Here is a 57,671-nt window from a genome sequence, read left to right on the forward strand (position 1 = left end):
CTGCCAAAATGGTGGGCATGCTCCAACATCGCGAGATCGCCCGTGACGGCGTGCGACTGCACTACGTGCTCCATGAGCCCTCGACGGCAGACTCGGTCTCGGAACCCGTCGGTACCGTTGTGCTCCTCCACGGATTCCCACACTTCTGGTACGCCTGGCATCGCACGATTCCAGTTATGGCGGAGGCGGGCTGGCGTGTGATCGCACCGGATCTGCGGGGGATGGGACGCTCCGACGCTCCCGGCGATATCGAGGCGTATGCACCCAGCGAGGTCGTCGCCGACGTGATCGCGATCTGTGACGATGCCGGAGCAGACCGCGTGGTCGTGGTGGGTTTCGATTTCGGAGCAGGCGTCGCCTACGACACCTGCCACCTCGAACCGTCTCGTGTCCGGGCGGTCGTCGGGATGCAGAACCCGTTCATGGGAGCGCTCGGAGACATAGCGCCCCTCGACGGCGCTGCAATGATGGCCGCAAAACACTTTCTCCACCTTCACTACTTTGCGCAGCCCGGGGTCGCGGAAGCCGACCTCGAGGGTCGGGAGCGAGAATTCCTCACCCGCGTGTTCTGGGCGCTGTCGGCGGACTATCACTATCTCGACGTATGGCAGCACCCACCCGGGACGACGTACCTCGACGCGCTGCCGGAGGCGCCACTCCTGCCGTGGTCGTGGCTGTCCGTCGAGGAGATGGACGCATTTGAGAAGGAGTACGTGCGCACCGGGTTCGCTGGTCCTTTGCAGTGGTACCGCGCTATGGACGTGAGTTGGCGCGAGCGCAAAGAATTCGAGCTGAAGACTAATCCGGTACCGTTCTACTTCCTCTACTCCGAGCACGACCCTGACCTCGAGGGCTTCCACGGGCGCGACCCGCTGTCCAGGCTGGGTAAATTCCACGACGATGTGCGCCAGGTCCGCAGTGTGCCGCGCGCCGGACATCTCATGCACCTCGAGGCCACAGAGGACACACATCGCGAGCTGCTGGCCTGCCTCGAGGACATCGCGATCACCACCTCCGCTCAGTAGCCCCGCGGCTAGCAACCCGCCCCGCCTTTCTCTCCCCGCCTCCCGCCCCGCCTCACGGAGGTTGGCGGACCTCCGGCGCCTTTTGACGCCGATTTTCTCGCCTATCGTCCGCCAAGCCGCGGGCTGGTCCGCCAGCGAGGGGAGTGCGTAAGTGTGGACCCACTGATTGCGCGGTGCTCTGAGCGCCGGGGGAAAATCAACCGGGACGGTGCGCCCGGGCGCGTGAGAGGGCGTTGGCAATATGGCCCAGGACTTCATCGGGTTTCATCCCATGTGCCGCGCGCACGACCTGCCACCCGAGATCTGTCAGTCGCGCGGTAATGCGGAGATCTCGACGCCACTGCTCAGAGTCGCCGTGGTGCTTACCGTCGTAGAAAATCGCTACTTTCTCGGGTGCGTAAGCGAGGTCGGCGACCGTGATCAGTTCACCTGTGTGATCGAAGATTCTGTACTGCGAGGTAGGTCTGGGCAGTGTGGAGCGTTCGATTCGTAGCCTGAGGATGCTCTCTTGAGGGGATTGCGCGGGATAGTGCCCCGTGGGGTGGTGGGATTCGGATCGGCGTCTGGTCAGGCGCAGTGATCAACGAGTCGTGATTGATCGTAGTCGCTACCGGTGTCGAGGGCTCGTTGTTTGGCGGCGATGACGCGTCGGAGTTCGGCCATGGAGGTGTCCGAGAGGTAGCGGCGGGAGACTTGCCATTCGTCGTGTTGGTCGATCACCACCGAGGTCGCCAGCCGCAGGAACGCGGCGGGGTTGGGGAAGATTTCCACGACGTCAGCGCGGCGTTTGATCTCCTTGTTCAGGCGCTCGATCGGGTTGTTGGACCAGATCTTCTGCCAGTGCCCTCGGGGGAACGCGGTGAAGGCCAGGACGTCGGTCTTGGCCTCACGCATCATCGTGTTGACCTTGGGAAACGAGGCGGCGAAGGTGTCGGCGACCTGATCCCACTGCTCGGCCACCGCGTCGGGTTCGGTGTGGGCGAAGATCGTCTTAACCGCTGCGGTCACCACTGGGGCGTTCTTGGCCGAGACGGCGCCGTGCAGGTTGCGCATGAAGTGCACCCGGCAGCGCTGCCAAGCTGCGCCCACGAATTGCTGTGCCACGGCCGCTTTCAGGCCCGCGTGGGCATCGGAGATGACCAGGTGCACCCCGGTCAGGCCGCGGGCTTTGAGGGAGCGCAGGAAGTCCGACCAGAACTCGTACGATTCGCTGTCGCCGACGGCGGTGCCGAGCACCTCGCGGGTGCCGTCGACCGAGACTCCGGTGGCCACGACCATGGCGTGTGAGACCACATGGGCGCCGATCCGAACCTTGCAGAAGGTGGCGTCGGCGAACACGTACGGGAACTGGGTGTGGGACAGGGTCCGGGTACGAAACGCCTCGACCTCGGCGTCCAGCTCGGCGCAGATGCGTGAGACCTCGGATTTGGAGATGCCGGTGTCGACTCCGAGGGCGCGGACGAGGTCGTCGACCCCGCGGGTGGACACACCGTGCACGTAGGCCTGCATGATCACCGCGTACAGGGCCCGATCGATCCGGCGGCGGCGCTCGAGCAGGGCCGGGAAGAATGACCCCGAACGCAGCTTGGGGATCTGCGCCTCGATGTCACCGACCGGGGTCGAGACCGTCTTGGCACGGTGACCGTTGCGGTGCGTCGTGCGGCCCTCGGAGCGCTCGTACCGGTCGGCCCCGATCTTCGCTGCTGCCTCGGCCTCGATCAACGCTTGCAGGCCGGCCCGGACCAGTTCGGCGAACATCGCCTGCGGATCGGCGGACAGTAGTGCGTCGAGCTGGGCGTGTACGCCAGAATGGGAATGGGTCATCGCGTGGTGTGTCCTTACTATGAGCTACTTGGCGGTAACTCAATGACCACTACGCGATGGCCCACCCCCTTGGCGGACCGCCACACCGTTGCCAGCCAGATCCCCAGCCCCGAAACCCCACCACTCCACGGGACTTACCCTTGCGCGGAGGCATCGCACGAGTCGAGCAACCGAATCACCCGGCGCACTCCATGTTGACCGCGCATTCGTGCTGCCGCGCCAGCGACTGCCTCCACGCTGGTACGCGTGGCCTGACAGACGGAGTCCACCATGCAGATACTCGAATCGGCACGGTGGGTCCACCTGGCAACGTCCACTGCGGTGCGCGCTGGGGCGGTGACCCGGAGACCACCAATTTCGCAGATGTCCTCTGGCTGGATGGGGTGTCTGAGTCTGCGTTCTCGGACACCCGGTGGCATCCGCGGCTCGACGGCGGTGTAAACGTCAATAACACTGCGGCTGGCATCCCTCGAGAACCAGCGTTCGCCGTGAAGGTATGCGGCGGCCCAGCCGCTGATGACTGCGTCAGCCGGCGACCACATGCCAACCGCGCGAATCCGATCCCACTTAGTCAGTTGCGACCCTCTGGCGCAGTACACGCCCGGAACGAGCATGCGAAACCGCGAACGAAGTGCATATCTAGTGACGAGCCCGGCCTGGAGCGCCTCAGATGCAGCGAAGGGTCTGCCGTCGCGCACTGCATCGAGCAATGAGCTGGGTAGTGGCGTGGACGGGCGATGGTCCTGGAGGCGGTAGTCGCGTCTCATGAACACGATCCTGATCCACCGGGCCGGTCCACTCGCCGCTCCATCGGCGCCTTGTGGATGGAGTCGACGACCATTCACAGGGCCGCCGACAGCCTGACTCCCGCATTCGGACGGCGGGGCGCTCGGTTGGCGGACACCCTCCGCCGCCTGGCGGACATCCAGCGCGACAAACATCGTCAGAACGCATTAGAAGTCCGCCAACCGTGGGGGTGAGTCCGCCAACCGTGGGGGTGAGTCCGCCAACCGTGGGGCGGTCAGCCTTTCAGGCCGTACTTCTCGCCGAACTTGGCGATCGACTCGAGTTTCTGCGCGACCGGGGCGTCGAAGCCGTGGCCCTCGATCATCCACGGCATCACGATGATGTCGGTGACGCCGGCCTCGGCCAGCTCGGCGAAGCCGCGGGTGCCGTAGCGATCCATGCAGACCACCTGGATCGCGAAGGGCTTGCCGTCGCCGCGATCCGCTAGCGAGCGACCGTCGGCCTCCAGCAGCTCGCCCAGGCGCTTGACCGTGGTGACGATCTCGTCGAAGTTCATCATCGCGCTGGTCCACCCCTGACCGATCCGGACCGCGCGCTTGAGCGCGATTTCGGTGTGGCCGCCCACGTAGAACGGCACCTGCTCGGAGGGCGCCGGGGTGAAGATGAGCTCGTCGAAGTCGAAGTGGTCGCCGTGGAACTCCATCCACTCACCGCGCAGCGCTTCACGCATGATGGTCAGCGCCTCGTCGGTGCGCTTGCCGCGACCCTTGAACGGTGCGCCGCACCACTCGAACTCGTTGGGGTCCCATCCGATGCCCACGCCCAGGTCCAGCCGATTATTAGTGAGCAGCGCGACGGAAGCGACCTGCCGGGTCAGCAGCAGCGGATTGCGCGGGCCGACCTTGAGCACCTGTGGGCTGAACCGGATCGTGGAGGTGGCCCCGCCCATGGCGGCGCAGGCGATGAGCGGTTCGACCCACTCGGTGTTCTCGTCCCACATGCGTGAGCCGTCGGGGGTGTACGGGTAGTCCTTGTCCTGCCGGCGCGGGTGGAACAGCGAATCGGGCAACACGACCCGATCGAAGCCGGCGGCCTCGGCACCCTGTGCCATCTCGATGTACTGGTTGACGGGGGAGAAGGAGACGGGGATGGAGAATTCTGCGTCTGCCACACGGCTCATGGTCAGGCCTCACTGTTCGGTCGAAGGGTCGTCATGGCCGTGTCCGGCTCCCAGAAGGCGCGCAGCGAGAGCATGCGGCTCTGGCTGTCGACTTTGTAGATGACGCCACCGGCGGCGTCCATGATCTGGTCACCCATGTGGGTGCGGATGGTGCCTGTGCACAGGAGTTCATCGCCGCCGGCGGTGGCGCGGTCGAACCGGAACTCGATGTGGTCGGGGGTGGAGACGGCCTTTGCCCAGAACTCGGCCAGCCCCTCCGGTCCGGAGTGGCCCTCGCCGGCGGGGTCGAGGAACGACTGGCCGACCGGGTCCTCTATCCGCCCCTCGGGCGACCACAGTCCGAGCCAGGTCTCGCGATCCTTGGCATTGACGGCGGCCCACGACGCACGCGCGGCGGCATACGCGGGGTGCGCGGCAGCAGCGTCGCTCATCTCCAGCGGCCGGTAGTTGCCGTCGACGTCTCTGTACGGATTGCTCACGGCTTGCGCTCCGTTCCCACGACCCACATCGAGAAGTACTGTGATCCGCCACCGTAGGCGTGCCCGAGTGCTTTGCGTGCGCCGGGGATCTGGTGCTCCTCGGCGCGGTCCATTACCTGGCGTGCCGCCTCGGCGAAGCGCAGCATGCCGGACGCGCCGATCGGGTTAGAGCACAGCACGCCGCCGGACGGGTTGACGGGCAGCGCGCCGTCGCGGGCAGTGGCGCCCGATTCGGTCATGCGCCAGCCCTCGCTCTCGGCGGCGAAACCCAGGTTCTCGAGCCACATGGGTTCGAACCAGGAGAACGGCACGTAGATCTCGGCGACGTCGATCTCCTCGGCGGGGTTGGTGATCCCGGCCTCCGCCCACAGCGCGGCTGCACCATCGCGTCCGGCCTGCGGATTGGCGTAATCGCGCCCGGCGAAGGTGCCCGGCTCGGTGCGCAGAGCGGTGGCGTGAATCCACGCGACCTGGCGGCCGTCGGATTCCACGGCTTCGGCCGCGGCCGCGTCTCCGATAACGATCGCGCACGCGCCGTCCGAGGACGGGCAGGTCTCGTCGAACCGGATGGGGTCCCACAGCATCTGGCCCGCCATCACCGAGTCGACGGTGATGTGGGGCTGCTTGAGGTGAGCGTACGGGTTGATGGAGCCGTTCAGCCGGTCCTTGACCGCGACCATCGCGCCGATGTGTTCGGGGGCGCCGGAATCGCGGATGTAGGAGCGGACGTGGGGGGCAAAGTAGCCGCCTGCCCCGGCGCCGACGGGTGCGGTGAACGGTACCGGCAGCGAGAGCGCCCACATTGCGTTGGACTCGGACTGCTTCTCCCACGCCACGGCCAGGACCCGCCGGTACCGTCCGGACTGGACGTGCGAGGCCGCCACCACCGCGGTGGATCCGCCGACGGAGCCGGCGGTGTGCACGCGCAGCAGCGGCTTGCCCACGGCGCCCAGGGCGTCGGCCATCATCAGTTCGGGCATCATGACGCCCTCGAACAGGTCGGGGGCCTTGCCCACCACCACGGCGTCGATGTCGTCCCAGCCCACCCCGGCGTCGGCCATGGCGGCGTCGATGGCCTCACGGCAGAGGCCGGCCATGGAGACGTCGGTGCGGCGGGAGACGTGGTGAGTCTGACCGGTGCCGAGCACGGCGGCGGGGAGGCCGCGCGTGCCGAGCCCAGCAGCGTGGGCGCTCATGAGGTGCGTCCTTCCAGGAGGCAGACGAGGTTCTGCTGCAACAGGTGGCCGCTGGTGGCGTGGGCGAGCGCGCGTTCGGCGTTGCCGTCCATGATGGCGGTGGCGGCGTAGCCGACGCGTTCGAGTCCGGCGGAGAACAGCGGGTCGGCGACCAGCGAGCCGCCGGACGGGGTGACGACAACGTGGTCGGCGATCCCCAGCACCGAGCGGAGCAGGAGTTCCTGGTGCGTGTACTGGGTGTGCAGCTCGGCGACGCTCACCCCGCCCAGGTCCGGCCGGTCCCCGGAGGCGCCGGTGGCGCGCACGGCGGCGGCGCGGGTCGACGGCGAATCGGTGAGATCTCGCGCCCCGAACTCGGCGGAGTCCGTGATGTGCTCGATGCCCGCGATATAGGCAGGGGTGTCCACGAGCTCGCGGGCCCGGTCTCCGGAGGCGAGGATGATCGCGCCGGCGCCGTCGGTGACGGGCGGGCAGTCGTGGCGCCGAAGCGGGTCGGCGACGTACGGCTCGTCCAGCAGTCCGGCGGCGTCCCGGCCGTGTGCGCGCGCGGCGACGGCGGCCATCTCGGCCTCCGACCAGCGCCCGGTGTCGATGCCGGACCGGGCCTGCAGCGCGGCCACATGGTGGCGGCCCGGCCACAGCGGGGTCACGGTGTACGGGTCGAGTTGCAGCGCGAGCGCGGTGTCGAGGTCGGTGCTAGCCGAGGCCTTGCCGAAGCCGTAGACCAGCGCGGTGTCTGCGTGGCCGGAGGCGATCTTGAGGTACGCCTCGAACAGCGCCCAGGCGGCGTCCATCTCCACGTGCGACTCGGAGATCGGTGGCACGGCCCCGATCGTGTCGACGGCGGAGATGAAGGAGAAGGCGCGGCCTGCCAGGTAGTCGGACGAGCCGGAGCACCAGAACTCGATGTCGGTGCGGTCGAGCCCGGTCTGCCGGTAGCACTCGGCAAAGACCGGGGCGAGCATTTCGACACCGTTGGTGGTCCCGAACGTGGACTCGGTGTGGCGGGCGTGGGCGAAGCCGATGACGGCCACGTCCCGGGGGGCGGTCTGGATCACGAGGCGTCCTCTACGGCTGTGGGGTGGAGGGCCGGGAAGCGGCGTCGGAATCGGCGTCGGGATCGCCGGTGGGCTCGAAGTGCGCGATGGCCTTCATCGAGGCGGGCCGTTCGGACTCGGGCGTCCAGACGGCGCGCACGCGCATCCCCATCCGCACCTCGGACGCCTCGCAGCCCAGCACGAGGTGCTGGATGGGCACGTCGGCGCCGTCGAGGAGGATGTAGGCCGTGACGTAGGGCGGCGTGATCTCCTGCCCCGCGAACGGCACGTTGACGATGCCGAAGGTGGTCACGGTGCCCACGTCGGCGACCTCCACGTACTCGCCCATGGCCACCCCGTCCGACGGGCAGTAGTCGCGGGGCGGGACGTAGACCTCGGGGCCGTTGGAGCGGCGCCGCCCCAGCAGGCGGCCCTGCACGATGGCGCGCAGGAACTCGCTCTCGGCGGGTGCGGCCGTGTGGGTGACCGACAAGCCGATCGGCGTGACGATGCTGGTGACGGCTGAGTCCGCCGGCGAGGAGTGGGCCCCGTTGTCGTCGTCGTTCCCGGCGACGCCGTCCTCGGCGGGCACCACGCACGCGATGTCGTGGACGCTCCCGGTCCGCTCGGACGCCCATTGCACGCGCACGCGCATTCCAGTGCTCACCGCGTCGGGGTGCTGAGCGGCCAGGGGGAGGAGCATGGCGGTGTCGGCGCCATCGAAGCGGACGAGTGCCCACGCGAACGGGGTGTCGAGCGGGTGGACGTCGGCGGGGGCGAGGACCCAGGTCCATGCGACGACGACGCCGCCGACCTCGTCCCCGGAGCCGATGTCCGCGAACTCCGTGAGCGCTTTCCGCGTGTGGGGGTCGTACTCGACCGGTGGCACGTGCACGGTTCCGCGGGAATCCCGGTTGCCGACGATCCTGCGGTCGCGCAGGCCGGTGAAGAACGCTCCGAGCACGGGGCCGGTGGACCTGGTGTAGTCGAACGAGGGCGTGAGCGACGCGGACAGGACGGGCTCGTCCGGCGGGGTGATGTCGACGACGATCTGACGAGGTGGCACGTTCGCAAGTAGAACACGTTCCACTGTTCTTTGCGCGCGTTTCCGTGGTCGGCGTCACCCGGCGGCGGTGAGGTGGGTCAGACTATGGGTATGAAATTCGCCTTGCAGCTCGGATACTGGGGCGCGCAGCCGCCCACCGATCACGCCGACCTCGTGGTGGCCGCGGACAAGGCGGGGTTCGACACCGTCTTCACCGCAGAGGCCTGGGGTTCGGACGCCTTCACTCCGCTGGCCTGGTACGGCTCGCTCACCGAGAACATCTGCCTGTCCACCGCGGTGGTGCAGATGTCCGCGCGGACTCCCACCGCCACGGCGATGCACACCATGACCCTGGATCACCTGTCCGGTGGCCGCTTCTGCCTGGGCCTGGGCGTCTCCGGCCCGCAGGTGGTGGAGGGGTGGTACGGCCAGGCGTTCGCCAAGCCGCTCGCGCGGACGCGCGAGTACGTCGACATCATCCGCCAGGTGCTGCGGCGCGAGGGTCCCGTCACCTCCGACGGCCCGGCCTACGCGCTCCCGTACGTGGGCGCCGACGCCTCCGGCCTGGGCAAGCCCCTCAAGCCGATCCTCCACCCGCTGCGCGCCGACGTGCCCATCTGGTTGGGCGCCGAGGGGCCGAAGAACGTGGCCCTGGCCGCCGAGATCGCCGACGGCTGGCTGGGCTTTTTGGCCTCCCCGCGCACCGCCGATGAGTTCAACTCCTGGCTCGACGAGGGCTTTGCCCGGCCCGGCGCGCGGCGCACCCGCGAGGACTTTGAGGTCGCGTTCCTGTGCCAACTGCACATCACTGACGACCGTCGCGGCGTGATCGACGCCTACAAGCCGTTCACTGCCCTCTACGCCGGTGGCATGGGCGCGGAGGAGAAGAACTTCCACGCCGAGGCGTTCCGCCGGATGGGGTTCGGCGACGCCGTGGAGCGCATCACCGAACTGTTCCGGACCGGCCGCAAGGACGAGGCCGCCGCGGCGGTGCCGGACGAGATGGTGGAGGCCACGGCGATCATCGGAGACGAGGCGTCAGTGCGTGAGCAGATCGCCGAGTGGGAGGCCGCCGGCATCACCATGCTCGTGGTGACCGCCGGGTCGGTGGAGGAGATCGAGGCGATCGGCCGGCTGATCGGCTGAGTGGGCTGGTTCAGAGGCCGGTCCACTGTCAACGTAGACGGAGGATCGCTGCGGCGGTTCCAAAGACCACTGCGGTGAACAACTCCAGCCAGAAGCCCAGAGCCGGCAGGGTGGCCCAGATTCCGGCCAGCCCGCCGGCGGCGGCCACACCTCCCGCTGTGGTCACCACGGCGCTACGTTCCAGCGCGCCGTAGCAGACGAATCCCAGACCGACCGCTATCCACGCGCCCACGGATCGCGAGCCCGGGATGGTGCCGGCGAGGAACGCTCCCACCACCAGGGCCACAACCACCGCGGTGTAAGCCCACGCGGGGGCGCGCAGAGCTTGCGGGTGCTCTGCGAACCACCAGAAACCGGTCGCGGCCACCGCAGCGGCGCCGGCGAGGAAATACCCCGGGATGGCGACGCTGTTCTCCCCGGCCAGTAGATAGACCACAGCACCACCGAGCGAGACCAGGGCCACCGCCAGCAGCAGGACCCAGTTGTTTCGAACGTCGCGAACCCCGCGAGGTGGATCGGTCACCATGTGCGGGGCGTCAGGAGCCGAGACCGAACCGAGCCGCCAGGTAAGGCAACAGACCCATGCACTCCGGCGTGAGTGCCAGGCACATCTTCTCGTCCGGCCCGGGGCCGAACAGGTAGCGCAACGGGTTCTCGATTGAGCCAGACGGGAACACGACCTCACTCCTCACACACGTGAATGCGTTCTCTTGCAGGGGGTATCGGGTCGGGCCGCGCACCCGTTACCTCGCTCTCGCGGCAGCGGTGACTGAAGTCACACGAGGTGCTACAGTCGGCGCTACCGGAATGGACAAACGCTAGGGCGGTGTCAATCATGGCGTCGAAATCTGTACGCAAAGACGAAGGCCTGTTTCCGCCGGACTCGGTCGCCCGCCGCGTGTGGGCGTACCCCACCTCCGCGCTGCTGGGGTTCATCCGGGCAGTGACCATCGAGCACCTGGACCCCGATCTCACGGCGGCCGTCAGCGCCACCGGCCAGGTCCTTCAGCGCCCGGCCCTGCGGTACGACCGGACGGTGCAGTACTTTGCCACGGTCCTGTTCGGTGATGCTGAATCGGTGATCACGTCCTCCGACGTGCTGATGAAGGTGCACTCGCGGGCGTACGGGACCAACCCGGTCACCGGCGGGCAGTTCGATTCCAATGATCCGGACTCGCAGCTGTGGATCCATATGACGGCGTGGCATTCGATCCTGTACGTGTACGAGAAGTTCGGTCCCGGCCGGCTCAGTCGGTCCGAGGAGAACGAGTACTGGCGCGAGTGCGCGGTGGCTGCCGCGATGCAACCGATCCATCTCGAGGCCGTCCCGCGCACCCGGGGGCAGGTGCAGAAGTACTTCGACGACTGGCGGCCGCGCCTGGCGACCTCCGAGACGGCCGTCCACAATATCGACTTCATCCTCCACGCGATGCACACCATCTTCACCGCCTTGCCCGCGCCGCTGCGCGTGGTGCTGGGGCCGGTGATCCGGGCCGGGGTGATCGCCACATACCCGAGGTGGATGCGGCCGCTCATGGGGGTGCGCCAGTCGCGGATCGCCGACTCGGCGGTCACCGCGCTCATCCGGCCCGGCATGACGGCGCTGTCCCACAGTCCGCGAGCGCAGCTCTGGTTCCTCGAGCGAGTCGCCCCCCGCGGCGGGCCGGTGCTGACCGGGTACCTCAACGGTGACCCGGCAAAGACCTCCAGCGTGTACTCGCCGCAGGCGGCGCGCGCGAAGTTCGGTGATCCGCGCTCCCCGCTCAAGCAGTACGGAGACCAGCTCGCCGAACGCAGGGCGGGCGCGGCGGCCTCTGCGTACCCGCACAACCACCGCGAGGTGCCACCGGAGTTCGCGGCGCCCGCGGACCGGGTGGAAAGTGAACCGATGACGGCGAGGTAGAACACGTTCTATCGTGGGACGCATGAGTTCACCCACGCCGACCGTGCCCGCCGATGCCGGAGTCCTCGATCCCCGGACCGGGGAGCACGTCACCAGCGTCTACCGGATAGCCGAGGCCGAGCCGGACCGTGTGGCGGTGATCGAGGACTCGGGCCGTGAGGTGAGCTTCCGCGAGCTCGTCGATGCCGCGCACAGCCACGCGCGGGGCCTGCGCGAGCTCGGGCTGGGGGCCGGCGACGGGATCGTGTTGCTGGCGCCCAACGGGGTCGGCTTCCTCGAGGTTTACTTCGCCGCGCTGGAGATCGGCGTCTACACCGCGCCCGCCAACTGGCACCTCACCGGGCCGGAGGTGGCCTACATCATCGAGAATTCCGGCTCGACGGTGTTCGTGGCCGACGAGCGGTTCGCCGACGTCGCCACCACCGCCGCGGCCGAGACTGGCCTCGACCCGGCGCGCTGCTTTGCGATCGGCGACGTGCCCGGGTTCAAGCCGCTGGCCGAGCTCACCGCCCCGATGGTGGGGGAGGACCCGTTGCCGTCGTCGCGGACCCTCGGCGCGCCCATGCTCTACACCTCGGGCACCACCGGCCGGCCCAAGGGCGTACGCCGGCCCCTCACCGGCGCGAGTCCCGACGAGATCACGGTTCCCAACTACTACTTCTTCGCCGGGTTCGGCATCGAGGGCCCGGACAACGTCCACATCTGTGGCTCACCGCTCTACCACACGGCCGTGCTCAACTTCGTGGCTATTTCCCTGCACCTGGGGCAGACCGTGGTGCTCATGGACAAGTGGAGCCCCGAGGAGATGCTGCGGCTCATCGACGCCCACGGGGTCACCCAGTCGCACATGGTGCCCACCCAGTTTTCCCGACTGCTGGAGCTGCCCGAGGACGTGCGCGCGAAGTACGACATGTCGAGCCTGCGCACGATCGTCCACGGCGCAGCACCGTGTCCGCAGCACGTCAAGCAGGCGATGCTCGACTGGTGGGGGCCGGTGCTCACCGAGTACTACGCCGGCACCGAGGGCGGCGGCTGCACCATCACCGGCGAGGAGTGGCTGCGCAAGCCGGGCAGCGTCGGTAGGCCGTGGAGGACCACCACGCTCAAGATCCTCGACGACGACGGCGAGGAGGTGCCCGTCGGCGAGACCGGGAACGTTTACCTCCAGATGCACGGTTCGCAGTTCGAATACCACCAGGATGCGGAAAAAACCGCTAAGACCTACGTCGGCGAGCTGTTCACGATGGGCGACATCGGGTACGTCGACTCCGACGGCTACCTGTTCCTGTGCGACCGCAAGAACGACATGATTATCTCCGGCGGCGTGAACATCTACCCGGCCGAGATCGAGTCGGAGATGACCCGCCACCCGGCTGTCCGAGATGTGGCCGTGTTCGGGATCCCTCACGCCGACTGGGGCGAGGAGGTCAAGGCTGTCATCGAGCTGGCCGAGGGTTACACCGAGTCCGACGAGCTCAAAACAGAAATCCTCGACGACCTGGCCGGACGGCTGGCCAAGTTCAAGATGCCGCGGTCGATCGACGTGGTGGACGAGCTGCCCCGGCAGGCCAACGGCAAGCTGGTCAAGCGGACGCTGAAAGAGCCGTACTGGGAGTGAAGGCTGACACGAGACGGCCCCTGCTCCTTGGTGGTGAAGAGAGCAGGGGCCGTGTCGTCTGGCGCGGGGAATCAGCTTCCGGCTGCGCCCGCGATGATCTGGCCGATGTCGAGGCCGTTGATCAGCTCCGAGGAGAACGACGCGGGGTCGCTGGAGATCCCGCCGGCGGTGGTCGAGCCGGCCGTGAGGGACCCGAGTCCGAGGCCATCGAGGCTCCCGGTGACCTGCTCGGCCGCGTTCTTCTCGCGGATGGTCACGCACGTGTTGATGGGGTTCGCGACGAGCCGTCCGTTAATGAGGGCCAATGTCGTCGCGGCACCGGTGTTGAGCACGTCCCCGGGGGTTGCGTCATCCGGTACGCGGTAGGTGGTCTCCAGCGTGCTGTAGGCCCCGCCGGCGGTGGTCCACCCGGAACCCTCTCGGTACACGGAGTTGGACGCGGCGTCCGTGCGCACGTCGTCGGTCACTGTGGTCCAACTCTGACCACCGAGGACCTTCCACGTGCTCTGGCGAGCGCTGACCAGCACAAAGCCCTCGGGGTGGAAGTCATCGATGCGATTGACGAGGGCCCCCGCACCGCTGACAGTGGTTCGGAACGTCACTGTCCCGCCCGGGGCGGCGGTGCCGTTGCCAACGACCTCCTTGGTCAGGTGATATTCGGTGCCCAGGCTCCAGAGCCCGCTGAAGGTCTTGGTCTGGCTCGTGGCGCACTGGGCGGTCTGGGCGGACGCGGTGGCGGCGCCGCCGACCACCACCCCGGACATGGCCATGAGCGCTGCCGCGCCTACGGCAATGGTCCTTCTACGTGTTGCGGTCATTCGGTGTTCCTTCCAACGGCGTGATGCCCGGGCGGGGGAGTGCAGGATGAGGCGGGATATGGCGTAGCGCACAGGTGGTGGAGCTATCAGCGAACATACCGTGTGATGAATATCTAGTCGATCAATTGGGTGAGAAAAAACTTGTTGACGTGACTAGACATTTACTCATCTGTGACTTAGCTTACTCGTCATGCTCGTTTCGTCCCGGCTACGCGCCTCGCGGTCGCGTAGTCCGCTCGCCTCCGTGGCCGCCCTGCTCGTGGCCATGGTTGCGCTGTTCGCGGCGGGTTGTACTGTCTCGGCGGCACCACCGGAACCCGTGGACAGTGCGCGGTACGAGTACTCAGCGGACGGGGTCATTTGGGGCGGGGTGGAGTCCATCCCGTGGAACCAGTCGACCGTCCCGGTGCCGGGCGGTTCACCCAATGCGACGACGTTTCATCTCCGTGTCTCAGGTGACTCTTCGGTCAAGGGGGAGATCTACCTCGGAAACTGGTCGATCAGCCGGGGCAGTGTCTGGTTCAGGGTCGACGTCGACGGCGCGTCCGGAGAAAGGGTCACGCTGCCGGGAAGCGGAGCCGGCCCGGGAATGCTGATGCGGGAGTTCTCGATCCCACCCGGCGGTGCGGTCCGCGTGACGCTCAACGTCGGCGTCCCCTTTGGCGAAGTCGAGCAGTCGGCACGGATCGTTCCCGACTGGGGTCTCTTCCTGAGCGAGACCGTCGATCCTGACGACGGCACCGGCTCCATTGGGAGCGGGTCGCTCGGCTCGGCGGGATCATCCGCGGGCAGTTCGCTCGGTTCCCTCGGATCCCCGTCGGTCAGTCTCCGATGACCCGACTACGCCCCGGACACCTCGGGGCCCACGAACTCGGTTCGCAGCACCGGGCTGCCAGCCGTCGACGGTCACATGCCGTGACCGTCACCCCTCGCGATGAGAAGGCCCGCGGCCGGTGACATCGCCCTGCTGGTCCGGCGCCCGCCGGGCTGGTCCCGTTCACGGAAGTGAGTAAGTATGAAGAAGAACACCAAGGGCGCACTGGCAGCTGGCGCGGCCGCACTGCTCCTGGCCGGCGGCGCTGGAACGATGGCGGCGTGGAGCGACAGTGAGAGCCTCGACGCCGTAACGGTGACCGCCGGGCAGCTGCGGATCAGCGAGCAGCCCGGTGGCGGCTGGACCTGGGCCGACGACGGTACCGACTTCGACCCGGCTAACGACATGCTGGTGCCAGGCGACATCGTCGAGTACACGGCCGACTACACGCTCGACGTCGAGGGCGAGAACCTCGTGGCTTCACTCACACCTGTTCTCGAGGACACTGGCACAGGCGCCCTCGCTGACTACCTGACGATTACCGCTGACTCGGATACGACAGGTATCACCCTGACCAACATCACGCCTGAGAACAACGGGGACACGGTGTCGGTGACGACCACCATCACGTTCGACGCATCGACGTCGGGTCAGGACGGTATGGAGGCTAGCGCGAACCTGGCCGGCTCGACGATCACCCTCCAGCAGACCGCTCCGGCTGCCCCCTGATCGTCCGATGGCCACTCATCATCGTTGGGCCCTGGCGGCGGTCGCCGTCACCGGGGTAACCGTCCTGTCCGTGCAGCAGACCGGGGCACTGTGGAGCGACTCCGCTCAGCAACCCGGGGCGACGATCTCCTCCGGCCGGCTCGACGTCGCGGTCGGGACGTCCGGAACCAAAGTCGCCGACTACGAGTTTGAGGCACTGACCGGAACTGACATGGTGAGCGGCGAGTTCGTGCAGCGACCGCTGCACGTGCACAACACCGGAAGTGTCCGCATGCAGTACCGACTTCAGTCGGTAACGCTGAGTGTGCCGAGTGAGCAGCTTCCGCTGTACTTGGAGGTGACCCAAGTGTCCTCCGAGGCCGGATGCCCGGCCTCGGGGGACGCCTCGGGCGTCCCAATATACGACGATGAGCTGCACGGTGCCCAGACCGCCGACCGCACTCTCGCCGCTGGCGCGTCGGAGATCCTTTGCTTCCGCGCCACGATGGGCCAGAATCCGACTGCTGGCGCGTCGGGGACGGCCACCTTCACGTTCCAGGCGACCCAGTCATGACGTCGATCGAAGAACGCCCAGTGGTAGGCGAAGAATCAGAGCGAACCGGCCCGTGGTGGTGGGTTCGGAGCGTCGTGTCCTGGCTTCTCGTCCTGGTGGCCGCAGCAGTTCTGGCCGCTCTTGTGGTTGTGCCCCGGCTGACGGGAGCGACCCCGTATACCGTGCTCACCGGGTCGATGGAACCGACTTTGTCCCCGGGGACGCTGATTGTGGTCAAGCCGGTCGAACAGACCGATCTCGCGGCCGGCGATGTGATCACGTTCCAAATCGAGTCAGACAACCCGGCCGTTAATACCCACCGCATCACTCAGATCGTGTACGACGCCCAGGGCACCCCGCGGATCCAGACGCAGGGCGATGCGAACAATGTGCCCGATCGAGACTTGTTGGTGCCCGGGCAGATCCGGGGCCGACTCTGGTATTCCGTTCCCTATCTCGGCTACGCCAATACCGCGCTGACCGGCGACAGTCGACAGGTGTTGCTGTGGGTCGCCGTCGGCGGTCTAGGGGTTTACGCCCTGTGGATGTTCGGGTCGGGCTTCAGTGACAGACGACGGGCCCGCAACGGTGCGGACGACGCGGGATCGGAGAACGATTGATGACTCCCAATGACAAGCCGAACGGCGTCGCACGGATACCCGGGCTATGGAATTTCCGTAAAACGCGGGCGTGGGCCTACACACGTGCGGGATTGACTCTGGGCATTGTTTTCGGCGCCGGCGCTGTGGGGACGATGGCGGCGTGGTCCGACTCTGCCACGGCCATAAGTGGCACCTTCAGTGTGGGCACACCCGAGGTGTTGCAGCTCAAGGTCAACGGCGATGCTCCGACACATCAGTTCGTGACCCTCAAGCGCCAGAGCATGCTTCGTGGCGATAGCGCAGCAGGTGCCCTCGATGTACAGAACACCGGCACGGTCAATTTCAAGTGGTCGATCTCGGCTGCGGCGACCGGCTCTCAGGACTTGATCAACGTGCTGGAGGTGGGTCTGTATAACGGGCAGTCTAATAACGGCTCGACCTGCACAGGATCGCAAATCGGGACGACGAAAGCGATGTCACCCTCGCCGACGCTTGCCACCGGGAGGTCACTGAACAGTGGAGCGTCCGAGAAAATCTGTGTTCAGGTGAGAGTGAAGTCGGATGCGGGGATCGCGGCTCGCTTTAAGATCGCTAACCCCACCTTCACCATTGTCGCGGTGCGCGCCTGATGAGCACGAGGACACAAGCCTTTGCAGGACGAAACTCCGCGCGAGCGGACCGACGTCACCGAACCCGTGAAGTGGTTCTCAACGTAGGCGCTGTTGTCGGCCTCGTCTGCATTGTGGTCGCAGCGGTGTCGATGCTGCTCGGCGTAACCCCACTGGTGTTTCGCTCGGGTTCGATGTCGCCCGAGATCCCGACCGGATCTCTCGCGCTGTCCCGCTCCGTGCCTGCATCCGAGATCACAGTCGGCGACGTGGTGAGTGTGGACAACCAACAGGGTGTCCGCATCACACACCGCGTGGTGGACCTCGTCCCCGCGCCGGCAGATCTCGGGGTGGTGGCCACGCTGCAGGGGGACGCCAATCCGGTACCCGACGTCGAGCCTTACGTCTTTGACCGGGCGGACCGGGTGTTCTTCCATGTTCCCGGTGCCGGGTATGCGGTGAGTTGGCTGACCAGCCCAGTGGCGATCTTCCTCGGCGGAGTACTCGTGGGTGCGGTGGTGGTCTTGGCGGCCGGGTATGGACCGCTGCCCCGCCGAGCGGTGCGGTCAGAACACGACTACGACGTCAATGCAGAGGCTTAGGAGAACTACAGTGTCTGATCACAAACCAGCCGAGTCTCACGCGAAATCGTTGCGAGCAGTTGTTGCGATAGCCGGGGTTTCAGCCATGGCGGTTATGCTCGGGCAGTCAGTGTCGACGCTCGCGCAAACGAATCAGACGGTGTCAACGAGCGGCTCGCAGGTCGCGACTGGCAACTTCTTCCCGACGCCGTTGGTGACAAATGTGGCGTGCGTTACTTCGGGGGGTGCAGGAGCCAGGCGCGCGACCATAAGCTGGAGTCCGCCTGTCCCGGTCCCAGGTAAAGAGGACTCGGTCTACCGCTACCGAGTTGATTGGGTATATGACAATGAAGAAGTAAAGTACTCATTCGAAACGAATAGCAATACCACGGGCGCGTTTAGAATCTATGATCAGACGACACCTGCCACAGCTGCTACTTACCGAATCCGAGTCCATACGATAAACTCGGATGATCCTTCGGTAGTTTCCTCGGGATACCGAAGTCACTCAGTGCATTCTTACTCGATATTCAGTACGTACTGCACCGGCGATCCGTACCCGGAAACGGACGCTCCGAATCGGCCATGGGAGAACACCACCGTGTGGGATCCTTCGCAAATGGCGCCCGCGGCCGCTGGTCAGCGGAGAGGTACGGCGGTGGGGCGCTCTGCACCAGTTGCAGCCGTCAACCCGACCGAGGCCGACGACGTGGAAGCAGCAGAGCGGAATGCGGACGCGACCGTCGCGCAAACGAGTGAACCGAGTGACGAAACGTCCCCGAACACAATGACGTCTCGGTCGACCGTTGCCTCGGGCACCGTAAGGCCGTCCACTTTACAGGGCCCAACGTCGACTGCTACGTCTCGCCCGCCAACGACAACCCCATCGTCGTCCGAAACGAGATCTACGACTGTGCCCAAAACGACCGAGACTTCGACGTCCCCTTCTGTCGCAGCCACGACGTCGAGTGTGACCCAGGCGCCCGCTTCGCCAGTGCGCCTGCCGAGCGGTCGGGAGGCACAAATCGTCGGGGACACGAAGCTGGAAGTCTCCGGCGCAGACGCGCCGGAATGTACGGCCAAAGTTCGAAAGGGCTCGGAATTGACAGTCCGCGATGGTGAACTCCACCTGACTGACCAGGTTATGACTCGAGTAGTCGACCTGGAGACCTGCGAACTGCGCCGTCTGAGGGGAAAGTAGGCGACGAAGCGCAGAAGCCGAGTCTGGGAGTTTTGGACGGCTGACTTGAAGCATTCTCTCAGTTGAGATGCGGATGTGACGGGTGTTGTCAGTGCAGCGCAGTCCCCAATGTGTCCATGATTGGCGGATCCAAGAGAGTGTCCTATAAGGGTTTTATTTCCGCTACTAGTCCGTTATTGTCACGTACATCACATTGCGGGTTAGTCGGCGAGTGAGCAGAGACCACACTGGGTGGTCTGGGGATGGGGAGAATCGATGAAGCAAGGAAATATACGCAGGACGGTGGCTACGGCGAGTGTCGCAGTCATGGCGGGGTCAGTGCTGGCCATTGGCGGGGCGGGGGTCGCGGCGGCGGCACCGACGCCGCCATCGACGACGGTGGTGCCGGGTGCGTTCCTGACCTCTCAGTTCACTATCACGCGAACGGTAAGTGAGGCGTCGCCAACCTACGGCGACACGGTCACGGTGACAACTGACATTACGCGCGACAACCTTGGGCACTTGCTATACCAGGTCCGTGACTTCACCCCTACGTGCATGGAGTACGTGCCGGGGTCTGCAACTGCAAACAAACCAGAAGTGCCCACGGGGAACAACGAGCTTGTCGAGTGGTCCTCGACGCTCGGTCGGCAGGCGGAGCCGTTCACGATGACGGCGGAGTACACCGTGAACTGCAACGCCGGGAATATCGGGACTGGCGGGACCTGGATGAAGAGGGCTCCCGCAGGCGACTCCGAGCTGGGCAACCGCAACATGGGCCCGACGATCAGCGTCCAGCGCAAGGGGACCTCGGTGTTCCTCGGGCAGCCGGTCAACCCTGAGGTCGGACAGTCGATCACGTTGAACGCCACCACGACCAACGTCCCGGAGGGCGGCCAGGTCACCTTCTTTGTGGATGGACAGGCTGTCGGCGGGGCACAGGTCTCGAATGGTGAGGTCTCGTTGCAGTGGACCCCGACCTCCGAGGGCACCAAGCGGGTGCGGGCCACGTTCGCCCAGACCGGTACTCACGGCGGTTCGGCGTCAGTGGATCGCACGGTGATCGTGTCTCCGACCAACGTCGACTCCTCTGTTTCCGTTACCGCTGCCGGAACTCCGAAGGTGGGCCAAAGCACCCAACTCACCGCCACTGTCAACCCGCCAGGTACCGGGGGCACAGTGGTGTTCAAGGAGAACGGAACCACCGTCGGATCCGCACCCGTCGCAGCGGACGGTACGGCGAGCGTCAACTGGATTCCGAGTACGGCGGGACAGCGCACCATCGACGCCGACTTCTCCGGGCGGAGTGGAGTTAACGCGTCCAACGGTGCAATTCCTGTGACCGTCGCGTCGGCGGACCCCAGCGACCTCTCGACCACCACCACGCTAGATGCGGTCCCGGTCACGCCGCTCGGCGATGAGGTAATACTCAAGGCCACAGTCGACCCCAGCATGGCTGGCGGCGCGGTCACCTTTTACGACGGTCAGATCGAGATCGGCACGGCCGATGTGCAGGCGGATGGCACGGCGACCTTGACCTGGACCCCGACCGCTGACGGCGAACGCACCGTCCGCGCGGTCTACTCGGGCAACGGCAACTACTTGTCGTCGCAGGCCACCACGCTGGCAATCATCACGCCGAAAATTGTCGACCCGACCGACCCGACCGACCCGACCGACCCCACTGACCCGGAATCAGGAAGTCTCGGATCTCTGTCAGGCGGCAGCGCCAACGGTTCCCTGGGCTCACTTGGGGGGAACTGACACGCGGCTCACATCCTGTGCCCCGTCGCCTCCAGGGGCGGCGGGGCACAGGACTATCAGCGCGGAGCATTCACTAGCCGTCCGCGCAACAGCTGAAAGACCAATCCAACACGCAGGGGTGCACGATGATACGGAAAGTGGCTCGCCGAGCAACGGCGATTATCGGGGCGTTAGGTGTGGCAGCCGGCACCCTCGTTGTGGGTGGTGCGGGGGTCGCTTCGGCGGCTCCGACCCCGCCTGCGACCCATGTGGTGCCGGGCGCATTCCTTTTGTCCCAGTTCACCATTACGAGAGCTGTGAGTGAGGCAACGCCTACCTACGGTGACGAGGTCACGGTGTCGACCAACATCACTCGGAATGACTACGGTCACTTGCTCTACAGGGTCCGCGACTTCACTCCTGCCTGTATGGAGTTCGTACCGGGATCCGCAACGGCCAATAAGCCCGAAGAGCCCACCGGGAACAACGAACTGGTCGATTGGTCGTCGGGTATCGGTCGACAGGCAACTCCGTTCACGATGACGGCCAAGTACCGCGTGATGTGCAATGCGGGTCAGGTGGCAACCGGCGGTACGTGGATGGGTCGCGGAGGTAGCGACGAACTCGGCGATCGCAACATGGGTCCCGCGATTAACGTCCAACGCAAGGCCACCACCACGTCCATTGGTCAACCGTCAGCAACGGTGATTGGCCAGCCGACCGCCCTCAGTGCGACCACCAACGCACCGAATGGCACCCAGGTCGAGTTCCTCGTCAACGAAAGCGTCGTGGGCAGCTCCCCATCCGCTAACGGAGCCGCCACGTACAACTGGACGGCGCCGACACCGGGATCGTTTGACGTCCGGGCACGGACCGTCCAGACCGCCACCCACGCGGGGTCAACATCGGCGGTCGTGACCGCCGAGGTGGTCCAATCCGAGTCCACGGTGAACGTCTCAGCCGCATCCCCCGCCATGGCCGGATCCCCCGTCCCGCTGACCGCAACTACCAATGGCATTGCCGACGGGCAGCCCATCGAGTTCTTGGTCAATAACCAACAGCTCGGCACCGCAGAGGTGACCGCAGGGAGCGCGACGTACACCGGCTGGGCGCCCGATATCCCTGGTTCGTACACGATCCAGGCGCGTTACTCGGGCTCCACTACTGTCGCCGGGTCGTCCTCGGGGCAAGTCAACGTCGATGTGATCGACCCGGTCCAGCAGACCTCCACCACGTTGGATGTAAACCCGGATCCCGCCCCGGGCCAGCCCTCCACCCTCACCGCCACGGTGGTGGCTGGCAACGACGGAGACGAGGTCCAATTCGCCAACAGCGGTGCCGTCCTGGGTACATCGAAGCTGGTAGAGGGCGTCGCAACCTATGACTGGGTCCCGAGCGCAGCTCAGGCCAACCAGCCTTACAGCCTCACCGCGCGCTACCTCGGCTCGCCCGGCTACGCGGAATCGACCTCCACGCCGGTCACCGGGACAATCGGTCTCATCCAGACCTCGGTCTCGCCGGTGACGGCTCCCGGCACCGCCACCGTTGGCACCTCGGTCCCGCTCACGGCGACCGTCACCGGCGGCACCGCTGGCGAGAGGATCGAGTTCCGCAACGGAGCCGACGAGCTGTGCTCGGCGACCCTTTCCGGCGGCGGTACCGCCACCTGCTACTGGACCCCGCAGGAGACCGGCGACTACCAGGTGACCGCCCACTACCCGGGCACCGCGACCACAACTCCGGCCGCCTCACCGTCGGCCACCCCGGTCACTGTCCAGCTCGTCGAGACTTCTCTGGAGCTGGCGGGGCCGTCCACCGCGACCATCGGCCAGGCCACCACGCTCACCGTCGAGACCACCGGGATCGCCGACGGCGAGACCGTGAGCCTGCAGATCGACGGCGACGAGGTCGACACCGCCCAGGTGGCAAGCGATCAAGCCAGCTTCCAGTGGACCCCCACCGCCACCGGATCCTACGAGTCACTCGCTGTGTACGAGGGCTCGGCGACTGCCGGACCCGCGCAGTCTGACCCCCTCGTCGTCGAGGTGGGCCTGACACAGACCCAGACGTCGGCCGTCACGGCTTCCGCCAGCCCCGTTACCGGTGAGCCGGTCACCCTGTCGGCCACCGTGACGGACGGCACCGAGGGTGCCACGGTCGAATTCCGTGAGGGCATCACCGTGCTGTGCACTGGTGAGGTCGCCGCCGACGGCACCGTCTCCTGCCCGTGGACGCCGGACCAGCTCGGCGACGTCGCGGTGACCGCGCACTACCTCGGCGACGCCACCACCGCGCCGTCGCAGTCGCCAGCACCGACCACGGTCACCGTGGGCCAGGGGCAGGTGAGCGCTCCGAGTGACCTCACAGTGGCGCCACAGGCCCCTGCCGCCGATGATGCGGTGACGGTCTCCGGCACCGCACCCGCCGACTCGACGGTCACCGTCACGGCGACCGACGGTCAGCAGTGCACCGCGGCTGCCGATGCAGAGGGTGCGTTCACCTGCGAGCTGGGCGTGCTGCCGGTCGGTGAGCAGACCATCACGGCGGTGGCCACCCTCAACGGTGTGGACTCCGGTCCCGCCACCACCTCGGTCACCGTGAGCGCCACCGCATCGTCGGTCGAACTCTCCGGCCCCACCTCGGTTCAGCCGGGAGAGACCGCCGAGCTGACGATTACGACCAACGGCATCGCTGACGGCGAGTCGGTGGACATTCTCATCGACGAGACGTTCGTCGACTCCGCGACCGTCACCGGCGGCGAGGCCACCTACGAGTGGACCGCCACCCAGGTGGGGTCGTTCACGATCCGTGCCGACTACGGGGGTTCGGGCACGGCCTCGCCCGCAGAGTCGAACGAACTGACCATCACCGTCGACGCTGCCGCTACCCAGACCTCACGGGTGACCGCCTCCTCGACCACGGGGTCGATAGGTCAGCCGGTGACGCTGTCGTCGAGAGTCACCAACGGCACCGGCGGCGTCGACGTCGAGTTCCGCAACGGGACCGCTGTGCTGTGCACCGGGCAGCTAGCCGCTGACGGCACCGTGGACTGCGAGTGGGAGCCAGCCGCGGCCGGCACGGTCAACGTGATCGCTCACTATGAAGGCGATGCGACCACCAATCCGTCGCAGTCACCCAGGGCCACCACCGTCTCCGTGGACCGCACAGCGTCAAGCCTCTCTCTCGACGCCCCCAACGCGGTCGAAGTGGGCCAGGAGCTGACGTTCACCGTGACCACCGTGGGCATCTCCGATGGGCAGACCGTCGACATCACGGCGGGTGGCACCAGGGTCGGTTCGCCGACCGTCACCGGCGGCCAGGCGACCTATACCTGGACCGCCCCAGCCGTCGCCGGCACCGTCACCGCCATCGCGTCCTACGCGGGCAATGACACGGTCGCACCCTCGGAATCTGAACCGGTAGGAATCGACGTGGGCGTCGCCGCGACCGCGACGTCCAACGTGGTGGCCTCCTCCGAGGCGACCGTCGGCGAGCCGGTGACCCTGGCAGCCACCGTCACCGGCGGCACCGAGGGTGCGACTATCGAGTTCCGGGACGGCGCCACCGTCTTGTGCGACGGCGAGTTGTCCGCAGACGGGACCGTGTCGTGCGAGTGGACCCCGCTGGCGGAGGGCACGGTCGACGTGACCGCGTACTACCCGGGCGACGAGGCCACCGGGGCGTCCCAGTCGGCCACCGCGACCACTATCACCGTGGCCGAGGCTCCCGACACCGAGGCGCCCGCCGCTCCGACGAGCATCGTCGTCGCTCCGGAGCCGGTCACCGCCGGCCAGCCGGTGACGGTGACGGGCGAGGCCGAAGCGGGGTCCACCGTGAAGGTGACGGTCGACGGGCAGCAGGTGTGCGAGACCATCGCGACCGGCGGCACATTCTCCTGCGAGTTCGACGCGACCCTCGCGATGGACGGTGAGCGGGTGACCGTCACCGCGACCGACGCGGCCGGCAACACCTCCGAACCCGCCGACGGCGGAACGCTGGTCGTCGACGACGTGGTGGACCCGACCGAGCCGACCATCACCCTCATGCCGGCAAACCCGGTTGCAGGGGAGCCGGTGACCCTCACGATCACCGGTGACGAAGGAGAGCAGGTCGTGGTCCTGGCCGGGACGACCGAGGTCTGCCGCACGACCATCGGAGCCGACGGCACCGCCACCTGTGAATGGACGCCGGAGTCCGAAGGCGCGGTGACTCTGCAGGTCACCGTGGGCGATCGGACGATCGAGAAGCCCGTCACCGTCCGCCCTGCCGGCGACGACGACGGCAACGGCTCGCTCGACGCCGGGTCGCTGGGCAACCTGTTCGGTGGTTCCTCGGGCTCGAGCGGGTCGACCGGATCTCTCGGTTCGCTCGGTAGTTGACCCGCCTCGGCTGAGGGCCCGCTTCTCCACCCGGGGAGGCGGGCCCTCGTCGTTCGCGCCCGGCGATCAGCGCCCAACACACCCGCAGAGCGAGAACACGTTCTATCCTGGACGCATGGCCACTACCCCCACCGCCCGCGACCTCACACTCGACCAGATCCTCGAGCGTCAGCAGCGCGCATTCCTCGCCGACCCGCAGCCAAGCGCCAAGGTTCGCCGCGACCGGATCTCCCGGCTCAAGAGCCTCATCCTGGACAACGCGGCCGAGCTCACCGAGGCGATGCGGGAGGACTACGGGTCCCGTCCCGAGACGCTGTCCACGCTCACGGACATCGCCTCGTCCATCCCCGACCTGGACCACCAGCGCAGCCACCTCAAAAAGTGGATGAAGCCCAGCCGGATCTCCCGCGTCCTCGACCGGGTCGGGTTCCACCAGCAAGTCCGGCACGACCCCAAGGGCGTCGTGGGGATCGTAGGCCCCTGGAACTTCCCGCTCTACCTGACGATCGTTCCAGCGGGGTCGGCTCTGGCGGCGGGCAACCGGGTGATGATGCGGCCCTCGTCGGTCACCGCCAACACCACCGAGGTGCTGTGTCAGCGCGCGCCCGACTACTTCGCCGTCGACGAGTTGGCGGTCGCCGGACCCGAACACGGCCGGGGCTCGGACTTCTCCAAGCTCGCCTACGACCACCTGTTCTTCACCGGCTCACCCGGAGTCGGCAAATCCGTCGCCAAGGACGCGGCAGAGAACCTCACGCCCGTGACCTTGGAACTGGGCGGGAAAAACCCCATCGTCATTGACACCAGCGCGGACATCGAGCGCGCGGCGCGCAACATCGCCTCCGCCCGGATGGTCAACGGCGGGCAGGTGTGCTTGTGCCCCGACTACGCCTTCGTTCCCGAGGACTCGATGGACACGTTCTGCGACACCGTGCTGGACCAGTGGCGCACCTCGTTGCCCGCGATCGTCGGCAACCCCGAGTACACGGCCACCATCAACACTTCCAACTACGAGCGGATCGTCGGCTTGATCGACGACGCGGTGGCCAAAGGTGCGACCAAGCGGGACGCAGCCCCGGCGGGGGAGGACCTGCCGAACGCGGAGGTGCGCAAGATCGCGCCCACCCTGCTCACCGGCGTCACCTCGGACATGGAGATCGACTCGGATGAGGTGTTCGGCCCCGTCCTGACCGTCTACGGCTACAAGAGCATCGACGAGGCCATCCGGCACATCGCCGACCGTCCGAGCCCGCTGACCCTCTACTGGTATGGCGAGAAGAATGAGCGGCTCGAGCTGGTCGCCGACCGGACCCGCTCAGGCAGCATCTACGGCAACGACTTCGGGATCGGGATGGTCTCCTCGGCGATTCCCTTCGGCGGCGTCGGCAACTCGGGAATGGGCTCATACCACGGGCACTACGGGTTCCGAACCTTCACCCACGAGCGCGCGGTGGCCCTGCACTCGTTCGACTACTCGGCGGCCGACTTCATGGTCCCGCCGTTCGGGCCCGACAAGAAGAAGCAGGCGTCCATGTACTTCAACGCGATGCGTCTGCGGACGAAGTTCTTGGGCTGAGCCACGCCGGGGCGGGTGTCTACTCGCCCCGGAAGGTGGGCCTGCGCTTCTCGGCGAAGGCGCGCGGGCCCTCCTTGGCGTCGACAGAGGCGAAGACGCGGCCGCCGATCTCGGCGTCCACCACGAACGCCTCCTCCTCGTGCATCCCCTCCGTGCGGCGGATGGTCTCGAGCATCCCCTGCACGGCCATCGGGCCGTTGTCGACGATCAGCCCGGCGAGTTCGAGCGCCTTCTCCAGCGCCGCGCCGTCCTCGACCACGTGACCGATCAGCCCGAATCGTTCGGCCTCCTCGGCGGTGACATGACGACCGGTGAGCAGGATGTCCATGGCAATCGTGTACGGGATCTGCCTCGGTAGGCGCACCGCGGACCCGCCCAGCGGATACAGACCCCACCGAGCCTCCGAGACGCCGAACCTGGCCGAACGTCCGGCCACGCGGATGTCGGTGCCCTGCAAAATCTCGGTCCCGCCCGCGATGGCCGGGCCCTCCACCGCGGCGATGAGCGGCTTGGTCAGTCGTCGTCCCTTGAGCAGCGCGGGCAGGCGGGTCAGGTCCCAGCCGCCGCTCGCGAACCTGTCGCCCGGCGCCGTCTGGTTCATCGACTTGAGGTCCGCGCCCGCGCAGAAATATCCACCCGCGCCGGTGAGGACGCACGCGCGGATCTCCGGGTCGGAGTCGACCAGGTCCCAGGCGGCCTCCATGCCGCGCATCATCGGCCCCGACAGGGCGTTGCGGGCCTCGGGGCGGTTCATGGTGACCACCAGGACGTGCCCGCGGCGTTCGGTGAGCAGGTGCTGGTCGTCAGGGGTGACAGCGCTGGACATTGAGCCTCCGAAATTCATTGGTGTGGCCGAAATCACGCGATCGGCATCGGCTGAACGTAACACGTTCTAATTTAGAGCCATGGCCTACACCATCGGAGATCTCGTCGAGCACGCCGTCGACCGCGTGCCGGACCGCATCGCCTTGATCCAGGGCGACCGCTCGCTCACCTACGCGGAGGTCGAGGACCGGGCCAACCGGCTCGCGCACCACCTGCAGTCTGTCGGCGTCGGCCCGGGCGACAAGGTCGCGCTCTACAGCCGTAACACCATCGAGGCTGTTGAGGCAATGATCGCGATCTTCAAGATCCGGGCGGTGATGATCAACGTCAATTTCCGCTACGTGGCCTCCGAGCTGCAGTACCTGCTGGAGAACTCCGACGCGGTCGCGGTGATCCACGAACGCCGCTACTCCCAGACCCTCGCCGCGGCGCTTCCTCAAACTCCGCAGGTGCGTCACTGCCTGGTGGTGGAGGACGGCAGCGAAGCACCTAGCCCGGTCGTGCCCGAGGGCGTCACCGTCGCCCACTACGACGAAGCCCTGTCCGAGCAGTCGCCCGAGCGGGACTTCGGCGACCGCTCCAACGACGACCTCTACATGCTCTACACCGGCGGCACCACCGGGTCGCCGAAGGGCGTGATGTGGCGGCAGGAGGACGTGTTCATGGTCCTCGGCGGCGGCATCGACTTCCTCACCGGCGAACCCATCGAACACGAGTGGGTTCTCGCGGACCAGGCCGTGGACGCGGGACCGATGGTGAGTGCGGCACTGCCGCCACTGATCCACGGAGGCGCCCAGTGGGCGATCCTCATGGCGGTGTTCAACGGGCGCACCAGTGTGCTCGTGCCCGAGTTCGATCCCGCGGCCGTCTGGCAGGCCCTGACCGAGCACGGGATCAACCTCATGTTCATCACCGGAGACGCCATGGCGCGCCCGCTGATCGAGGCCTGGGATCCGCAGAAGTACGACTCGTCGTCGTTGCTCTATCTCTCCTCCTCCGCGGCGTTGTTCTCGCCCGCGGTCAAAGACCAGTTCATCGAGGCGTTCCCCAACGCCATCATCTCCGACTCGGTCGGCTCCTCCGAGACCGGTTTCTCCGGCATGGCGATGGCGGAGAAGGGCAAGACCCACACCGGTGGTCCCCGGGTGAAGATCGACGGGCAGACCACCGTCCTGGACGACGACGGCAACGAGCTCGCACCCGGGTCCGGGGTCGTCGGCAAACTCGCGCGCGCCGGGCACATCCCGATCGGCTACTACAAGGACGAAGCCAAGTCTGCGGCCACCTTCCCGACCTACAACGGCATCCGCTACTCCATCCCGGGCGACGACGCGCGGGTCGAGGAGGACGGCACCGTGACCGTGCTCGGGCGCGGATCGGTGTCCATCAACACCGGCGGCGAGAAGGTCCACCCAGAAGAGGTCGAGGCCGCGCTCAAGACGCACCCCGATGTGTACGACGCCCTGGTGATCGGCCTGCTCGACGAGCGGATGGGTCAGAAGGTCGCTGCCGTGCTCCGGACCCGCGACGGCCGGTGCCCGCCGGTCGAGCAGCTCAACGAGGTCGTACGCTCCGAGATCGCCGGCTACAAATGCCCGCGGGCGCTGTGGGTGGTGGACGAGGTCAAGCGCACGCCCGCCGGGAAGCCCGACTACCGGTGGGCCGCAGAGGTCGCCGCGTCCCGCCCCGCGGATTCCAGCCAGGAGGTCCGCAGGTGAGCATCCGCACGCCTCTGACGGAGCAGTTCCGCATCGACTACCCGATCTTCGCGTTCACCCCGTCCAAGGCGGTGGCGGCTGCGGTGACCCGTGCCGGCGGCATGGGCGTGCTCGGCTGCGTGCGCTACAACGACCCGGCCGAACTCGACGAGGCCCTGCACTGGATGGACGAGAACACCGACGGCAAGCCGTACGGAGTGGACATCGTCATGCCCAACAAGGTGCCCACCGAGGGTACGACGAGCGACCTCGCCGGAATGATCCCGGAGGAGCACAAGGCCTTTGTCTCCCGCGTTCTCGACGACCTGGGGGTGCCGCCGCTCAGCGGCGACGCCCGGGCCGACGCCGGGGTGGTGGGCTGGCTGCATTCCGTGGCTGAGGCCCATGTAGAGATTTCGCTCGAGCACCGCCCCGTCCTCATCGCCAACGCGCTGGGGTCTCCGCCCGAGCACATCATCGAGCGGGCGCACGGCAAGGGAGTGAAGGTGGCCGCGCTCGCCGGGGCGAAGAAGCATGCCCTCGCCCACGTGGCCAGCGGCGTCGACATCGTGATCGCCCAGGGCGGCGAGGCCGGGGGCCACACCGGTGAGGTCGCCACCATGGTGCTGCTGCCGGAGATCGTGGCTGCTCTGGATGGCCGTGCACCCGTGTTGGCCGCGGGCGGCATCGGCGGTGGCTCGCAGGTCGCCGCGGCGATCGGCATGGGTGCGCAGGGCGTGTGGATGGGCTCGCGCTGGCTCACCGCGGCCGAGTACGGCGACGACGGCGGAATCCACGCCATGCAGCAGGCACTGGTCGCCGCCAGCAGCGCCGACACCGTCCGCAGTCGCATCTACTCCGGCAAGCCCGCCCGTCTGCTCAAGACCAGGTGGACCGAGGCGTGGTCTGCCGAGGACGCCCCCGATCCGCTGCCCATGCCGCTGCAGAACGTGCTGGTGGCGGAGGCGCACCAGCGGATCTCCGCCGCGCACGACCCGGAGGTGGTGGCGATGCCGGCCGGACAGATCATCGGGTCGCTCGATGCCGTTGTGCCCGTGGCCGAGACGATGGCGCAGATCGTGGCCGAGTACGAGGCGGCCGTCGAGCGGCTGCGCGGCACGCTGGGCTGAGTGCACGCCTCGGCTGCTCCCGCCTCCACTCCTGCCCCCTGCCCACCCCGCCCCAGCTCCGCATATGCGGCAATTCCGTCGGCTCGGCTCGCCAAGTTATGCACTCTCGCGGTCAACCGGGCGGACCTTACGCGGCAAATTGGCGACTGGCGGAGTGCATAACTTTTCCGGAGCTGCTGTTGAGGCGAGGGGCCACGGTCAGTCTGCTTCCCGTGGGGCGCGGGCGTCGCCATCTCAGAAGGGTGCTCCACCGTCACGCGGCCAGCGGAACCCCGCGGCGTCTCAGGGCTGCGCGCACCTGCTCCAGGAACTCAGCGCGATGGTTCTGCAGAATGTCGTATGTCACGACGATCACCTCCCATCCCTCCGCACGAAGTCGGTTGAGCCGGTGGACGTCGCGCCGGTGTCTGGATGGATCGAGGTGGTCGTACCCGTCGTACTCGATCGCGACCTTGGCGAATTTGTGCCCGAGGTCCACGGTGTAGCCCAGACGCGGGACGTGAACTTGCGACTCGAAACCGGTGATTCGGGCCTCTGCCAGGACGAGCCGGGTCCTGGTCTCCATCGGGGATTCCGACTGGGGGTCGGCGGCTCGCCAGGCATTCCATGCTCGACGGATACCCCACGTTCCCGCGAGATGTGTCAGTGTCCGCTCGAGACTCGCCAGATCGAATCCTTGTGAATACATGCCCTCGAGCGCGATGACCGCCTCTTCGAACGGCAGGAATCGAGCGAGGTCGAACGCGGTCCAGCGCACCGAGGTCACTGACACGCCCCTGACCTCCACGAGAGCGCCTTCCGGGACGCTCTCGTATCTCCTGACTACCAACCCTTTTCGTCGGCGGGCGGCTCGCCCGATCCACAGTTCAGGCTGGGCATGGCCCGGGGCGGTGAAGCCGTGGAGTGCCATGGCGGACCAGCCGCACAGGGCGGACCCGGGGTACAGACGTTGGAACGCGATTGAGCGACTCGCGATGTCGCCGTCGGATCGCCTGTCGAGCCAGAGGCCGTCGGCGACCTGCACGTGGAGGCGATCCCGGGCGCCCCGGCTCAACCCGGCGACCTCGTGTCCGAGTCTGCTGTGTGTCAGCGCGGGATGTGGCGTGGTGGAAGGGATCGTACGTGTGGGCCATCGGCGATATGTCATGCACGTCATCGTCGGCCACGGCATCTTGCTCAACCGTCGGTTAGGCCGGGTTTGCGGCCGAACCTGTGGAGGGGGGCGGGCCTGTGAATTACGGGCTGTCGACGGCTAGTACGCGGTCGAGGGGCAGGGAGTTTATGCACTCCCGCGGTCGACAACTTGCCGCATAAGCTCCACGCGGTTGACGGCGAGAGTGCACAAGTATCGAACGCGGCCGTGTGCCGTATGCGGATCCGCAACTCGGCGGGGTTGGAGCTCGCGTGCTGGCGCTTCTCGATAATCCGTCAACGAAAGCCGAAGCCGGAACCGGATCGGGACTGCTGAGCCTTGAGAACGATGATCGGACTGCAAAAAACTGCGCGGCGTTCTATAACGATCTCGGGTTGGGGCCCGAGCTGTTCGTTCACTGGAACGTAGCACCGGCGCCGATACGCGGTGACAAGAACTCCGGCTCGTCAAACGACGAGCGAGAACGTGGGGCTGTGTGGTTGAGGCAGGTAGTGGCATTGCTAACTGATCTGGAGGTCGTGCTTCTGATGGGAGATGGCGCCCGCGACGGCTGGAGGCGTGCGGGGTTGACGCTGCCGGGAGTGGTGATACCCGAGGGTGTGCCACACCCGTCGCAGCGAGGACTCAATAACAACAGCGGCCGGGTCAGACTTCGCCGAGCACTTCTCCAAACAAAAAATGTGCTCGAGGGGCGCACGACGGCTCCGAAAGCGGCGCTGGCACGGAAAGCGGCGCTGGCACGGAAAGGGTCTTCGGCCCCTGCCCCGTCGGGGCGATGGGCATGGTGGCCCACGTTCGAGCACTATTGCGCGCCGGGGTCGACCCCTCGAGGCGTGTCCTCAGACTTCAAGAGAGTCGAGCGAGCGATCGATCACGCAGATATACCCAGGAACAAGTGGGGCGTCATCGCGAGACGTTCCGGCTCAGACTGGACCCTCTTATCACGACGTGAAGACGGCAGGACAGTCGACCTGGCCGACTATCAAGTGGCCAAGTACGACGGAGCGCGAGCAGGCGGCCCTTGAGGTAACCTCGGTCCAGTCCCTCCGGGCAATCAACTCGCTTTGCGGACCCGCGACTTGGATTCGTGACTCGTTCCAGTGGGCATGCGATATTTGCGGACCGCGCGGGGGCGTGGTCATGATCTACTGGCCGCCACCCTGCCGCTCGGCGAACTCGTCCACCAGTCCCTGTACCGCCGCCCGCACCACGGCCCGCTGCTGCTCCGCGGTGAACACTCCCGTGTTGATGGTCGACGTGGTGCCCAGGCCAGCCACGAGGGCGAACAGGGAGCGGGCGAGCGCGGAGACGTCGGACGCCGCGGCATCGCGTGGCACCACCGGGGTGAGGTGGCGAGCGAGGGCCGCCTCGTTGTCTGCGACGTAGTTGCGTAGCACCGCGGACAGTCGTTCGCTGTTCATGCTGGCCGCCTGGAACGCGGTGAGGACGCGCCAGAAGCGCTGCGTTTCCTCCGAGCGCGGCAGGCTCTCGGCCGCGTTGTCGATCCACTCCTCCAGGGACTCGGACGGCGATCCCAAGTGGGTGGTGAGATCGCTCAGCGCGGCGAGCAGCGCCGCCTCGAGTAGGTCTTCCTTGTCCACGTAATAGTGCGAGATGTACCCGGTGGTCGATCCGAGATGCTGGGCGATCTTGCGCATCGACACGCTGTCCAGGCCGCCGGCGGCCACCAGGTCGCACGCGGCGCTGGCGATCTCGCGTCGGTTCGACTCGGTTCCGGTACTGGCCATGGTCGCAGGTGTCCTCACGATCGCGTGTGCTTCGGTCTCTCTCCGGGCAAGGGACTTCGCGCGCACCGGGTCGTGCGCAATGTACCCCGTTCCTTGTGGTGTGGAACACACTGGGTTAGAGTCCACGGCGAGCCGTCACACAACAGTTGTTATGTCGCTGTTGTCCACCATCTCATGGCGTCGTTCCAGCCGCCAGCAATCATGAGGAGTCCGTCGTGAACGCCGACGAGAGCCGTTACCAAGCACCCACCGTCGAGCCAGAGAACGTCGAACGGATGCTGCCCGAGGAAGTGGCAGCCCAGCGCATGACGTTCGCCGACGTCCTGGACCGCCGGCGCGGCGATACCCGACCCGGGTTGCTGTTCGAGGACGAGCGCTACACCTGGGATGAGGTGATCCGGGAATGCGAGAAGCGGGCTGTGGTGCTCAGCCGGCTTCGGCGGACCGACCGGCCTTTCCACGTGGGTGTGCTGCTGGAGAACGTGCCCGACTACATCTTCCTCATCGGCGGCGCTGCCCTGTGCGGGGCAACGATCATCGGCATCAACCCCACCCGCCGGGGTGCCGAACTCGCCGGCGATATCCGTGGAGTGGACTGCGACCTCATCGTCACCGACTCCGAACAGGCGCAACTCCTCGACGGGCTCGACACCGGCGTGGACGCCGATCGCGTGCTCTCCGTCGACAGCCCACAGTGGCAGGAGGCGGTAGCCGCTGCCGCAGACGCCGAGCTTCCGGAGATCGACGCGGCCAACGACCCGGCCACTCAGCTGCTGCTGACGTTCACGTCCGGCTCGACCGGCGCGCCCAAGGCGGTCATCTGTAGTACCGGCCGGTTGGCAGGGCTGGCCGCCATCAACCACCTGTCGTTCGTCCGAGACGACGTCACCTACAACTCGATGCCCCTGTTCCACGGCAACGCGATCATGTCCTGCTGGGCGCCGTCGGTGTTCACCGGCGCCACCTTCAGCATGCGGCGCAAGTTCTCCGCCTCCGGATTCCTGCCCGACGTCCTCAAGTTCGGCGCGACATTCTTCAACTACGTGGGCCGCTCGCTGGCGTACATCCTCGCGATGCCCGAGTCGCCAGAGGAGCGGCAGACCCGGCTGCGTCTGGTGTTCGGCACGGAGGCCTCGCCGCACGACCGCGACGAGTTCGAGCGCCGCTACGGGACCCGCCCCATCGAGAGCTACGGCTCATCCGAGGGCGCGGTCGTCATCAGCCTCACCCCTGACTCCCCGCGGAACGCCCTGGGCAAGGCCCCCGAGTTCATGGACGTCTGCGTTCTGGACGCCGAGGGCAACGAGTGCCCGCGCGCCGAGTTCGACGAAAACGGGCGTCTGCTCAACCCGGACGCGGCGATCGGCGAGATCGTCAACCGCACCGGGGCGGCGATGTTCGAGGGGTACTACCGCAATCCCGAGGCCACCGCGGACCGGATCGAGGGCGCCGCCTACCGTTCCGGCGACCTGGGCTATCGCGACGCTGACGGGTTCTTCTACTTCGCCGGCCGGGCTGGCGACTGGCTGCGCGTGGACAGCGAGAACTTTGCCGCCGCTCCCGTCGAGCGCATTCTGGCCCGCTTTCCCGGAATTGCGTTGGTGGCGGTCTACCCGGTCCCGGACCCGCGCACGGGCGACCAGGTGATGGCCTCCATCCAGATGGTGCACGGGCACCGGTTCGACCCCGAGGCGTTCGGCCGGTTCCTGTCCGAGCAGGCGGATCTGGGCACCAAGTGGGCCCCGCGCTTCGTGCGGGTCGTGGACTCGATCCCGGTCACCGCGACGCGCAAGATCGACAAGAAGGATCTGCGCCGCCAGTCGTGGACCGTCGAGGACAGCGTGTACCTGGGTGACACCAAGACGCTGACGTACCGCCGACTCGACGACGACGACAGGGACGCCCTGCTCGCCGAGTACGACCTCTATGGGCGCTCGCCGGCATAGAGCCAGCGTATCCAGCCTCAGTCGCGCTGCCCCTCTGACTTGCCCCTCTGACTTGCGCTGCCGGTATGGTCCCGACCCGCAGCGTGAGTCGGGTGTATCCGTACATTCGGCCAGCGCGAGTCAGGGAGGCAGCGTAAGTGACGGGGCTTGTGCTGGCACGCCGCTCGGAGGAGGCGGACTCGTCGTCGTCACCATCTCCGGCCGGGCAGCCGCCGGCGGTGGCAAGGCGAGCCCGCGTCAGCCCAGGCCGAACAGCCTGCCGATGAGTCCGAGGGCCATCAGCAGCACGACCAGGATGATGACCGCCAGCACGACGTAGACCCCGATGCGTGAGTTGGTCTTGGTCGGGCTCTGCCCCGTCCGCGCACTGTCGGAGGCCAGGGAGGTGGAATCCGAGTCCGGCGTCTGCGGGCCGGTGGGCGAGCCGCCAGCGTCGAGGTCGGGGGAGTCGCTGGGGTCCGGGTCGGGCGGGGGCGTGGTGGTCATGCCCCACTTTCCCACGGATTCCTCAAGCGACGCAGCGAACGGGCGTACGTTTGGCGATGCGAGCACGCCCACCCAAAGGAGGAGAACTGCTATGGCGGATCCGTTGTACACCGTTGAGGCCCTGTCGACCGGAGGTGGCCGTGATGGCCACGTCGCCACCAGCGACGGGTCGATTGATCTGGAGATGGCTCCACCCAAGGAGCTCGGCGGCTCGGGCGAGGGCAACAATCCCGAGCAGTTGTTCGCCGCAGGCTATGCGGCCTGCTTCCTCTCGGCTCTGCAGAGTGCCGCGCGGATGAAGAAGGTCAAGATCGACGGCGCCTCGGTGGGTGCCCGGGTATCGCTCGTGCCGGCAGGGGAGAGCAGCATCGAGCTAGCCGTAGAGCTCGAGGTGGTCATCCCCGATCTCGATCGCGAGCAGTCCGACGAGTTGGCCAAGCAGGCGCACGAGCTGTGCCCCTACTCCCGGGCCACCCAGGGCAACATCGAGGTCAACGTGACTGTGTCCGAGGACTGATGACCGACCTCGTCTTTCTCCCTGGCCTGCACGGCGACGCGCAGTCGTGGGACCCGGTCTTGCGCGCGCTGCCTGGCGATCTGACCGCCACGGCCCTGGATCTGCCGGCTGTGCCCGACCTCGACGCGCTCGTCGATGAGGTGGCCGGGCAGATCGCGACCGGCAGCGTCGTCGTCGGGCACTCCCTCGGCGGGGTGGTGGCCATGCACCTCGCCGAGCGGCACCCCTCCCTGCTCACCGGCCTCGTTTTGGTGACCGCGCCTGTGGGTGCGGAGGACCCGGAGTCTGCCAGCGCGCGCGCCGCCCGGGCTGCGGGCCTGAGCGCGGAGGCATACGAGGAGATCGCGCTCGACGGCATGGAGGCGGTCTACTACGGCGACCGCGGCCGGGATCCGAAGGTCAGGGCAGAACGGCTTCGGGCCGCGCACGGGTACGGCCCAGACCGGTTCGCAGCGCACTCGGTGGCTCTGGGCCGACGCCCCGACCGCAGCACGTTCCCGGCGCAGGCGCCCTGCCCGGTGTTGATCGTGGGGGCGTCACACGACCAGGTGGTGCCCACCGCCGAGCAGCGCCGCTGGGCGGGAGCGAACGGTGCCCAGACTGTGGGCGCAGCGACCGCTGGCGGCGACGTCGCCCCCGTGGCCTACGTCGAGATCGCGCCGGCCGGACACATGGTCCCGGTGGAAGCACCGGAGAACGTGGCCGAGGCCATCAGCGACTGGCTCGTCGCGATCACGGGCTGATACCGCGGCGGATTCGAGGTGTGAGCGTGCAGCAGGCAGAGTACGACCACGGAGCTCCGAGCGATCGGGACACCTTCTGCGAGGCGCCCGCGGCCTACATCGTGGAGACTTATTTTGTTCTCCGGCTGGTGATCGCCGGCGGGGCACTGGCACTGCCGCCGGCACTACTGGTGTGGGCAGGTATCGATCCTGCCGTGGACTTTGTGAATTCGATCAGCGCCTTCTATTACACGCCGGCTCGCGGCCTGTTCGTGGGCACCCTGGTGGCGATCGGCGTCGCGCTGGTGGCGTACCGCGGATACACGCGCGGTGAAAACCGACTGCTCAACGCTGCGGGAACCCTGGCGATCGTCGCGGCGTTGTTCCCGACCGAAGACCCCGGATTGCCCGGATTGGACGCGGCCAACGTCATCCACGTCCTCGCAGCGGCGGCCTTCTTCATCCTGGCCGCGCTGTCGATCTTCTTCTACGGGCAGTCGACCGTCGGTTCGATCCCGAAGCCGGCGCAACAGCGCGGGTATCGAGCCGTGTACCGGGTCCTCATCGTGCTGGTCTTGTTCTTCCCCGCACTTTCGCTGCTGCTCGCCTGGTTGGCGGACTCCACCATGGCGCTGTTCCTCGTGGAGACCGCCGCGCTCTACGCGTTTGCGACTTTCTGGATCGTCAAAACCTACGAGCTGTCACAGTCGCACGCTGAGGCCAGGGTGGTGTGATGACCCGCCACCGTCTTAGGCGCGGGCGTACTCCTGTGACCCGTGCACGCGCACCCAGACGTCGTCGCCGGCGGGCTCCGTGCCGCGGTCGACCAGGTCTCGGGCCCGGAACTTGAAGCTCGCCGTGCGGGGCAGCGCCGAGGTCACCCGCAGCAGGGACGGCCACTGTTTGGGTCCCAGATCAGGCTGGGCTGCGAGGAACTCGCCGAATTCGCTGACCACGTCTTCGCGCGAACCCGCGACGCCGTCGCCGCCACCCAGCACTATCGCCGCGGCCACCGCGTCGCCGATGGCGCCCGGACCGCGCACCGCGTCCGCCGGCACGGCGTATACGCCCACCTCGGCCACATCGGGATGGCGCCGCAGGATGCGCTCGATCGGGGCGGCGGCCAGGTTCTCACCGTCCACCCGCATCCATCCGCCGGAGCGGCCGGCGAAGTAGACGAACTCGTCGTCGTCGACATACGCCAGATCGCCGGTGTGGAACCGTCCCCCGCGCATCCTCTCGGCGTCGGCGGCCGGGTCGCCCCAGTAGCCCGCGAACAGCCCCGGCCCGTCGGCCACGAGCTCGCCCACGGCCTCGTCGGCGTTGACCAGGGCGCCGTCCGCAGAGAAGTGTGCGCGGGAACACTCGGCGCCTGTCTCCACATCGATGATCCGTACGCCCGCGGGCAGCGGGCCGAGCGCGGCGTCCGGCGTGTCGGGGGTACGGGTTATGGATAGGCCGCCCTCGCTGGAGCCGAAGCCATCGACCACGGTCACGCCGAACCGCCGCGCGAACTCGTGGCGGACATCCGCCGGGGCCTCGTTGCCGTAGACCACGCGCATGGGGTTCTGGGCGTCGTCGTCGCGCTCAGCGGTGGCGAGGATGTAGGACAGCGGCGCGCCCACGTAGTTGGCGAAGGTACAGCTGTAGCGGCGTACGTCGGCCAGCCAACCCGAGGCGCTGAAGTGACGGCGCTGCGCGATCGAGCACTGCGCGAACAGCGACATCGGCCACGCCACCATCACCGCATTGGAGTGGAACAACGGCATGGCGCTGTACACGCAGTCGTCCGGGCCCATGCCGAACCGCTCGGCGAGCATCCGCGACGGCACCGAGATCTTGAACTGGGTGATGCGCACGGCCTTGGGATCGCCGCTGGTGCCGGAGGTGAACACGAGAGCCACCAGATCGTCCGGGCCGGTGGGTACGGTGGCGGGATCGGGCAGGCTGGTGTCGGCGTGGCGGTCCAGCAGCACAGCCCACTCGGGAGAGTCCACGGAGATCACCGGCACACCGGGGTCGAGGCCGTCGAGGAGCGGCTCGTTCGCCGAGTCGGTGAGGATGACCGCGCAGTCGGCCAGTGTGGCGTCGCGCAGGAGCGCCGCGCCGCGCCGCGTCGGGTTGAGCCCGGCCACGACCAGCTCCGAGCAGGCCGCCGCGCCGAGCAGGTGGAGGTACTCGGGTGTGCCCGCCATAAGCACACCCACGTGGGCATGGGCAGGCCGCGCACCGGGGTTGTTTGACGATGACGACGACGAGGTCATCACTTCCCGCAGCGCGGCGATCCGCACCGCGATCTCATCGACAGCCTGCGACCACGGCGTGAACTCGCCGTCGGCCCAGATGCCGCGGTCGGCTACGTCGTTGAGGGCGCGCACCGCGTCGGCTACCGAGATGAACGGGTCTGCCGCCACGTCCGCGATCGTCCGCACGCGGCGGGTAGACGCGGTGGAATCTGTGGTGTTGCTCATGCTGAATGCTCCCAGGGGTCGCCATCGGTGGCCAGCACGTCGCCAAGGTCGATCAGTTGCCGGGTTGCGCCACCCAGGCGGAACTCGGAGGCCTTGGCGGCGAGGAAGTAGCGGTGGAGGGGTTCGGACCGGTCGAGGCCCACGCCGCCGTGGATGTGAACTGCGCTGTGCGCCACGCGGTGGCCGGCGTCGCAGGCCCAGAAGTGGGCGGACGCCACCGCGGAGCGGGCGGCTGCGGTGACAGTGGCTGTGCCGGCGTGCTGTGCACTACACGCGTCGAGTTCGTAGGCCGCGCGCAGCGTGGACAGGCGCACGGCGTCCACGTCGATCAGTCCGTCGGCCAGTCTCGCGGCGACGGCTTGGAACGACCCGATGGGCCGGCCGAACTGGTGGCGGGTCGACGCATAGGCCGCTGTCCGCTCGAGGGCAGCCTCAAGCACACCCCACTGGTACGCGGCCAAATGGACGCGGCGGCGCAGGGCGTCGAACTGCTGCGTTGCAGCGGACACCGACGGGAGCGAGTTGCCCGCGGAGAACTCGTAACCGGCGTTCGGTGCATCCGGATCGCGATCGGCCAAGGGGAGGTACATCGGGGCGCCCTCGACGATCCCCGCGCAGGAGAAGTCCACCGGTACGGTCCGCTCGATCCGGACGGTGCTCGCCGCGGTGGCGGTCGCGACATCGCACACCCAGAGCAGGGGGTGGTCCGGGAACGGTGCGGGCGAGACCAGGACGTCGGCGATCGGGGCCCAGTCCACTTCCGCTCCGCGATGCACCTGACCACCGGCCACCGCCGCGATCTCGCGGCCCTCGGCCACCGCGGTGGAACGCCCGGTCAGGCCTGCGTCGTCGAGTAGGTGCGCGGCGCGGATCGCGGGCGACAGGGGGACAGGTGCGAGGACGCGGCCGAGCTCCCGCAGCACTAGCGCCTCGCCTACCACCCCGAGCCCAGCGCCACCGAGCCGCTCGGGCGCGAGCGCCGCAGGCACGCCGGCGCGGACCAGCTCCTCCCAGTAACGGGCGTGGAACCGCGCGGTGGAGCGGTCGGCGCCGCCGGATTCGGTGCCGGGACCGAAGCGGGCGTCGAGCTCCCGCAGGGAGTCGTCGGTGACCAGTTGCTCGCCCATTCGGCGGACGAGGCCCGCCAGCTCTGTAGCGGTGTCGTCGACGGAAAAATCCATGTCAGCGCTCCTTGCTGGGGGTGCTGGGCGGGCGGGGAGTGCTGGCGGCCGTGACCCGGGGAGCAGGCGGTAGCCCGAGGCCGGCAGTGGCGATGATGTCGCGTTGCACCTCGTTGGTGCCGCCGCCGAAGGTGAGGATGAGCGCGGAGCGGTGCAGCCGCTCTATGCGGCCGTGCAGCGCGGCCGTGGGGGAGTGCGCGCGCTGATTGCCCGACGAGCCGAGCACCTCCATGAGTAGACGGTAGGCCTCGCAAGCGGTCTCGGTGCCGTACACCTTGGTCGCGGACGCGGCGATGCGAGTGGGTGCGGCCGAGCCTGCGCTGACGATCTCCCAGTTCCGCAGCGCCAGATACTCGGCCATGGCGTGCACGCGCGCCAGGTGGGTGCGCACCCACTCGTGTTCGATCACGGTGCCGCCGCCGGGCAGACCCACATCCGCCGAGGGCGTCTCCCGCGACCATCGCAGCACCTGCCGCAGCGAGGCCTGCAGGGGCGCGGCCGAGGTGAGCGCGACACGTTCGTGGTTGAGCTGGTTGGTCATGAGCGGCCAGCCACCGTGTTCAGGGCCGACGAGGTTGCTCGCCGAGACCACCACGTCCTGGTAATAGGTGGCGCTGGTATCGGGACCGGCCATGGTGTGCACGGGAGTCCACGAGAAACCGTCGGCGTCGGTGGGAACGACGATCATCGAGATGCCCTTGTGGCGCGGGGCTTCCGGGTTGGTGCGGGCCGCCAGCCAGATCCAATCGGCGTAGGCGACCAGCGACGTCCACATTTTCTGGCCGTTGATTCGGTACACATCCCGCCCCTCGTGCTCACCGGTGCCCGCCTCGCGGACCGCGCGGGTTCGCAGGGAGGCCAGGTCGGTGCCCGAATCGGGCTCGGAGTAGCCGATGCCGAAATGTAGCTCGCCACGACTGATACGCGGGAGGAAGTAGTTCTTCTGGTCGTCGGAGCCGAACGCCATGATGGTCGGTGCGACCGAGTTGATGGTAAGGAACGGGACCGGGACGCCGGCGATCGCAGCCTCGTCGGTGAAAATCAACTGGTCGATCATCGGGCGGCCCTGGCCGCCGTACTTCTCAGGCCAGCCCAGCGTCAGCCAGCCGTCGTGGCCCATCTCCGCGACGATCTCGCGGTAGGCGTTCCCGTAGCCGTACTCGCCGGTGGTCGAGGTGAAGGCCGCGCGGCGTTCGGGGGTCATCAGCGCCGCGAAGTACTCGCGTAATTCGTCCCGAAGGCGTTCCTGGCCCGGGGTGTAGCTGATGTCCATATGCCCTATGCTCTTCGTCGGGTGGAACACGTTCTAGTGTCGTGGTTCACATAGTATCGGACCATCCCCGGGGCCAGAGAGGCTACGGGACTTGGCAAGGAGGACCGGCATGAGGATTGAAGTGGATCCCGACCGCTGTGAGGGGCAGGCCGTGTGCGTGGGCCTCGCGCCCAAGGTTTTCGAGCTGAACGACGACGACGAGATCGTTCGCGTCATCGTCGACGAGGTGCCGGAAGAGCACCAGAAGCGAGCTCTCAAGGCCGTGGAGAAGTGCCCGATGGCAGCACTGAAGGTTGCCCAGTGAGCGCCGGGGTGGAGCGCAGGGCGCTGGATCAGGACCTCTCGCTCGATGGCCGGGTCGCAGTTGTCACCGGATCCGGTTCCGGGCTCGGTGCTGCCGAGGCCGTGGAGCTGGCCCGTTCGGGCGCGGCGGCGGTGGTCATCAACGACATTCGGTCCTCCGACGACACGGACGCGGTGATCGCGGACATCGAGGCCGCGGGCGCCAAGGCTGCTCTCGTGGTGGGCGACGTCTCCGAGCGCGAGACCGCCGACGCCATGATGGCCGAGGCCATCAAGCTCGGCGGTCCCCACGTGGTCGTCAACAACGCGGGCATCACCCGCGACAAGATGCTGTTCAACATGTCCGACGAGGACTTTGACGCGGTGGTCAAGGTGCACCTCCGCGGGCACTTTCTCCTCACCCGCAACGCGGCCGCGCACTGGCGCGCCGAGGACAAGAAACGCAGCGAGGGAAGCGCTCCGATCTACGGTCGGCTCATCAACACCTCGTCCGAGGCCGGACTGTTCGGCCCACCCGGGCAGGCCAACTACGGCGCCGCCAAGGCCGGCATCACCGCGCTCACGCTCTCGGCGTCGCGGGTGCTGGGCCGGATCGGCTGCACGGCCAACGCGATCGCCCCGCGCGGACGCACCGGCATGACAGAGGCTGTGTTCGAGGACTGGGACGAGTCCAAGGGGCCGGACCCTCTGTCGCCGGACCGCGTCGCGGACCTGGTGTCGTACCTCGCGTCGCCGTCCGCCTCCGAAGTCAGTGGGCAGCTCTTCGTGGTATACGGAGGCATGGTTGCGCTCGTGGAGGCCCCGGTTGTCGAGCGGCGGTTCGACGCCGAGGGCGGCGTGTGGGATCGCCGTACGTTCGCGGACGCTGTCTCGGATCACTGGTCCGGAAGGCCCGAGGGCAAGTCGTTCTCGGCCGCGGAGATCATGAAGCTCTGATATCGAGCAGGAACCCCCGCCGCGCGTCGACCGTTAAGCGCGGCGGGGGTTGTCCTCGAGGGGCGGGCGATCGTGTTAGATTGCCCGCACGCAAGTAGGGGCACCGATTGGGGGTAATCGGAAGTTCTTGCTAATAAGAACGTGTTCTAGCTAGTGTGTAAGCCGCGTCACACCGAGTCGGTCACTTGTTCAGGCCGGGTGCGGCGGGGGGCGCTTTATTAACAGGAGGGGGGCGCCATGGCGAAAATTCTCGATGCGCCACTCAGGGGAGTAGGCGACTTCTTCGCACTGACTCTGGACACGTTCGTCTCGTTCCCGTCCATCGTGCGACAGGGCCGCGAGTTTGTTGAACAATCCTGGTTCATCGCCAGGGTGTCCATGCTCGCGACGGTGCTGGTGGCAATACCTTTCACGGTTCTGGTGAGTTTCACGCTCAACATCCTCCTACGTGAAATCGGTGCAGCCGACCTCTCAGGAGCTGGTGCCGCACTCGGAGCCGTTACGCAGGTGGGCCCAATGGTGACAGTGCTCATTGTCGCAGGAGCAGGGGCCACGGCGATCTGTGCCGACCTAGGTGCGCGGACCATTCGCGAGGAGATCGACGCCATGGAGGTCCTGGGCATCGACCCGGTGAAGCGGCTGGTCGTTCCGCGGGTCGCTGCGTCGACCTTCGTCGCACTGATGCTCAACGGCCTGGTCATCACGATCGGGATCCTCGGTGGGTTCCTGTTCTCCGTCCTCCTTCAAGGGGTCAACCCGGGAGCGTTCGTCAACGGAATTACGTTGCTCACGGGCTTCGGGGAACTCGTCCTGGCGCAGATCAAGGCGGGAATGTTCGGCATGCTGGCGGGCCTGGTCGCCTGCTACAAAGGTCTTTACGTTCGTGGCGGCCCGAAGGACGTGGGCAACGCCGTGAACGAGACCGTGGTGTTCGCGTTCATGTCCCTCTTCGTCGTCAATACCGTGCTCACCGCGGTCGGAGTTAAGGTGCTGGGGGCGTGAGATGACCGTCATCGAGACCACCCGGTTCCCGCGATTGTCACGGGCCGGCCACAGGCTGGGCGGCGGCTTCGACAACCTGGGAGATCACGCGCTTTTTTTCTGGCGCGCGCTGTTGTCCACCCCCCGAGCGCTGACCCAGTACCCCAAAGAGACTCTTCGGCTCATCGCCGAGATCGCGATGGGCACCGGTGCCCTGGCGGTCATCGGGGGCACGGTCGTGATCGTCGGTTTCCTCACCCTCGCCACCGGTGGCGTCATCGCCGTCCAAGGTTTCTCCTCACTTACCGACGTCGGGGTCGAGGCTTTGACCGGCTTTTTCGCGGCGTTCATCAACGTTCGGATCGCAGCACCGGTTATCGCCGGGATCGGCCTGGCCGCCACCATCGGCGCCGGAGCGACCGCTCAGCTCGGCGCCATGCGCGTCTCGGAGGAGATCGACGCTCTCGAGGTGATGGCCATCGACTCGATCACGTACCTTGTCTCGACGAGGATTGTGGCCGGAATGATCGCGGTCATCCCGCTGTATTCACTCGCCGTAATCGCATCCTTCCTGGCCAGCAGGTTCGCCACCGTGAGCATCTATGGACAGTCCGGAGGCGTGTACGACCACTATTTCTCGACGTTCCTCATCCCCTCGGACATCCTCTGGTCATTTGTGCAGGCCATCTGCATGGCCATCACGATCATGCTCATTCACACGTACTACGGCTACAACGCCGCAGGCGGACCCGCAGGAGTCGGTTCCGCGGTCGGTAACGCCGTCCGCACTTCACTTATCGCCGTCGTCACCGTGACCCTCCTCGTCTCCCTCGCCATCTACGGCGGAGACGGCAACTTCAACTTGTCGGGCTAGGGGGAGAGACATGGCCAGAACTGTGAGTCAGAGCGACACCGTTCCCAAACGGATCGCCGCTACCGGTTTGATCCTCTTCATCGTGACGGTGGTGGTGCTCTCGCTGCTGTTCTTCGTCCGCGCGTTTGACAGCCGGGTTCCTTTGACGGTGGTCAGCGACAGATCTGGGCTCGTGATGGAGGCTGACGCCAAGGTGCGCTCGCGTGGGGTGGAGATCGGTAAGGTCACCGAGATCCGCCAGGAGCTGGGCGGTGCCGTGATCGAGGTCGAGGTGGACCCTGTAGCGCTCGAGGGTGTCCCCGCCAACTCGATCGTGTCCATCAGTTCCAACACGATCTTCGGTGCGAAATCTGTCGAATTCCAACCCCCGGCCGATCCCTCCCCGGAAGCGCTCGAGAGCGGAGCGGTAGTCCCGGCTTCATCGGTGACTGCTGAGATCAACACTCTGTTCGAGGACCTCACAAATTTGCTGACCGCGCTGGAACCCGAGAAGCTCAACGCCACGCTCGGCGCTCTGGCAGGTGCGTTGGATAATCGTGGCGATCAACTCGGCCAGACCCTGGCCGACCTGGACTCGTACCTGATGGAGATCAATCCGCAGATCGAAACACTGCAACGTGACCTGGCCAAGGGTTCACGTGTAGCCAATCTGTACGCCGACGTCACCCCGGACCTCATGCGACTCCTGGACTCCGGAACCGATGTGGGAAACAACGTGGTGGCCAATCAGGCTAAGTTCGAACAGCTTCTCGTCTCCGCAATCGGCACGGGGGAGACCGGTAAGCGCCTTCTTGCGGAAAACGGGAACGAGCTCGTCAAGGCCCTCCAGGACTTGCGCGCGTCGACCAGTCTGATGGCCGAGTATTCCCCCGCGCTCAGCTGCATGATCATCGGTCTTAACAGCGGCGCCGAGGCCGCAGGTCAGGCGTTTGGTGCTAAGAACCAGCCGGGATTGACCTTCAAGGCCGGATTCCAGCAGGGGGCGCGGGCTTACGACAACCCTAAAGACCTGCCGAAGGTGAACGCGAGTACAGGTCCCAACTGTTACGGACTGCCGTTCCCGGAGCCCGGCACGCATGCGCCATTCGTCGTTACGGATACCGGATCGAACGTCATGGAGGGTATGCCCAACGTGTTCACCTCGCGTAACGAGCCACTCCTCGGGCCACTCAAGCCGTCAGAGCCGGGTAAACCTGCGCCCCCGACGCTTCTTCAGGTCATGCTCGGTGACACGGGAGCCACCCCGTGACCGCGGGACGCGTTGCGGCGTCGAACGCCCGCAAGACGGTTATAAAACTCGTGGTCTTCGCGGTCGTCATGTTGGTCGTGCTCGCCGGGCTCCTCGTGGTGTTCAGCGAGTATCGATCGGGGGAATACACGAAGTACAACGCTGCCTTCACCGACGTCTCGGGTCTGGAATCCGGTGACAAGGTGAGGATCGCGGGCGTCGAGGTGGGCCGAGTGAAGAAGGTCTCGCTCGAGGACGGAAACACCGCAGCAGTCGCTTTCACCGTTGCGGGAGACCAGAGCGTCCACCGCAGTACCGAAGCGGTTGTCCGGTACGAGAACCTCACGGGTGACCGATACCTGGAACTGAAGCGAGGCGAGGGGGACCAGTCGTCTCTCGATCCGGGCGGCATGCTGCCCATCTCGCAGACAACACCGGCCCTGGATCTCGACGCCCTTCTCGGCGGCTTCCGGCCGTTGTTCAAGGCACTCGAGCCGGGGCAGGTCAACCAGCTCTCCGAGTCCATCGTGCAGGTGTTCCAGGGAGAGGGGGGCAACGTCCAGGATCTGCTGGCGTCGACGTCGTCGCTCACCGGCGCACTCGCCGACAGGGATCAGCTCATCGGTGACGTCATCAGCAACCTCACCGGGGTGCTCACGACCGTCGCCGACAACCAGGAGAATGTCGATTCCATCGTCGTCAACCTCCAGGAACTCATCTCCGGTCTCGCACGAAACGCGGGGCCGCTGGGCGAATCGGTCTCGCGGCTCAACGACACGAGCAAGAATATGACGACCCTGCTCGCCGACGTACGACCCCCGCTCCGTGAGGATGTGGCCCAGCTGGATCGGGTCGCGCAACTTATCAACGACGACGAGCCCTACGTCGAAAGCGTCATCAACCGGCTGCCATCCGACTTCGAGAAGATGAGCCGTCTCGGTGTGTACGGCAGCTTCTTCAACTTCTACCTCTGTGGAGTGATTGTCCGAGTGACCAGCCCGGTCACCGGTCAGGACGTCTTCCTCCCCCAGTACGAACAGACGACGGGCAGGTGTGCGTTCCCCGATGAGTGAAAAGTCCGAGGGCGCTCCGCTGAAGGCGCCAAAGGGTCAGCTGCGATTCCGCGACCGCAGTTCGCGGGCAATCGGGATCTGGGGGATCCTTGGTTGCGTGGTGCTGCTGGCTGTTGCACTCAACTACGACCGCATCCCCTACGTGAACGGAAAAAAGAACGCCACGGTGTACGTGGCCGACGCCGCCGGCCTCAACAAGGGTGACGAGGTCCAGGTGGCGGGTATGAAGGTTGGTGACGTCCAGAACATCTCTCTCGACGGTGATCGCGTCGAGGTCAAGTTCAGGCTCAATACGAACGTCGACCTGGGTTCGGACACGTCTGCGCAGATCAAGACCGACTCCATCCTGGGGCGCCGCGCGCTCGCCGTGTTCTCGGATGGGCGGGGCGAACTGCCCGACTCCACCATTCCCATCGAGCGCACCTCCGTTCCGTATTCGCTGACGTCCGCACTCGAAGAACTCAGCACCACGGTCGAGGAGATGGATACCGACAAGGTCGACGAGGCGCTGACTACTCTCGCAGCGACGATGGAGAAGGCGTCGCCCGAGGTGAAGGGCGCAGTAGACGGGATAACGCGGCTGTCCCGGTCGCTCAACACCCGCGACGAGGCACTGCGGAATCTCCTCGACAAAGCGGCTGGGACGACGGACGTCCTCGGTAAGCGCAGCGATCAGCTCAATCAGCTCATGGTCGACGGGAACACGCTGTTCACCGAGCTCGACCTCCGTCGGCGCGCGATCAGCGAACTCGTGATAAACATCGACTCCCTGGCTCGTGAGCTCTCGGGAGTGGTCCAGGACAACGAGGCGCAACTCGGACCGGCGCTGGACAAGTTGGAAAAGGTCTCCGATCTGCTCATCCGCAACAGGGACGACATTGATCTGGGCCTGCGCCGGATTGTCCCGTACTCCACCGCGCTCGGCGAGGCCGTCGCGTCGGGGCCGTGGTTCAACGCCTACATCTCGAACCTGTCTATCGGCCAGTACCCGCAGACGATTCTCCGCGATCTCATGCCACTGATCGACGACCGCATCAAACCTGAGCCGGGGCTGGTGCGCGAGCCCACGATGCCGGGCATCCCCGAATTGACCATCACGGACGAGTTCCCCGGATGGGGAGCAGAGAGGAAGCCCCGATGACCCGTGTTCTCAAGCCGATCGCGGTCGTCGCGGTGATCGTTCTCATCGTCGCTGCGGCCTGGTACGTCTTCTCTGGGAAAACCAAGACCATCACCGCCTACTTCGCCTCCACCAAGGGCGTCTACGAAGCCGACACGGTTCGTGTGCTCGGTGTCCAGGTGGGCACCATCTCCTCGATCGAGGCGGAGAACGGTCAGTCCAAGGTCACCATGAAGATCGACCGCGACCTCGCGGTGCCCGGGGACGCCAACGCCCTGCTGGTCGCGCAGTCGCTCGTCGCCGAGCGCTTTATCCAGCTCACCCCCGTCCACTCGGAGGGGCCGGTGCTCGAGGACGGTGACTCCATCCCGATCGACCGGACCGCGGTCCCGGTCGAGTGGGACGGGGTCAAAGAGCAACTTCTCAAGCTGTCCTCCGCGCTCGGCCCCACGGAGGATGACCCGGATGGTGCGTTGAGCAGCTTCGTGGACTCAGCGGACGCGATGCTCGACGGAAACGGTTCCGACGTCCGCGAGGCGCTCAATGAGGTCTCGCACACGATGTCAGTGCTCTCCGACGGACGCGAAGACCTGTTCACCACGTTGCGCAATCTTCAGCTGTTCGTCAGCGCCCTGTCGGCAAGCGAAGAACAGATCGTCTCGTTCGGCGGAAAGCTGGCCAACGTCTCTCAGGTGCTGGGTGACCAGACGGGCGACATCGACGCCGCGCTGAAGGACCTCGATCTGGCCGTGACGGACATCAACCGATTCCTCGACGCCAACGGCACTCGGGTCACCACTGCGGTGGACAAGCTCGGGCAGGCCACTCAGGTGGTGCGGGACCGGCGCAAGGACCTGGAGAACCTGCTCCACGTGGCGCCCACAGCGACGTCGAACTTCTACAACATCTACCGGCCGTACCAGGGCACCCTCAACGGCGTGCTCGCCTTGAACCAGATGTCCAATCCCACCAACTTCATCTGTGGCGCGATCGCCGGGCTCGCCAACAACACGGCTGAGTCCGACGCGCAACTGTGCGCCGAGTACATGGGCCCGCTGTTCAACTCGCTCACTTCCAACTACCCGTACGGAACCGTTGTTCCGCCGATCACCCCGACGGCTGAGCCGGACCAGATCGTTCAAGGGCAGAAGCCGGGAACCCAGACCCCGAATGGGGTTCAGCCACCGGCTGACCGGCCCGACCCCCTGATCAACGTCGTCAACAATGGCGACGACCTCACCGCGAACCTGCTGGCCACCGGAGGCACCCGATGACCCGCGATGAACGACGCACTAACCGGCTACTCGCGAGCGGAGCTCTCGGCGCCGCGATACTCATCGCCGGCACGGGCTGCGGCTGGCAAGGCCTGAATTCGCTGCCGCTGCCCGGAGCGCAGGGCAACGGGGACGGTGCCTACGAGGTCACCATCCAGATGCCCAACGTCACCACGATCACACGCAACTCTCCGGTTCGCGTCAACGATGTCAACGTCGGCTCGATCACGTCGATCGAGGCCCACGACTACACCGCGATGGTCACAGTCTCCCTCAACGAGGACGTCCGACTGCCCGCGAACGCCTATGCGAAGATCGGGCAGACCAGCCTCCTCGGCTCACAACACCTGGAACTCTTCCCGCCTCCGGAGCAAAAACCGGTGGGCACGCTCGTCGACGGCGACGTGATCCCGCTGGAGCGGGCAGGGGTCTATCCCACCACCGAGCAGACCCTGTCCGCGTTGTCAGTGGTCCTCACAGACGGTGGCCTCGCGCAGTTCGACACCATCGCCAGCGAGCTCAACTCCGCCCTTGATGGCCGAGAGGTCCAGGCCAAGGACGTCATCTCGCAGCTCAAGACCACGGTGGGGGGCTTGGATGATCAGCGCGCCGACATCATTGCCGCCATGGACGGGCTGGACCGACTCGCGCGTCAGGTCAACGAGCAGAACGACACTCTGGCTCGCGCATTGTCGGATATGCCAGAGGCGCTGCAGCTGGTGAACGATCAGAAGCAGGAACTCACCACCGCTCTGGTCTCCCTGGGCGACTTCGGAAACAAGGCCAACAAGATCATCGAGGCCGGCGGTGGTCAGAACCTCGTCGACAACCTGTCCGACCTCACCCCCGTGCTGGAAGAACTCGCAGCCAGCGGCCGCAACCTCACCAGAGTCCTGCAGATCCTCATTACCTTCCCGTTCCCGCAGTCGGGTATCGACAACTTCCTTCGCGGCGACTACGCGAACCTGTATATCGATGCCGACCTGACCATGCCCCGGATGGCGGAAACTCTTCTCCTGGGGACGGAATTCGGAAATCGCATGTCAGGGCTTGAGGGATACGTGGGCCTGGCGCCCAACCCGTTGGCGAGCGCTGATCCGTACTCACTCGACATTCCGCGTCCGCCTGAACTCGAGCCGGGGGCTCCGGCTGCCTCCGCAGACCCCGGGCTGGGCGGTCAAACCGACTTACTCGCGCCGCCCGCGGAACCCGCCACACCAGACACCCCGGTCGAGGAAGGTCCCCGATGACCCGTTTCGTCAAGATCCAGTTGGCGATCTTCTCGATCGTCACCGTGATCGGGCTGACCGTCATGTCGGTCGTCTACCTCAAGATCCCGACTGTTCTCGGGTGGCAGCGCACCGACGTCGCGCTCGAAATGCCGGACACCGGTGGGTTATACGAGAACGCCAACGTCACGTACCTGGGCAACGTCATCGGTCGCGTGGACGCTGTCACACTCAAACCGGGCCACGTCGTGGCAGATATGCACTTCGATTCCGGTGCGGAGGTACCGGACAACGTTCGGGCGGAGGTGCGTAGCGTCTCGGCGATCGGTGAGCAATACGTCGACTTCGTTCCGCAGGGGGAACCGGAGGGAACCCTCGCCAGCGGAACGGTCCTCGGATCGGACCGTGTGGATATGCCGCAAGACATCGGTCCTGTACTTGACCAGGCGACCGCTCTCATGGCCTCCATTGACAACGCACATCTGAAGAACGTCATGTCTGAGGCCTTTGACGCGTTCAACGGCTCCGAGCGGGATCTGCAGCAGTTCCTCGATTCAGCGCAGCTTCTCCTCGACGAGGCGCAGCGCAACACGGGCGTGACCCAGAAGCTCATCGCTGATGCCGAGCCCGTTCTCGACTCGCAGTTGCGCTCGTCTGATTCGATTCGTGCGTGGACCCGCAATCTGGCGGACATCACCGACCAGCTGCGCACGAACGAACCACAGCTCACCTCGCTCATGCAGCGGGGTCCGGACTCGCTGGGCCGTGTCACCAAGGTGCTCAACGACCTCCAACCCACGATGCCCGTTCTGGTCGCCAATCTGGTCAGCGTGGGAGAGGTCGGCGTGGTCTACAACCGGTCGATCGAACAGGTACTGGTCCTCTACCCGGCGCTGGTGTCCGGGCTATTGACCGCGATCGACGGCGCCAAGGACACCAACCAGATCAAGGTGGACTTCAACCTCCAGATCAATGACACTCCTCCGTGTACGACCGGGTTCCTCCCGGCCGCCGATCGGCGATCGCCCGGGGACCTGTCGGTTCCCTCCCAGATCAACGGCCTGTATTGCAAGGTCCCGCAGGATTCACAGATCGCCGCGCGTGGTGCGCGCAACCTCCCGTGCATGGAGTACCCGGGCCGGCGCGCCGCCTCACCGGACGAATGCGCGGTCAACAACTACACCCCGCGCGGCTCGAACCCGCCGGATACCTCCGAGGTTGGCCCTCCCGGAAATAATCCAGGTGCGTACAACGTGCGGCCCTCCTCCGCGACCGGTGACCGTGAGATCACCACCTCGGCCGCGGTGTACGACCCGGCGACCGGCGAGTACGTCGGCACGGATGGGAAGACGTATCGCCAGCAGAACCTGGGTACTGTGGCAAAGTTGCCCGCAGACGCGAGCATGGCTGATGTCCTCACGAATGGAGTGGCCTGACTGTGCCAGTGAAGAACCCTGACCGACGCGGTGGCCCGTCCGGCCTCGTGGTGGTGGCGACAGTCATCGCGGTTCTCGCGCTGATAGCGGCGCTCGTAGCGGGCGGACTGTGGCTGTCCGAACGCGGCAAGGCCGATTCCGTTCGAGCGGAACGTGCCTCGGCTACGGAGCTCGACGCAAACTATCGCGACTTCGCGAAGGGCGTCATGACCGACCTGATGACTATTCGTCAGGACACGCTCAAAGAGGATGTAGACAAGATTGTCGGCAAGATCGAGGGCGACTTCTCCGAGCAATTCGCCCCACGGCGTGACTCCTACGAGGAGGTCGTCAAGACCACCAAGGTCGCGGCGGAGGGCACCGTGAGCGCGGCGGCGGTAGAAACATCGGACCCAGAGCAGGCACAGGTCATCATGGCAATCGATCAGACTATCGCGAATCCACGGTCGAAGGATGGCGAGGATCGCCAGTACCGGATCCGAGTAACGGTCAACCGGCACGACGACGGCGTCATGAAGGTGTCGGGGGTGAACTTCATCCCGTGAGCAACGACTACAAGGATGAGATGCCCGGGGCCACAGAGTCCTCCAGCGGTCCGGGAGGTTCGGACATCCGAAGCTCTCGCCGGGCGCAGCGTGCAGCCGAACGTGCAGCGCGCACACAGCGCAAGGCCGACGCGGCCCGGCAGCGCGCCGTTGACGCAGCCCGAGCGGGGGGTCTCTTTGAGGGCATGGATGCGATGCCGCAGACCGATGCTTCGCCGACCGGTCGCCAGAGCGCACAGCGTCCGCCGCATGGGGGCGATGATGCAGGGAAACCACAGCCCGTGCCGCACGGAGAGAGCACGGACGCGGAGTCGCCCGCGACTCCGGGTTGGCTCGTCCCGGTTCTCGCCGCCGCGACGGTGATCTTTCTCGTTCTCGCCGGATTAGCGACGTGGGGGTACATCGAAGCCCGCGACGACACGGCGCTCGAGCAGGCCATCGCGGCCGCCCCGCAGGACGCCACGAACGCCGCTCGCGACATCACCACCCAGATGTTCAGCTACGACCATCAGACGGTGGATGCCGACCTCGCAGCGGTCCGGGAACAGCTCACCGACCCGGCGTTGTCCGAGTTCGTCGAGACGTCGATGCCCGCCGTGGCCTCCGCAGCCAAGCAGCAGGAAGCCACAGTCTTTGCGACGGTCGCCGCAGCGGCGACTGAAAAAGTTGTGGACGAAAACCACGTGACGGTGCTCGTGATGCTCAACCGGATGGTCTCGACCAAGGATGAGCCGAAAGCGGCCAGCTCGGCCTCACGGCTACTCGTCGACATGGTCCGTGGTGACGACGGGCAATGGAAGCTGGGCAAGCTCTCGTCACTGTGAGCGGGAGCGGCGCGGCGATGCCGTGAGACTCAGCTATCGTCCCCGGACGTGGCGTCGAGGGTGTCGAAGAATCTCCGTGCCCACTTGTGGACGTCGTTGCCGAGCACTTGCCGACGGAGTGCCCGCATCCGGCGGCGTCGATCTTCGGCCGGGTCGTTGATGGCGGCCATGATGGTGTCCTTGACACCGTCGAGGTCGTGCGGATTGCACAAGTAGGCCTGACGTAGTTCAGCGGCGGCGCCGGCGAACTCGGAGAGCACCAGCGCGCCCTCGCCGTCGGTACACGTGGCCACATACTCCTTGGCCACCAGGTTCATCCCGTCGCGCACCGGCGTGACCAGCATGATGTCAGCGGCCGCGTAGAACGCCGTCAGCTCCGTCTTGGGCACGGGACGGTGGATGTAGGTCACCACTGGGTGCCCGATTTCGCCGAACCGCCCGTTGATTCGGCCGACGGACTCCTCGATCCGGGACCGCATGATCTGGTACTGCTCCACTCGCTCACGGCTCGGCGTGGCCAACTGCAGGAGTGTCACATCCGCGACGTCAAGACGCCCCTCTTCAAAAAGCTCCTCGAGCGCGCGCAAGCGGACGTCGATCCCCTTGGTGTAATCCAGACGATCCACGCCCAGCATGAGGATCTTTGGAGATCCCAGCTCCTCGCGTAGTCGGGCGGCGCGGGTGAGCGTCTCACGCTTGCGAGCGAATCGGTCGACTGCAGCGGAATCGATGGAGATGGGGAAAGCACCCACCCGAACCCGGCGGTCGTCGACGCGGATCTCGGAGGCACGCCCCCGACCCGAGCGCAGGCGCCAGGAGGGATGGCCGCGCAGACGGTTGGCGAGGATGCGGAAATTGTCCGCGCCGCCGGACAGGTGGAAGCCGACCAGGTCGGCCCCCAGCATCCCCTCGACCAGTTCGGTCCGCCACGGCAGCTGCATGAACAGCTCCACGGGCGGGAACGGGATGTGGAGAAAGAACCCGATGGTCAGGTCGGGACGCAGTTCGCGGAGCAACTTCGGCACGAGGAGGAGTTGATAGTCCTGCACCCACACCGTGGCTCCGTGCGCGGCAGCGTCGGCGGTGGCCTCGGCGAACCGCGTGTTGATCTCCCGGTAGGAGTTCCACCACTCGCGGTGGTACTCGGGCGGCACCACCACGTCGTGGAAGAGCGGCCACAGCGTGGCGTTGGAGAAGCCCTCGTAGTACAGCTCGACATCACGGGTGGAGAGGGAGACTGAGTGCAGCCGTATGCCGTCGGCCTCAGAGGGTTTGGGCGCCGCATCCGGAACACCGGGCCAGCCGACCCAGGCGCCGGAGTTGGCCTTGAGGATTGACTCGAGCGCGGTGACGAGGCCACCGGGGCTCGCCTTCCAGGTCTCGTTGCCGTCGGCATCATGGACCAAGTCGACGGGGAGACGATTTGCGACGACGACGAAGTCGGCTCCCGCGTCTGTGGGCTCGTGCCCGGTCTCACCCGTCATCCAGGTTCTCCCTGTGCTGTCGTGGGGACGGTTACTCGTCGTCCGCGGGTTCCTGGGGCTCGGGGCCGACCCCCAGCATGTCGAGGAGCATGCGGCACTCCTCGGCGTCGGCCGCGTATGAGGCCACGATCCGGCGGGCCTGGAACGCGGTCTCGTCGGCGACCGGCTCGAGTTCGTCGATCGCGGGCTCCGGGCTTGCAGCGGCAGTCGATGCCATGGGTGTCCTCCTGTGGTCGGTGTGGACCGCAGCCCTGTTGAGGGTCCTGCCGTCCTCATGTGATTCTACGTCACTGGTCGGCGGCGGCGGACCGGCGCAGATTTCGGGTCACCCACTCACCGAACACGACGCCGGCCGCCAACGCCACCGCGATCGCCAACGCCTGGAACATCAGGCCGAGGCCGATGCCGGTCTGATCGCTCGTCAGGGCCGACAGTCCGCGGTACACCGACAGTCCGGGCAGGAACGGGGTGATTCCGGCGATCGTCACGACCAGGGGCGGGACCGTAGCGATACGAGCGAGAATGCCGCCCACCAGACCCATGAAGCAGGCCGCGAGGGCGGAGCCCACGACCAGGCCGAGACCCGTCGACAAGGTGACCTGGTAGATGAGCATGCCCATCGAGCCGACGGCCGCCGCGAGCAACGTCGCCCGCACGGTCGCGTAGCTGGCCACCGCGAACCCGGCGGAACCGACTCCGGCCGCGAATACAGCCACCACAAGCTCTGCATTCCCGGTGATTGACGGGTCGATCGGGGGAGGCGACATCCCTAGACGAGCGAATAACGCTAGGGCGATGGAGATGCCGCCGAGCACGCCGCCGGTGAGGATCATCGTCTCCACACCGCGCCCGGCTGACGTGACCGGAAACCCGGTGATGGCGTCCTCAATCGCGCCGACCAGGGTGAGCCCGGCGAGTAGGACAATGATGCCCGCTGCCACGAGTTGCGACGGTTTGATCTCGATGAAGACGTCGGTGAGGACCACATACGCCAGGAGGGCCCAGCCTGCGGCGATGAACCCCCCCACGACCTGCTGGAAGAACGTGGGCAGACGATGTCTGTCCAGGAACCGGTTGGAGTACATCAGCCCGAACGTCGAGACCATGGAGATCAGACCGGCCAGTGGGCTGCCGCCGAGCTGGATGACGATCGCGCAGCCCAGCATCGCCCAGCCCAGGACGGCCACCCGGAACGAATGCGGGTGCGGGGAGGAGACGATCGCCTCGACCTCGCTTGCCGCCTGGTCGATCGTGAGCTGTCGTCGCACTATGAGGTCGATGAGCCTGGCCACACGCGTCACGCGGGTCATGTCGACCGTGCGGTAGTTGATCACGCGGAGGACCGAGATCGGAGGACGTCCGCGGCGACGGTTGACGCCGATCGTCATGGCGGTAAAGGTGACCTCCACGGTCGCGCCCGGCAGACCGAATGCGGCGGCTACGGATTCCGCCTGTGCGACGGTGTCCGCCGCGCCCTCCCCGGAGGACAGGAGGATTCCGCCGATCTCGAGGGCGAGGTTCAGGACGTCGGTGACGGCGCCGTCGTCGTCGAGATCGACCGGGGCCATGGGCGACAGAGGTGGCTCGACAGCCAGGTCCATCGCCGATTTACGAACCCCGAGCCACGCTAGTGGGCGGGTGAGGGGCGCCAGTGCGTCTCGGGTCTCCACGCTGCACACCGTAGTCAAGAGCCCGGCGGGCGGTCGGGTTAGGATGTGTGTCGGCCCCCGCTTCGACGGTGGCCCCGCTGGAGTGGCGCAATTGGTAGCGCACCCGACTTGTAATCGGGCGGTTGCGAGTTCAAGTCTCGTCTCCAGCTCAACTAACTATGTGAAATCCCGTCAGGAAGGTCGGCCTTCCTGCGTTACTATCCGATCAGTTCGCACCATCGACGGCGACGATAGGAGAGTCGGAACCGTGAGCATGAACGCCGCACACACCGAAACGATCCACGAGGGAGTCGGCAGGTTCGGCGTCGACGTCGAGGTGTTTCAGGAGTACGGCGAAACCTGGGTGATCCTTCGTCAGGGTGCGGTCGAGATCTCGGTTCGTCCCGAAGATGCCCGTGGCATCGCGGACGCGCTATCCGAGGCCGCGGACTACGCCGACGAGTAATACACCGGAAGTTACCTGTGAGTAGACTGAACCTAACATCGGCCGTCACCCAGGGAGTCCCAGTCGAGATGGAGCAGTCGCCGGTCGAGATCGCCACAGCGTGGATGAACGCGCTCGTGGCGGGCGACGCCCATACCGTTATCAGCCTGTCCTCGCCCACTCTGATCTACACGACCGGGCAGGTCAGAAGATACGTGGGCCACCAGGGCGTTCACGACATGGTCTCGGATGTGCGAAGGCTGTCCGGGTTTCTCGTGATCTCGCTCCAAGGCGAGATTCTCGAGCGGGACGGTGTGGTCGCGCTCCGCAGGGTCGAGCGGTACACGATTCCCAGCGGA

The 57,671-nt window shown here is 66.5% G+C and carries 52 protein-coding genes and 1 tRNA gene (1 of these 53 only partly in view); 34 read left to right on the forward strand and 19 right to left on the reverse strand.

From position 1 onward, the window contains the following. Nucleotides 1-17: 17 nt before the first annotated feature. Nucleotides 18-1,025: an alpha/beta hydrolase gene (locus ON04_RS03780; RefSeq protein ID WP_033444001.1), complete on the forward strand. Its 1,008-nt coding sequence runs from the start codon at nt 18-20 to the stop codon at nt 1,023-1,025. A 567-nt stretch (nt 1,026-1,592) separates the two neighbouring features. Here the strand turns inward: ON04_RS03780 and ON04_RS03790 are convergent. The 6 genes from ON04_RS03790 to ON04_RS03815 form a co-directional block, all read right to left on the reverse strand. Continuing rightward, complete coding sequence (locus tag ON04_RS03790) at nt 1,593-2,849, reverse strand: IS256 family transposase (protein ID WP_010540256.1); 1,257 nt, start codon at nt 2,847-2,849, stop codon at nt 1,593-1,595. A 1,021-nt stretch (nt 2,850-3,870) separates the two neighbouring features. After that, on the reverse strand, nt 3,871-4,776 hold the full coding sequence (locus tag ON04_RS03795; RefSeq protein WP_010540257.1) for a TIGR03619 family F420-dependent LLM class oxidoreductase: 906 nt from the start codon (nt 4,774-4,776) through the stop codon (nt 3,871-3,873). 2 nt (nt 4,777-4,778) lie between these two features. After that, a complete protein-coding gene (locus ON04_RS03800) occupies nt 4,779-5,255 on the reverse strand; it encodes a nuclear transport factor 2 family protein (protein WP_010540258.1) in 477 nt (158 codons plus the stop codon). Beyond that, nucleotides 5,252-6,451, reverse strand: coding sequence for a thiolase domain-containing protein (locus ON04_RS03805; RefSeq protein ID WP_010540259.1), 1,200 nt, complete (start codon nt 6,449-6,451; stop codon nt 5,252-5,254). The genes ON04_RS03800 and ON04_RS03805 overlap by 4 nt, the downstream gene beginning before the upstream one ends. Further along, entirely contained in the window at nt 6,448-7,509 is a 1,062-nt protein-coding gene (locus tag ON04_RS03810; protein ID WP_010540260.1) for a thiolase domain-containing protein, read from the reverse strand. Before ON04_RS03810 ends, ON04_RS03805 begins: the two co-directional genes overlap by 4 nt. Before the next feature lie 10 nt (nt 7,510-7,519). Beyond that, a complete protein-coding gene (locus ON04_RS03815; RefSeq protein WP_238529221.1) occupies nt 7,520-8,554 on the reverse strand; it encodes a Zn-ribbon domain-containing OB-fold protein in 1,035 nt (344 codons plus the stop codon). Nucleotides 8,555-8,644: 90 nt separating this feature from the next. Here ON04_RS03815 and ON04_RS03820 point away from each other — a divergent pair, with 90 nt between their 5' ends. Further along, on the forward strand, nt 8,645-9,679 hold the full coding sequence (locus tag ON04_RS03820) for an LLM class F420-dependent oxidoreductase (protein WP_010540262.1): 1,035 nt from the start codon (nt 8,645-8,647) through the stop codon (nt 9,677-9,679). A gap of 28 nt (nt 9,680-9,707) precedes the next feature. Here ON04_RS03820 and ON04_RS03825 read toward each other — a convergent pair whose 3' ends face one another. Both ON04_RS03825 and ON04_RS16625 read right to left on the reverse strand, forming a co-directional pair. Continuing rightward, nucleotides 9,708-10,202 carry a hypothetical protein gene (locus ON04_RS03825; RefSeq protein WP_238529222.1) on the reverse strand — a complete coding sequence of 165 codons (495 nt, stop codon included), beginning with the start codon at nt 10,200-10,202 and terminating at the stop codon, nt 9,708-9,710. A 13-nt stretch (nt 10,203-10,215) separates the two neighbouring features. Further along, nucleotides 10,216-10,356: a hypothetical protein gene (locus ON04_RS16625; RefSeq protein ID WP_158217816.1), complete on the reverse strand. Its 141-nt coding sequence runs from the start codon at nt 10,354-10,356 to the stop codon at nt 10,216-10,218. Between the two features lie 158 nt (nt 10,357-10,514). Between ON04_RS16625 and ON04_RS03830 the strand changes: the two genes are divergently transcribed. Next, entirely contained in the window at nt 10,515-11,582 is a 1,068-nt protein-coding gene (locus tag ON04_RS03830) for an oxygenase MpaB family protein (RefSeq protein ID WP_141564612.1), read from the forward strand. Between the two features lie 22 nt (nt 11,583-11,604). Then, complete coding sequence (locus ON04_RS03835; RefSeq protein WP_010540265.1) at nt 11,605-13,200, forward strand: acyl-CoA synthetase; 1,596 nt, start codon at nt 11,605-11,607, stop codon at nt 13,198-13,200. Nucleotides 13,201-13,271: 71 nt separating this feature from the next. Here the strand turns inward: ON04_RS03835 and ON04_RS03840 are convergent, their stop codons facing one another. Beyond that, on the reverse strand, nt 13,272-14,018 hold the full coding sequence (locus tag ON04_RS03840) for a hypothetical protein (protein WP_033444002.1): 747 nt from the start codon (nt 14,016-14,018) through the stop codon (nt 13,272-13,274). A 190-nt stretch (nt 14,019-14,208) separates the two neighbouring features. On the opposite strand from ON04_RS03840, the gene ON04_RS03845 reads away from it, so the two are divergent. The 9 genes from ON04_RS03845 to ON04_RS03885 all read left to right on the forward strand — a co-directional run bounded on the left by ON04_RS03845 (nt 14,209) and on the right by ON04_RS03885 (nt 26,762). After that, the gene (locus ON04_RS03845; protein WP_010540267.1) at nt 14,209-14,853 is read left to right on the forward strand and encodes a hypothetical protein; all 645 of its coding nucleotides are present in this window, start codon (nt 14,209-14,211) and stop codon (nt 14,851-14,853) included. 180 nt (nt 14,854-15,033) lie between these two features. Beyond that, nucleotides 15,034-15,561: an alternate-type signal peptide domain-containing protein gene (locus ON04_RS03850; RefSeq protein WP_010540268.1), complete on the forward strand. Its 528-nt coding sequence runs from the start codon at nt 15,034-15,036 to the stop codon at nt 15,559-15,561. Between the two features lie 7 nt (nt 15,562-15,568). Continuing rightward, nucleotides 15,569-16,114 carry a hypothetical protein gene (locus ON04_RS03855; protein WP_010540269.1) on the forward strand — a complete coding sequence of 182 codons (546 nt, stop codon included), beginning with the start codon at nt 15,569-15,571 and terminating at the stop codon, nt 16,112-16,114. Next, nucleotides 16,111-16,713: a signal peptidase I gene (locus ON04_RS03860; RefSeq protein ID WP_010540270.1), complete on the forward strand. Its 603-nt coding sequence runs from the start codon at nt 16,111-16,113 to the stop codon at nt 16,711-16,713. Before ON04_RS03855 ends, ON04_RS03860 begins: the two co-directional genes overlap by 4 nt. Further along, nucleotides 16,713-17,324 carry a SipW-dependent-type signal peptide-containing protein gene (locus ON04_RS03865; RefSeq protein ID WP_010540271.1) on the forward strand — a complete coding sequence of 204 codons (612 nt, stop codon included), beginning with the start codon at nt 16,713-16,715 and terminating at the stop codon, nt 17,322-17,324. The genes ON04_RS03860 and ON04_RS03865 overlap by 1 nt, the downstream gene beginning before the upstream one ends. A 71-nt stretch (nt 17,325-17,395) precedes the next feature. After that, nucleotides 17,396-17,905, forward strand: a complete 510-nt coding sequence (locus ON04_RS03870) for a signal peptidase I (RefSeq protein WP_010540272.1) — start codon at nt 17,396-17,398, stop codon at nt 17,903-17,905. Nucleotides 17,906-19,664: 1,759 nt separating this feature from the next. Further along, nucleotides 19,665-20,828 (forward strand): Ig-like domain-containing protein, encoded by a 1,164-nt coding sequence (locus tag ON04_RS03875; protein WP_010540274.1) that lies wholly within the window; start codon nt 19,665-19,667, stop codon nt 20,826-20,828. 296 nt (nt 20,829-21,124) lie between these two features. After that, nucleotides 21,125-25,186 carry a beta strand repeat-containing protein gene (locus ON04_RS03880; RefSeq protein ID WP_010540275.1) on the forward strand — a complete coding sequence of 1,354 codons (4,062 nt, stop codon included), beginning with the start codon at nt 21,125-21,127 and terminating at the stop codon, nt 25,184-25,186. 115 nt (nt 25,187-25,301) lie between these two features. Continuing rightward, nucleotides 25,302-26,762, forward strand: a complete 1,461-nt coding sequence (locus tag ON04_RS03885; protein WP_010540276.1) for an aldehyde dehydrogenase family protein — start codon at nt 25,302-25,304, stop codon at nt 26,760-26,762. 19 nt (nt 26,763-26,781) lie between these two features. Here the strand turns inward: ON04_RS03885 and ON04_RS03890 are convergent, their stop codons facing one another. Further along, nucleotides 26,782-27,588, reverse strand: coding sequence for a crotonase/enoyl-CoA hydratase family protein (locus ON04_RS03890; protein ID WP_010540277.1), 807 nt, complete (start codon nt 27,586-27,588; stop codon nt 26,782-26,784). 79 nt (nt 27,589-27,667) lie between these two features. Between ON04_RS03890 and ON04_RS03895 the strand changes: the two genes are divergently transcribed. Beyond that, nucleotides 27,668-29,305: an acyl-CoA synthetase gene (locus tag ON04_RS03895; RefSeq protein WP_010540278.1), complete on the forward strand. Its 1,638-nt coding sequence runs from the start codon at nt 27,668-27,670 to the stop codon at nt 29,303-29,305. Nucleotides 29,306-29,307: 2 nt separating this feature from the next. Then, entirely contained in the window at nt 29,308-30,414 is a 1,107-nt protein-coding gene (locus tag ON04_RS03900; RefSeq protein WP_029457664.1) for an NAD(P)H-dependent flavin oxidoreductase, read from the forward strand. A gap of 253 nt (nt 30,415-30,667) precedes the next feature. Here the strand turns inward: ON04_RS03900 and ON04_RS03905 are convergent, their stop codons facing one another. Next, on the reverse strand, nt 30,668-31,468 hold the full coding sequence (locus ON04_RS03905; protein WP_238529223.1) for a DUF559 domain-containing protein: 801 nt from the start codon (nt 31,466-31,468) through the stop codon (nt 30,668-30,670). 1,244 nt (nt 31,469-32,712) lie between these two features. Beyond that, a complete protein-coding gene (locus tag ON04_RS03910) occupies nt 32,713-33,315 on the reverse strand; it encodes a TetR/AcrR family transcriptional regulator (protein ID WP_010540281.1) in 603 nt (200 codons plus the stop codon). 275 nt (nt 33,316-33,590) lie between these two features. Here ON04_RS03910 and ON04_RS03915 point away from each other — a divergent pair, with 275 nt between their 5' ends. Further along, complete coding sequence (locus ON04_RS03915; RefSeq protein ID WP_029457668.1) at nt 33,591-35,261, forward strand: AMP-binding protein; 1,671 nt, start codon at nt 33,591-33,593, stop codon at nt 35,259-35,261. Nucleotides 35,262-35,498: 237 nt separating this feature from the next. Here the strand turns inward: ON04_RS03915 and ON04_RS03920 are convergent, their stop codons facing one another. Beyond that, nucleotides 35,499-35,747 (reverse strand): DUF6480 family protein, encoded by a 249-nt coding sequence (locus tag ON04_RS03920; RefSeq protein WP_010540283.1) that lies wholly within the window; start codon nt 35,745-35,747, stop codon nt 35,499-35,501. 91 nt (nt 35,748-35,838) lie between these two features. Here ON04_RS03920 and ON04_RS03925 point away from each other — a divergent pair, with 91 nt between their 5' ends. From ON04_RS03925 to ON04_RS03935, 3 genes are read left to right on the forward strand one after another with little or no spacing between them, the layout of a single operon-like run. Further along, nucleotides 35,839-36,264: an organic hydroperoxide resistance protein gene (locus tag ON04_RS03925; protein ID WP_010540284.1), complete on the forward strand. Its 426-nt coding sequence runs from the start codon at nt 35,839-35,841 to the stop codon at nt 36,262-36,264. Then, nucleotides 36,264-37,007 carry an alpha/beta fold hydrolase gene (locus ON04_RS03930; RefSeq protein ID WP_010540285.1) on the forward strand — a complete coding sequence of 248 codons (744 nt, stop codon included), beginning with the start codon at nt 36,264-36,266 and terminating at the stop codon, nt 37,005-37,007. The genes ON04_RS03925 and ON04_RS03930 overlap by 1 nt, the downstream gene beginning before the upstream one ends. A 26-nt stretch (nt 37,008-37,033) precedes the next feature. Further along, nucleotides 37,034-37,720: a hypothetical protein gene (locus ON04_RS03935; RefSeq protein ID WP_238529224.1), complete on the forward strand. Its 687-nt coding sequence runs from the start codon at nt 37,034-37,036 to the stop codon at nt 37,718-37,720. Between the two features lie 15 nt (nt 37,721-37,735). Here ON04_RS03935 and ON04_RS03940 read toward each other — a convergent pair whose 3' ends face one another. Genes ON04_RS03940 through ON04_RS03950 form a run of 3 tightly spaced genes read right to left on the reverse strand, consistent with a single transcriptional unit; the run spans nt 37,736 to nt 41,911 of the window. Beyond that, nucleotides 37,736-39,457, reverse strand: a complete 1,722-nt coding sequence (locus ON04_RS03940; RefSeq protein WP_010540287.1) for an AMP-binding protein — start codon at nt 39,455-39,457, stop codon at nt 37,736-37,738. Next, entirely contained in the window at nt 39,454-40,638 is a 1,185-nt protein-coding gene (locus ON04_RS03945) for an acyl-CoA dehydrogenase family protein (protein WP_010540288.1), read from the reverse strand. Before ON04_RS03945 ends, ON04_RS03940 begins: the two co-directional genes overlap by 4 nt. 1 nt (nt 40,639) lies before the next feature. After that, nucleotides 40,640-41,911: an acyl-CoA dehydrogenase family protein gene (locus tag ON04_RS03950; RefSeq protein ID WP_010540289.1), complete on the reverse strand. Its 1,272-nt coding sequence runs from the start codon at nt 41,909-41,911 to the stop codon at nt 40,640-40,642. A gap of 109 nt (nt 41,912-42,020) precedes the next feature. Here ON04_RS03950 and ON04_RS03955 point away from each other — a divergent pair, with 109 nt between their 5' ends. From ON04_RS03955 to ON04_RS04010, 12 genes are all read left to right on the forward strand, one after another. Beyond that, entirely contained in the window at nt 42,021-42,215 is a 195-nt protein-coding gene (locus ON04_RS03955) for a ferredoxin (RefSeq protein ID WP_010540290.1), read from the forward strand. Continuing rightward, nucleotides 42,212-43,150 carry a 3-oxoacyl-ACP reductase gene (locus tag ON04_RS03960; protein WP_010540291.1) on the forward strand — a complete coding sequence of 313 codons (939 nt, stop codon included), beginning with the start codon at nt 42,212-42,214 and terminating at the stop codon, nt 43,148-43,150. Before ON04_RS03955 ends, ON04_RS03960 begins: the two co-directional genes overlap by 4 nt. Nucleotides 43,151-43,387: 237 nt before the next feature. After that, a complete protein-coding gene (locus tag ON04_RS03965; protein WP_010540292.1) occupies nt 43,388-44,152 on the forward strand; it encodes an MlaE family ABC transporter permease in 765 nt (254 codons plus the stop codon). Nucleotide 44,153: 1 nt separating this feature from the next. Further along, nucleotides 44,154-45,005 carry an MlaE family ABC transporter permease gene (locus ON04_RS03970; protein WP_010540293.1) on the forward strand — a complete coding sequence of 284 codons (852 nt, stop codon included), beginning with the start codon at nt 44,154-44,156 and terminating at the stop codon, nt 45,003-45,005. Between the two features lie 10 nt (nt 45,006-45,015). Next, on the forward strand, nt 45,016-46,254 hold the full coding sequence (locus ON04_RS03975; protein ID WP_010540294.1) for an MCE family protein: 1,239 nt from the start codon (nt 45,016-45,018) through the stop codon (nt 46,252-46,254). Beyond that, nucleotides 46,251-47,306 (forward strand): MCE family protein, encoded by a 1,056-nt coding sequence (locus ON04_RS03980; protein ID WP_010540295.1) that lies wholly within the window; start codon nt 46,251-46,253, stop codon nt 47,304-47,306. Before ON04_RS03975 ends, ON04_RS03980 begins: the two co-directional genes overlap by 4 nt. Then, nucleotides 47,299-48,447, forward strand: a complete 1,149-nt coding sequence (locus ON04_RS03985) for an MCE family protein (RefSeq protein ID WP_010540296.1) — start codon at nt 47,299-47,301, stop codon at nt 48,445-48,447. The genes ON04_RS03980 and ON04_RS03985 overlap by 8 nt, the downstream gene beginning before the upstream one ends. Then, nucleotides 48,444-49,700 carry an MCE family protein gene (locus ON04_RS03990; RefSeq protein WP_010540297.1) on the forward strand — a complete coding sequence of 419 codons (1,257 nt, stop codon included), beginning with the start codon at nt 48,444-48,446 and terminating at the stop codon, nt 49,698-49,700. The genes ON04_RS03985 and ON04_RS03990 overlap by 4 nt, the downstream gene beginning before the upstream one ends. Further along, nucleotides 49,697-50,950, forward strand: coding sequence for an MCE family protein (locus ON04_RS03995; RefSeq protein ID WP_010540298.1), 1,254 nt, complete (start codon nt 49,697-49,699; stop codon nt 50,948-50,950). The genes ON04_RS03990 and ON04_RS03995 overlap by 4 nt, the downstream gene beginning before the upstream one ends. Next, nucleotides 50,947-52,365: an MCE family protein gene (locus ON04_RS04000; RefSeq protein WP_010540299.1), complete on the forward strand. Its 1,419-nt coding sequence runs from the start codon at nt 50,947-50,949 to the stop codon at nt 52,363-52,365. Before ON04_RS03995 ends, ON04_RS04000 begins: the two co-directional genes overlap by 4 nt. Before the next feature lie 8 nt (nt 52,366-52,373). Then, entirely contained in the window at nt 52,374-52,910 is a 537-nt protein-coding gene (locus tag ON04_RS04005) for a hypothetical protein (protein ID WP_010540300.1), read from the forward strand. Beyond that, on the forward strand, nt 52,907-53,734 hold the full coding sequence (locus tag ON04_RS04010) for a hypothetical protein (protein WP_010540301.1): 828 nt from the start codon (nt 52,907-52,909) through the stop codon (nt 53,732-53,734). Before ON04_RS04005 ends, ON04_RS04010 begins: the two co-directional genes overlap by 4 nt. A 29-nt stretch (nt 53,735-53,763) precedes the next feature. Here ON04_RS04010 and ON04_RS04015 read toward each other — a convergent pair whose 3' ends face one another. The 3 genes from ON04_RS04015 to ON04_RS04025 all read right to left on the reverse strand — a co-directional run bounded on the left by ON04_RS04015 (nt 53,764) and on the right by ON04_RS04025 (nt 56,888). Then, a complete protein-coding gene (locus ON04_RS04015; protein WP_010540302.1) occupies nt 53,764-55,218 on the reverse strand; it encodes an alpha,alpha-trehalose-phosphate synthase (UDP-forming) in 1,455 nt (484 codons plus the stop codon). Between the two features lie 31 nt (nt 55,219-55,249). Further along, complete coding sequence (locus ON04_RS04020) at nt 55,250-55,435, reverse strand: hypothetical protein (protein ID WP_010540303.1); 186 nt, start codon at nt 55,433-55,435, stop codon at nt 55,250-55,252. 70 nt (nt 55,436-55,505) lie between these two features. Beyond that, complete coding sequence (locus ON04_RS04025) at nt 55,506-56,888, reverse strand: threonine/serine exporter family protein (RefSeq protein WP_238529225.1); 1,383 nt, start codon at nt 56,886-56,888, stop codon at nt 55,506-55,508. Nucleotides 56,889-56,964: 76 nt separating this feature from the next. Between ON04_RS04025 and ON04_RS04030 the strand changes: the two genes are divergently transcribed. The 3 genes from ON04_RS04030 to ON04_RS04040 form a co-directional block, all read left to right on the forward strand. Then, a tRNA-Thr gene (locus ON04_RS04030) sits at nt 56,965-57,037 on the forward strand. Between the two features lie 98 nt (nt 57,038-57,135). Next, nucleotides 57,136-57,333, forward strand: a complete 198-nt coding sequence (locus ON04_RS04035; protein ID WP_141564615.1) for a hypothetical protein — start codon at nt 57,136-57,138, stop codon at nt 57,331-57,333. A gap of 68 nt (nt 57,334-57,401) precedes the next feature. Beyond that, nucleotides 57,402-57,671: the 5' portion of a nuclear transport factor 2 family protein gene (locus tag ON04_RS04040; protein ID WP_010540306.1), read on the forward strand. The gene runs 105 nt beyond the window's last position; 270 of the gene's 375 nt are visible here — the first part of the coding sequence; the start codon lies at nt 57,402-57,404; the stop codon falls past the right edge of the window.

The sequence above is a fragment of the Dietzia alimentaria 72 genome (assembly GCF_000226215.1).
GTDB lineage: Bacteria > Actinomycetota > Actinomycetes > Mycobacteriales > Mycobacteriaceae > Dietzia > Dietzia alimentaria.

Coding starts and splice junctions, on each gene's coding strand:
- ON04_RS03780 (WP_033444001.1), top strand. CDS start 18: ATGCTCCAACATCGCGAGATCGCCCGTGACGGCGTGCGACTGCACTAC.
- ON04_RS03790 (WP_010540256.1), bottom strand. CDS start 2,849: ATGACCCATTCCCATTCTGGCGTACACGCCCAGCTCGACGCACTACTG.
- ON04_RS03795 (WP_010540257.1), bottom strand. CDS start 4,776: ATGAGCCGTGTGGCAGACGCAGAATTCTCCATCCCCGTCTCCTTCTCC.
- ON04_RS03805 (WP_010540259.1), bottom strand. CDS start 6,451: ATGAGCGCCCACGCTGCTGGGCTCGGCACGCGCGGCCTCCCCGCCGCC.
- ON04_RS03820 (WP_010540262.1), top strand. CDS start 8,645: ATGAAATTCGCCTTGCAGCTCGGATACTGGGGCGCGCAGCCGCCCACC.
- ON04_RS03830 (WP_141564612.1), top strand. CDS start 10,515: ATGGCGTCGAAATCTGTACGCAAAGACGAAGGCCTGTTTCCGCCGGAC.
- ON04_RS03835 (WP_010540265.1), top strand. CDS start 11,605: ATGAGTTCACCCACGCCGACCGTGCCCGCCGATGCCGGAGTCCTCGAT.
- ON04_RS03840 (WP_033444002.1), bottom strand. CDS start 14,018: ATGACCGCAACACGTAGAAGGACCATTGCCGTAGGCGCGGCAGCGCTC.
- ON04_RS03845 (WP_010540267.1), top strand. CDS start 14,209: ATGCTCGTTTCGTCCCGGCTACGCGCCTCGCGGTCGCGTAGTCCGCTC.
- ON04_RS03850 (WP_010540268.1), top strand. CDS start 15,034: ATGAAGAAGAACACCAAGGGCGCACTGGCAGCTGGCGCGGCCGCACTG.
- ON04_RS03855 (WP_010540269.1), top strand. CDS start 15,569: ATGGCCACTCATCATCGTTGGGCCCTGGCGGCGGTCGCCGTCACCGGG.
- ON04_RS03860 (WP_010540270.1), top strand. CDS start 16,111: ATGACGTCGATCGAAGAACGCCCAGTGGTAGGCGAAGAATCAGAGCGA.
- ON04_RS03865 (WP_010540271.1), top strand. CDS start 16,713: ATGACTCCCAATGACAAGCCGAACGGCGTCGCACGGATACCCGGGCTA.
- ON04_RS03885 (WP_010540276.1), top strand. CDS start 25,302: ATGGCCACTACCCCCACCGCCCGCGACCTCACACTCGACCAGATCCTC.
- ON04_RS03890 (WP_010540277.1), bottom strand. CDS start 27,588: ATGTCCAGCGCTGTCACCCCTGACGACCAGCACCTGCTCACCGAACGC.
- ON04_RS03895 (WP_010540278.1), top strand. CDS start 27,668: ATGGCCTACACCATCGGAGATCTCGTCGAGCACGCCGTCGACCGCGTG.
- ON04_RS03910 (WP_010540281.1), bottom strand. CDS start 33,315: ATGGCCAGTACCGGAACCGAGTCGAACCGACGCGAGATCGCCAGCGCC.
- ON04_RS03915 (WP_029457668.1), top strand. CDS start 33,591: ATGCTGCCCGAGGAAGTGGCAGCCCAGCGCATGACGTTCGCCGACGTC.
- ON04_RS03920 (WP_010540283.1), bottom strand. CDS start 35,747: ATGACCACCACGCCCCCGCCCGACCCGGACCCCAGCGACTCCCCCGAC.
- ON04_RS03925 (WP_010540284.1), top strand. CDS start 35,839: ATGGCGGATCCGTTGTACACCGTTGAGGCCCTGTCGACCGGAGGTGGC.
- ON04_RS03930 (WP_010540285.1), top strand. CDS start 36,264: ATGACCGACCTCGTCTTTCTCCCTGGCCTGCACGGCGACGCGCAGTCG.
- ON04_RS03940 (WP_010540287.1), bottom strand. CDS start 39,457: ATGAGCAACACCACAGATTCCACCGCGTCTACCCGCCGCGTGCGGACG.
- ON04_RS03945 (WP_010540288.1), bottom strand. CDS start 40,638: ATGGATTTTTCCGTCGACGACACCGCTACAGAGCTGGCGGGCCTCGTC.
- ON04_RS03950 (WP_010540289.1), bottom strand. CDS start 41,911: ATGGACATCAGCTACACCCCGGGCCAGGAACGCCTTCGGGACGAATTA.
- ON04_RS03955 (WP_010540290.1), top strand. CDS start 42,021: ATGAGGATTGAAGTGGATCCCGACCGCTGTGAGGGGCAGGCCGTGTGC.
- ON04_RS03965 (WP_010540292.1), top strand. CDS start 43,388: ATGGCGAAAATTCTCGATGCGCCACTCAGGGGAGTAGGCGACTTCTTC.
- ON04_RS03970 (WP_010540293.1), top strand. CDS start 44,154: ATGACCGTCATCGAGACCACCCGGTTCCCGCGATTGTCACGGGCCGGC.
- ON04_RS03975 (WP_010540294.1), top strand. CDS start 45,016: ATGGCCAGAACTGTGAGTCAGAGCGACACCGTTCCCAAACGGATCGCC.
- ON04_RS03985 (WP_010540296.1), top strand. CDS start 47,299: ATGAGTGAAAAGTCCGAGGGCGCTCCGCTGAAGGCGCCAAAGGGTCAG.
- ON04_RS03990 (WP_010540297.1), top strand. CDS start 48,444: ATGACCCGTGTTCTCAAGCCGATCGCGGTCGTCGCGGTGATCGTTCTC.
- ON04_RS03995 (WP_010540298.1), top strand. CDS start 49,697: ATGACCCGCGATGAACGACGCACTAACCGGCTACTCGCGAGCGGAGCT.
- ON04_RS04000 (WP_010540299.1), top strand. CDS start 50,947: ATGACCCGTTTCGTCAAGATCCAGTTGGCGATCTTCTCGATCGTCACC.
- ON04_RS04015 (WP_010540302.1), bottom strand. CDS start 55,218: ATGACGGGTGAGACCGGGCACGAGCCCACAGACGCGGGAGCCGACTTC.
- ON04_RS04020 (WP_010540303.1), bottom strand. CDS start 55,435: ATGGCATCGACTGCCGCTGCAAGCCCGGAGCCCGCGATCGACGAACTC.